Raw genomic sequence first — 57,671 nt, 5'->3', positions numbered from 1 at the left:
CGCGCACACGCACAACAGCGACTGCCTCTACTACGTGCTCCAGGGCAAGGCCATCCTCGGTAAGCGGGTGATCGAACCGGGCGGTGGCTTCTTCGTTCCTGCCGGCAAGGCGTACGGCTACACGGCCGGCGCCGAGGGCGCCGAGGTGCTGGAGTTCCGGCACGCCACCAGCACCGACTTCCACGAGACCGAGCGCAGCCCCGCCCGCTGGCAGAAGATCCTCGACAACGCCGAGCAGAACGACGGCTGGAAGGACGCCGACCTCCCCTACTGAGCGGCGACGCCGAGTAGCTCGCGGCACGCGTCGAGGCCGTCCACCTGCAGCGCCCAGTCCGGCCTCGCGAACAGGTCGGGGGTGACCAGCAGCCGTACGTCCTGGGTCGCCCTCCCTCGGCGCACCACGGTCTCGGTCCCGTCGTGCCGGTAGCCGAGACGCTCCGACACGCGAAGCGACGCCACGTTCCCGCTGAACGCGGAGGACCGGGCCCGGACCGCGCCGAGGTGGTCGAACGCGAACGCCAGCACCGCGGCGCGCATCTCGGTGCCGATCCCGCGGCGCTGGTGGCGCAGGCCGATCCAGGACCCCGTCCTCACCTCGCGGACGAGGCCGACGTTCGTGCCCATCAGCCCCTGGTTGCCGATCACGCGGCCGTCGAGACGGACCAGGAAGTTGATCGTCCAGTTCTCCGGGCCGAGCTGCGCCCGCTGCGACCAGTAGTGCTGCAGGCTGCGGTGGCCGACCTGGTCCGTCCACGGGGCGATGAAGGGCATCTCGTCGGGAGGGTGGACACCGCGGTGCGCCTCCTCCACGAGCTCGAACAGCCCGTCGTCGTCATCGGGGCGCAGCTCGAGGCGCGGGGTGCGCAGGGTCAGGCGGCGCAGCGGCCACGGGTCGAGGGGAGTCATGGCAGCACCCTGCCGGATCTGCACGGACGGACTCGACCGAATAGTTTCGAGGTCATGTATGCAATCACGGTTCGTGAACCGGGCGGTCCGGACGTTCTCCAGTGGACCGAGGTCCCCGACCCCGTAGCGGGCCCGGGAGAGGTCGTCGTCGACGTGGTGGCGAGCGCGGTCAACCGCGCCGACCTGCTCCAGCGCCAGGGCCACTACCCGCCACCCCCCGGCGCGTCGGACACCATCGGGCTGGAGTGCTCCGGACGGATCGCGCAGCTCGGCGACGGCGTCGAGGGGTGGCAGGTCGGCGACGAGGTGTGCGCGCTGCTCGCCGGAGGTGGGTACGCGGAGAAGGTGGTGGTGCCCGCGGTGCAGCTGCTGCCGGTGCCGTCCGGCATCGACGTCGTGACGGCCGCCGGGCTCCCGGAGGTGGCGTGCACGGTCTGGTCGAACATCGTGGCCGCGGGCCGGCTCAGCGCCGGCGAGACGTTCCTCGTGCAGGGTGGGAGCAGCGGCATCGGGACGCACGCGATCCAGGTGGCGAAGGCTCTCGGGGCCACGGTGGCCGCCACGGCAGGGGCGCCGGACCGGCTCGAGCGCTGCCGCGAGCTGGGCGCCGACATCGCCATCGACTACCACGACGACATCCCCGCCGAGCTCAAGAAGGCCACCGACGGCCACGGCGCCGACGTCATCCTCGACAACATGGGCGCCAAGGGGCTCGCCGCCAACATCGACGCGCTCGCCCCCGACGGCCGGCTGCTGATCATCGGCCTGCAGGGCGGCGTGAAGGGCGAGGTCAACCTCAGCAAGCTGCTCGCCAAGCGGGCCAGCATCACCGCGATGGGCCTGCGCGGGCGGCCGGTGGACGGACCCAACGGCAAGGGCGCGGTCGTGGCAGGCGTGCGGGAGCAGGTGTGGCCGATGATCGAGGCGGGGAAGGTGCGTCCGATCGTGCACGGCACCGTCCCGATGCCCGACGCCGGGAAGGCGCACGCGCAGCTGGAGGCCGGAGGCGTGGTGGGGAAGCTGCTGCTGGTGGTTCCGGGCCACGGCTGAGCGGCAACAGCCGAGGGGCGAGCACCAGCCGGCGGCCGGACGTCCGGATACGGTGTCGGAGGAACAGGACGTCGACAGTGATGCGGCGAGCGTGCCCTCTGCTCGCCGGGGAACATGGAGATCATGAGTCAGCCATCGGAGCAGCACGCGAACGGCAACGGCGAGCAGCAGGTCGTGGTCATCGGGCCGGACGGCCAGCCGGTGGGCATGGCGATGCTGCCCCAGTCGGGCGAGGACGGTGGCGAGCAGGGCGGTATGGGAGCCATGGTCGAGCAGCCCGGCAAGGTCATGCGGATCGGCACGATGATCAAGCAACTCCTCGAGGAGGTGCGGGCGGCGCCCCTCGACGAGGCGTCGCGCAACCGGCTCCGCGAGATCCACGAGAACTCGATCAAGGAGCTGGAGACCGGCCTGGCACCGGAGCTGCGCGACGAGCTCCACCGCCTCAGCCTGCCCTTCACCGAGGACAGCACCCCGTCGGACGCTGAGCTGCGGATCGCGCAGGCACAGCTGGTCGGCTGGCTGGAGGGGCTGTTCCACGGCATCCAGACGGCATTGTTCGCACAGCAGATGGCCGCTCGTGCGCAGCTGGAGCAGATGCGTCGAGGCCTACCTCCCGGAGCCGTGCCGCAGCAGCCCGGCCCCGAGGGTGGCCTCGGCAGGGGCACCGGTCAGTACCTGTAGCCGGGCGCACCGCCAGGTGACGGGACCGGCCGCTGACATGCCTCGGAATTGCAGGAACGTGGCGTTGCTGCAATCGGGGCAGGCCCGCACGAGCGCGTCGCCACCCGTCGGTACGCTCATCGGGTGGCTCAGACGATGACCACCGGTGACGACCGGGCCGAGGAAGCGACGTCCGTGCCGGCGGTCATGCCCGAGGCTGCTCCCTCGCGCAGCTGGCGGCGCGCTTTCGACGATCTCGGGCAGGGCTGGCGGCAGCGACCGCTGTGGGGATACCTGGGCTGGCAGGACATCAAGCAGCGATATCGCCGCTCGGTGCTCGGGCCGCTGTGGATCAGCATCACCATGGCCGTGGTCGCCACGGCCATGGGCATCCTCTACGGCGCCCTGTTCGGCGAGGACATCCGCACGTTCCTGCCCTACGTCGCCACCGGCCTGCTGATCTGGTACTTCATCAACGGCTGCATCCTCGAGGGCAGCGAGGTCTTCATCGCCAACGAGGGGCTGATCCGGTTCCTGCCGGCCCCGCTGAGCCTGCACGTCTACCGGCTCGTGTGGCGCCAGACGCTGTTCTTCCTGCACAACCTCGTCGTGTGGGGCATCCTCGCCGCGATCTTCCGGCCACCGCTGGGCTGGTCGTTGCTCCTGGCGATCCCCGCGTTCATGCTGCTCATCGTCAACGGCGCGTGGATCACCGTGCTCACGGGCATCATCGCCACCCGCTTCCGCGACATCCCGCCGATCATCGCCAGCCTCGCGAACCTGCTGTTCTTCGTGACGCCGATCGTGTGGCAGTACGACACTCTGCTGAAGAACCCGGCCGTCGCCGAACGGGCCCGGATCGCTGAGCTGAACCCCGTGCTGCACTTCGTCGAGATCCTCCGCGAGCCGCTGCTCGGCGAGCCGATCGTCTGGCACCACTGGATCGTGGTCGGTGTCATCACGGTGGCGGGCTGCATCGCGGCGCTCGTCTGCCTCCGCAACTACCGCTCCCGCGTCGCGTACTGGGTCTGAGGACGGCATGGTCAGCATCGATCTCGACGGCGCGGCCGTCGACTTCCCGATCTTCGACGCCAAGACGCGGTCGCTGAAGAAGGCCGTGTTGGGCCGCGCGGGCGGCCGGATCGGCACCGGTTCGAAGGTGCCCATCATCGAGGCGCTGCGCGACATCACGGTGTCCCTGCGCAAGGGCGACCGCGTCGCGCTCGTCGGGCACAACGGGGCGGGCAAGTCCACGCTGCTGCGGCTCATGTCGGGCATCTACGAGCCCACCCGTGGACGCTCCTCCGTGATCGGCAAGGTGGCGCCGGTCTTCGACCTGGCCGTCGGGATGGACCCGGAGATCTCCGGGCTGGAGAACATCCTCATCCGCGGCCTCTTCCTCGGGATGACGCGCAAGCAGATGGAGTCGCGGGTCGACGACATCGCGGCCTTCACCGAGCTCGGCGACTACCTCAAGATGCCGCTGCGCACCTACTCCACGGGTATGCGTGTGCGGCTCGCGCTCGGCGTCGTCACCAGCATCGACCCCGAGATCCTGCTGCTCGACGAGGGCATCGGCGCGGTCGACGCGGAGTTCCTCGCCAAGGCGCGCAACCGGCTCAACGAACTGGTGGAGCGTTCCGGGATCCTCGTGTTCGCCTCGCACTCCGACGAGTTCCTCGCCGACCTGTGCGACACGGCCATCTGGATGGACCGCGGCACCATCAAGGAGCACGGACCCCTGCGCGACGTGCTGCGCCACTACAAGGGCCGTGACGTGCTGGCCGAGATCGAAGCCACCCGGTGAGACAGGAGCCGCTCCCTGCCGGCTCGGTCGTCGCGGTGGTCGTCACGCGCCATCGCAACGACATGTTGGTCGACTCGCTGGCCGCGCTCGCGAAGCAGACCCACCCCATCGCGCACCTCGTCGTCGTCGACAACGGGCCGGACCAACCGGCCCGTGAGGTCGTCGAGGCCAGTGGCCTGCCGGCTACCTGGCTGCCGTCCTGGAGCAACCTCGGCGGCGCCGGTGGGTTCGCACTCGGCATGCTGCATGCGCTCGCCATGGGCGCGGAGTGGATCTGGCTGGGCGACGACGACGGCCACGCCGCCGACGAGACGGTGCTCGCCACCCTCGTCGATCTCGCGGAGCGTCGCGGGCTGGCCGCGGTGTCGCCCACCGTCGCCGACAAGGACCACCCCGACCGCCTCGCGTTTCCGGTACGTCGGGGGCTCACCTGGCACCGGTCACGTGCGGCACTCGCCGCCGACATCGGCCACGGCGCCGACGACGAACTGCTCCCCGGGGTTGCCGCGCTGTTCAACGGGGCGCTGTTCCGGGCCGCCACCCTCGACGTCATCGGGGTCCCGGACCTACGGCTGTTCGTCCGTGGGGACGAGGTGGAGATGCACCGCAGGCTGGTGCGGTCCGAACTGCCGTTCGGCACGTCGCTCCGGTCGGCCTACCTGCATCCGGCAGGCTCGGACGACGACAAGCCGATGCTCGGCGGCCGGCTCCACGCGCGCGACCCCGACGACCCGGTGAAGCGCTACTACACCTACCGCAACCGCGGGTACCTCGTCTCGCAGCCGGGGATGCGCAAGGTCGGGCTGCTGGAGGTGCCGCGGTTCGCCTGGTACTTCCTGGTCACCAAGCGCAGCCCGAAGCAGTTCGCACAGTGGGTGCGGCTCGTGCGCCAGGGACGTGCCGAGCGGTTCCACCGCGCCTGACGTAATCACGTCGTCACTGCACGCTATGAAACCCCACCCGATCGGGTGTGATTACGATCACATCACTTAAGCGTATCTTTTCCCGTTGTTAGTCGTGTGCTCGCTCGCGCGTTCTCAGAATGTGTTCCGCGTTGCTGACACAACCCCTCTGACGTGCAGAGAAGCGAATCTCGACCGATCAAGGTAAAAAGTGGGTTAACACCCCCAATCGCCACTCCAGGTGACCACTGTGCGCTCCGCACTGCTAATTTCCCCCCTCGATAGTGGTCGGATATCGGGGGACAAGATGTGGGATTGGCTCCGCTTTCTGGAGCATTGGCAGCTCTTCTTGCCGGTCGGGGTCATCGGCGGTATCTCCTGGTCGGTCTGGCTGATCCGCAAGGTCATGTCCGCCGGCTACCGCCCGCTCGTGAACGACTTCCGGACGACCACCTCGGTGGTCGTTCCCTCGTTCCGGGAGGACCCGGACGTCCTCCTGCGCTGCCTCGACACGTGGCTCGCCCAGGGGCCGACCGAAGTGATCATCGTGCTCGACGTCGAGGACCTTGAAGCCCGCGACCGTCTGATGGCACGCCAGGACCGGCGCATCCACGTCATGATGTTCGCCCACGAAGGCAAGCGCTCGGCCCTCGGCGTCGGCATCCGGGCGGCCCGTTACGAGGTCCTCGTCCTCACCGACTCCGACACCGCATGGGAGCCCGGCCTGCTCGACGCCGTGCAGATGCCCTTCGTCAACCCGAAGGTGGGCGCGGTCGGCACCCGGCAGAACGTCTTCGAGCCGCGCAGCAGCGTCTGGCGCCGCGTCGCCGACTGGATCATCGACCTGCGGTACATGGACTACGTGCCCGCCACGGCTCGTCGTGGTGGCGTCGTCTGCGTCTCCGGACGCACTGCCGCCTACCGCCGTTCCGCGGTGATGCCGGTACTGGCCAACCTCGAGCACGAGTTCTTCCTGGGCAGGCGCTGCGTCGCAGGCGACGACGGCAGGCTCACCTGGCTGGTGCTCGCGCAGGGCTACCGCACCGAGCACCAGGACTCGGCGCGAGCGCTGTCGATGTTCCCCTCGACGTTCAAGGCGTTCTGCAAGCAGCGCGTCCGCTGGAGCCGCAACTCCTACCGCTGCTACCTCACGTCCATCTTCAAGGGCTGGCTGTGGCGCGTCCCGCTCATCTCGCAGCTGACCGTGTTCCAGATCCTCTTCACGCCGGTCACCATGTTCGCGACGGTCTACTACCTGGTCGCCGCCTGGTTCAGCCCCCAGCGTGAGCTCGCCGTGGTCCTCGGAATCGCGTGGCTGTTCATCGGCCGGGCCATCCGCAGCTTCTCGCACCTGCGGCGCCGGCCGTCCGACCTCATCATCCTGCCGCTCGTCACATTCGTGATCATGTTCGTGGCGCTACCGATCAAGACCTGGGCATTCGTGACCATGAACAAGCAGGGGTGGCTCACCCGGCACGCCAACCTCGTCGGTGGCGAAGGCCAGGACGAAGCCAGCCTGACGGAGGACACCCGTGGCGCAGCCTGAACCAACCCCCCGCCGCAAGGGCCGCCGCTGGCTCGTGGCACTGACGGCGCTCGTCGTCGTCGTCGGCGGCATCGCGGTGGGCGCTGTCCAGACCGGCATGGTGGAACGGGTCCTCGGCCCGGATCCGACCGACACCGGCAGCAGGCTCGACGACGCCGAGGAGGCCGGGGTCGTCGAAGCCCAGACGGACGCCGAGGACGACGTCGCCCCCACCACGGAAGCGCAGCAGCACCAGGCGACCCTCGTCGAGGCCGAGGACGACCGGCTCTTCGCGATCGTCAGCGACCGGCCGCCGTCGGACACCCCCTACGAGGTGGCCGCCGCAGGTCAGGCCGTTCCCACCGTGGTCCTCACCCCCCGTTCCCAGCCCTACGACCTCCCCTCGCTCGAGCGGCTCAACGCCGCCGCGAGGCAACCCGACGGCTCCTGGCTGCTGAGCCGGTCCGTGGTGGTGGGGCGCGGCGCGGAGCTGCGGATCCAGGAGCCCAACGCGACGCTGCGGATGGCCAGCGGCCCGAGCGGCTTCGCGACCCTGGTCGCCTTCAAGGGGACGTTGACCCTCTCCGGCGGTCCCGACGCCCCCCTGACCATCACGAGCTGGGACCCCACCGCGAACGCGCCGGACACCGACCGTGGTGACGGCCGCGCCTACGTGCGCTCCGTCGGGGCCAGGATGGACCTCACCGAGGTCAACGCATCCGACCTCGGGTTCTGGAGCGGCCGCACCGGCGGTGTGGCCTGGACCGGCAGCGCAGGCGCCCCGGCCACCGGCTCCGCGAACCACATGACGGTCGAACGCGGCCACTACGGGATCTTCACCAGCCGCGCCACCGACATCGTCGTCAACGACGCGACCCTGCGCGACAACGAACTGGACGGGCTGCTGCTGCACCGGGAGACGAGCGGCGTCACCGCCACCGACGTCACGAGCACCGGGAACGGACGCGACGGGGTGACCGCAACGCGCGGCGCCAAGCGCATCACCCTCACGGAGGTGACGTCCTCGGACAACGCGGGCAACGGGATCCGGATCGACGGTTCCCCGCTGGCCGCCGAGGCCACCGCGGGTGGGGCGAGCACCGCCCAGGGCTCGGGCTACACGATCGAGCGCTCGACCGCCACGGGCAACACCGACACGGGGATCCTCGCCGTCGAGGCAGGCGGCCTCGCGCTGCGCGACAACACCGTGTCGGGCAACAAGGACGGGATCGTTCTCCGCGGCAACGCGGAGCGGCCCTCCGTCACGGGCAACACCGTCGACGCGGCCGAGTTCGGCATCGCGGTGCGCGGCGGCACTCGGGCCGCGCAGGTCACCGGCAACCGCGTCGGTTCGGCCGTGATCGCGATCCAGGTCACCGACGCGTCGGCCACCGTCCAGGAGAACGAGGTGCGCGCAGCGTCCCGCTACGGCGTCTCGCTGGTGGGGGAGGTGACCGGATCGTCGGTCGCCACCAACAAGCTGGCGGGTCGGGGCCTCGCGGCCCTCGACGTCAACCGGGTGGGCCCCACCGCCACCGTCGGCATCTCCGGCAACGACGAGACCCGCTGGACGGTCGACCGCGACGAGCTGCGCTACTGGAGCGACTACGCGAAGACCCATCCCCTGCTGCTGCTGTGGCTGCTCATCCTGCTCCTGCCGCTGGCCGCCCGGCTGTGGACCAAGCGCCGCAAGCGGCTGCGTGACGAGCACGAGCACGCCCACCCCTACGTCAACGTGCCGCCCGGCCCGCCGGTCCCCGGCAACAGCCACGTGATCACCTCGATCGGGAGGCCGGGCCCGGTCGCCCCGATGGCCCGGCCGATGCCGGCGCGTCCGATGCCCCAGCCGATGCGTCCGATGCCCCAGCCGGCTCCCACGCCCGATGCCGCGCAGCCGACGCCGGTGCGGCCCGAGGAGGTTGCCTCCCCGACCGTCGCCCTGCCGGTCACCCGCGTCACGGTGGTCTCCGGGCGAGGGGCCCGCCGGTGACGGCGACGCCCGGGTCGCCGCTCCGGCGCCGGGTCACCGGCCTCGTCGGCGGTCTGGTGGCGGTGGCTGCGCTGGCCGGAGTGGCCGCGTGTGGCGGAAGCGGTGGGGACGGTGGACAGCCACCGCCGGCACCGGCACCCGCGCCGCCCACGGCAGGCACGGCGTGCACGCAGAAGCCCACCACGGAGGTCCGCACCGCCGACGAGCTCACCGAGGCACTCGCCGGGGCCCGCCCCGGCTCGGTGATCTCCCTCGCGCCGGGCACCTACGCAGGCAACTTCGTCGCCACCGCGCAGGGCACCCAGGACAAGCCGATCGCCGTCTGCGGCACCCGGGACGCCGTCCTCGACGGCGGCGCCACCGACGGCGACTACACGTTCCACCTCGACGGCACCGCGTACTGGCAGCTGAGCGGCTTCACCGTCCGCGGCGGCCAGAAGGGTGTGATGGCCGACCGCGCGCAGGGCAACCTCATCGAGGGCCTGCTCGTGGAGGGCACCGGCGACGAAGCCATCCATCTGAGGCAGAACAGCACCGACAACGTGGTGCGCGGCAACACCGTGCAGAACACCGGGCTGCGCAACGGCAAGTACGGCGAGGGCATCTACATCGGCAGCGCCGAGAGCAACTGGTGCGACCAGACGAACTGCGAGCCCGACCGCAGCGACCGCAACCTCATCGAGGGCAACACCATCTCCGGGACGACCTCGGAGTCGGTGGACATCAAGGAAGGCACCACCGGCGGGATCCTCCGCGGCAACACGTTCTCGGGCGCCGGCATGACCGACGCCGACTCCTGGGTGGACGTCAAGGGGAACGGCTGGACGATCGTCGGCAACACCGGCACCGACAGCCCCGAGGACGGCTTCCAGGTGCACGAGATCCTCGACGGCTGGGGCCTGGACAACACCTTCGACTCCAACACGGCCACCGTCAACGCAGATGGCTACGCGATCAACGTCACCAAGAACGAGGAGCGGAACCGGGTCGGCTGCGACAACCGCAGCGTCGACGCCGGTCAGGGTCTGAGCCCCGAAGCCTGCGGCTGACCCACCACGACCTCTCCAGACCAACCGAATCGAATCGAGAGGAGCCGCTGTGTTCGCTCGGCGGATCGCCGTCATCGGCACCGGCTACGTAGGACTCACCACCGGCGCCTGCCTGGCCTCCCTCGGCCACCACGTCGTGTGTGCCGACATCGACCCCGACAAGATCGACCGCCTGAACGACGGCCAGATCGACATCCTGGAACCCGGGTTGCCCGAGCTGGTCTCCGAGAATGTCGCTGCCGGCCGCCTCGAGTTCGTCCTGGGCGCCCGGCAGGCGATCGTCCGGCCCGACGAACCCGCCGTCGAGGTCGTGTTCCTCTGCGTCCCGACGCCGATGGGCGAGGGCGGGGCCGCCGACCTGGCCGCCGTGCAGGCGGTGGCGAACGAGGTGCGCCACCTGCTGCCGAAGGGCTGCGTCGTGGTCAACAAGTCCACGGTGCCGGTCGGCACGGCGGAGGCGACCCGGAAGATGCTGGGCCGGCGCGACGTGTCCGTCGTCAGCAACCCGGAGTTCCTCCGGGAGGGCAGCGCGGTGCACGACTTCCTGCACCCGGACCGGATCGTGGTCGGCAGCGACGCCCAGGACGCCGCCGAGCGCGTGGCCGCGCTCTACTCCAAGCTCGGTGCTCCCACCCAGCTCACCGACGCGGCCAGCGCCGAGATGGTCAAGTACGCGGCGAACTGCTTCCTCGCCATGAAGCTGTCCTACGTCAACGCGCTCGCCGACCTGTGTGAGCGTCTCGGCGCGGACGTCATCGAGGTCACCGAGGGCATGGGCTACGACCGGCGGATCGGGCAGACCTTCCTGTCCCCCGGTCCCGGCTGGGGCGGCTCGTGCTTCCCGAAGGACACCCACGCGCTCCTGCAGATCGCCGCGGCGGCGGGCATGGACTTCGAGCTGGTCGGGGCGAGCCTGCGCACCAACGAGACCACCCGCGAGCGCGTGGTCGACAAGGTCCGCACCGCGGTCGGGGGCTCGCTCGCCGGGCAGCGGATCGGGATCCTCGGGCTCACCTTCAAGGCCGGCACGGACGACCTGCGCGACTCCCCCTCGCTCGCCGTCGCACAACTGCTGCGGGCCGAGGGCGCCGAGCTCGTCGGTTACGACCCGGCCTGCACGCACGACGTGCCCGGTGTGACCGACGGGATCACCGTCGTCGACGACGCGCTGGACGCCGCCAAGGACGCTGCGGCGCTGGTGGTGCTCACCGAGTGGCCGCAGTTCCGGACGCTGGACTGGACGGCGCTCGGCGGCGTGGTCGGCACCCCCGTGGTGATCGACACCCGCAACCTGCTCGACCCCGACGTGCTCCGCCGGGCCGGCTTCGCCTGGATCGGGCTGGGCCGCAGCTGAGGTACCCGGTCCGGCGGCACCCGCCGCCGGACCGGATCAGCGTCGGAAGACCACTGTGCGGAGCATCACGAAGTTGACCACGGTGGCCGTGCCCTGGGAGATCACCCAGGCCGCGCTGACCCGCAGCGGGATGGCGGGCAGCACGGCGAGCATCAACGCGTTCACACCGACGGTGAGTGCGAACGTGGTGGCGTAGAGCAGCACGAATCCCGCCAGCCGGGCCCGCGCGGCGCCCTCGACCTGGAACGTGAAGCGCCGGTTGAGGAGGTACGCGGTGGTGGTGCCGAGGATGAAGCTGACAGCCCTGGCGGCGTTCGGCCACGTGCCGAGCGCGAGCAGGCCCTGGTAGCTGCCGTAGTCGACCCCGGCCGACAGCACGCCGATGACGACGAACCGGCTCAGCTGCGCGACCAGGCCGAGCTGGGCCGGTGCGGGGCGGGTCGCGGTCACCACAGGAGGGTATCCGCCGCGCCCGGGCACCCGATGCCTCCCCCGGATGCACAGCTGCGCGATTCGGGTTCGGGAGGCACGATCATCCGGATGACCACCGTGACCGATGCCGGCACTCCCACCGGGGTGCGCGCCCTCGCCGACGACTACGTCCGGCGTCTCGCCGACCTGGACACCAGGACCGCGACCTCCCTGGGCACCCACCCCGGCGACGACCGGACCCCCGACCTCTCCCCCGACGGCCAGCAGGCGATCGACGACCTCGCACGCAGCGTGCTCGCCGCCCTCCCCACGGCGGTGGTGGCCGACGACGACGACCGGCGCTGTGCGCGCCTGTTGCGTGAACGCCTCGAAGCCCAGCTCGCCGTGAGCGACGCCGGGGAGCACCTGCGGACGCTGCGCAACATCTTCGGGCCCCACCAGCAGGTACGGCAGCTGTTCGAGCTGATGCCGACGGCCACGTCCGACGACTGGGAGGTGGTGGCGCGCCGGATGGCACGGGTGCCCCAGGCGTACGCCGGGTACGTCGCCTCGCTCACCGAGGGATCGCGCCGCGGCCTGTTCGCGGCACCCCGCCAGGTGGAGACGGTCGTCGGGCAGCTCGACGCCTGGCTGGCCGGTGCGGAGGGCACCTGGTTCCACACGTTCGTGGCGAAGGCACCCGGGGACACCGCGTTGCGCGCCGCGCTGGCCGACGCCGCCGACGCCGCCGCTGCCGCGGCCCTCGGGCTCCGCGACCACCTCGCCGACGAGTACCTGCCCGCGGCCCAGGGCACGCCCGACGGCGTCGGCGCCGAGCGCTACCGGCTCGGTGCCCGCCTGAGCACGGGGTCCGACCTCGATCTCGCCGAGGCCTACGCGTGGGGCTGGGACGAGTTCCGTCGCCTGGACGCGGAGATGCACCGCGAGGCCCGGACGGTGCTCCCCGGCGCCGACCCGATCACGGCGATGCGTCATCTCGACGAGAACGGCGACGCGGTCGACGGTGTCGAGGAGGTACGCATCTGGCTGCAGAAGATGATGGACACCGCGATCGACGAGCTGGACGGTGCGCACTTCGACATCTCCGGGCCGATCCGGACGGTCGAGGCCATGATCGCCCCATCGGGCAGCGCCGCCGCGCCCTACTACACGCGCCCGTCGCTCGACTTCTCCCGGCCCGGCCGCACCTGGCTGCCCACGCTCGGGGAGACCCGGTTCCCCCTGTGGGGCCTGGTCAGCACCTGGTACCACGAGGGCGTTCCCGGCCACCACCTGCAGCTCGCCCGGTGGACACACCTCGCCGACCGGCTCTCGACATACCAGACCACCATCGGCTCGGTGTCCGGCAACACCGAGGGCTGGGCGCTCTACGCCGAGCGGCTGATGGACGAGCTCGGCTACCTCACGCTGCCCGGCACCCGGCTCGGCTACCTCGACGCGCAGCAGATGCGCGCCATCCGTGTGGTGATCGACATCGGGATGCACCTCGGGCTGCAGGTCCCCGCCGACTCGTCCGTGCACGCCGGGGAGACCTGGACCCCGGAGGTGGCACGCGCATTCTTCGGCGCCCACTGCGGCCGTCCCGCCGCGTTCCTCGACAGCGAGATCGTGCGGTACCTGGGCTGGCCCGGTCAGGCGATCAGCTACAAGCTGGGTGAGCGGGCGTGGCTGGCAGGCCGCGATGCTGCCCAGGCCGCCCGGGGTGCGGACTTCGATCCGAAGGCCTGGCACGGCGCCGCTCTCTCACTGGGGAGCCTCGGCCTGGACGACCTCACCGACGAGCTCGCCCGTCTGTAGGAGGGTCCTGAGCAACTCCGCCCGTAGCGAGCGGCGTCCAGGTGGTGTCATCGCAAGGCGGCGGAACGTCCCGATACCGCTGTTGTATCGGGGCGGTTCGCCAACGCGGCGAGGGCGCTGCCTGGGCGTCGCGCAGTAGGGCCGAGTTGTTCAGGGCGCTCCTAGCCCGGGTCCATCCGCTCGACGAGGTCCGGCCGGGCCTCGTCGAGCGACCGGGGACGGGATCGGCCGGCGGGCCCGTTGTGCACGGTGGCGGCGGTGGACGGGCCCAGGGTGGGTCCGCGAGCCGCCGCGGGAGGACACCTGATGACTGCTCTCGACCTGACCACCGACGAACTGCTGAGCACCACCCGCGCCGTCCGCAGACGTCTCGATCTCACCCGTCCCGTCGACCGGTCGGTGCTGCGCGAGTGTGTGGAGCTGGCCGCGCAGGCACCCACCGGCCGCAACCGCCAGCGCTGGGAGTTCGTGTTCGTCACCGATCCGGGACGCCGGGCGGCGATCGCCGATCTGTACCGGCTGGGCCTGATCCGGCCGACCGTGCCCGTGCCCTACGACGGGGTGGACCGCTCGGAGGCCGACGGCAGACAGCGGATGGCCGGCAGCGCACAGCATCTGTTCGATCACCTGCACGAGGTGCCGGTGCTGGTGGTGCCCTGCGTGCACGTGGTCCGCGAACCGAGCCCATCGGTGGTGGCGCAGGCGAACCTCTGGGGGTCGGTCCTGCCCGCGGTCTGGAGCTTCATGCTCGCCGCTCGCTCGCGCGGCCTCGGCACCGCGTGGACCACCGCCCATCTGCACTACGAACGCGAGGCCGCCGACGTGCTCGGCGTCCCGTACGAGACGGTCCAGCAGACGGCACTGATCCCGGTGGCCCACACCATCGGCACCGACTTCCGCCGCGCGCCGCGCAGCGGCATCGACACCGTCACGCACTGGGACAGCTGGTGAGCGCCGGGCCGCCGCTCAGAAGTAGTGGCCCGCGAAGCGGTACCGCCGCCGCACCGTGACGGAACCCATCCCGGCCCGGCCGTGCACCACGAAGTGGGGCACGCCGGGCCTGCGGATGGACGGGACGCTGCTCTTGACGGTGCCCATGGTGGCCACGACGGCATCGACGTCGGCCGTGGACTCGTCCGGCACGAGCAGCCGAGCCGATCCCGCGCCGAGGTCGACCTCCACGTCGATCACGGGGTGGTTCAGCGCGGTGTCGCAGAAGTCCAGGACCACCGAGCCCATCGCGCTCTGCAGGCGAAGCCGCGGCGGGACGTCCCAGGCGCCGTGGCGCTTGATGGTGGACGCGCCGGTGCGCAGCACCAGCGGCGGTCCGTCCGGCGCGCGCGGCGGCGGGACGGCACCGGCGAGGGCGGCCTGGTGCGCTCCGGGCAGGTCGGCCAGCGGCGGCAGCAGATCGGCCTCGTACCGCGCGGCGTAGATCACCGACAGCCGTTCCTCCAGCTCGGAGACGGTGATCCGGCCGTCAGCGAGCGCCTGGTGGAGCTGGGCTGCGGCACGCTCCCTGTCGGCGTCGGAGATCCTGATGCCCGGTGGGTCCGGCGGCGTCGTGCTCACCGAAGCAGAATAGTGCCGAATCGCCGGCCGGTGACCGATTGATCCTGATCCGGATGCGACCCGGCAAACGGGCGCCGGGCACGGCCCGACCGGGGAGCCCCACCGGGTGGAGGCACAACCGCGATCTCTACGGGGAGTAGCCTGGCGCCGATGTCCGGAACGGCGAGTCTGCGCGGTTGGGGACGCACCGCGCCCACCACGGCGCAGGTGCTCACACCCAGGTCCTTCGACGACGTGTCCGCCGCGGTCGCGGCGGCAGGCCCGCGCGGGATCATCGCCCGCGGTCTCGGGCGCTCCTACGGTGATCCGGCCCAGAACGCCGGCGGCACGGTGCTGGACATGACCGGTCTCGCCACGATCCACTCCATCGACGCCGACACCGGCGTCGCCGAGGTGGACGGCGGGGTCAGCCTCGACGCACTGATGCGCAGCGCATTGCCGTACGGGCTGTGGGTGCCGGTCCTGCCGGGCACCCGCCAGGTGACGATCGGTGGGGCCATCGGCGCCGACGTCCACGGCAAGAACCACCACAGCAAGGGCAGCTTCGGCAACCACGTCCGCTCACTGGACCTGGTCACCGCCGACGGCACGCTCCGCACCCTCACCCCGGACGGGCCGGACGCCGACCTGTTCTGGGCCACGGTCGGCGGCATGGGCCTCACGGGCGTGATCGTGCGCGCCTCCGTGCAGCTGCACCGCACGGAGTCGGCCTACTTCGTGGTCGACACCGACCGCACCGCCGACCTCGACGAGCTGATGGGCCTGCTCACCGACGGCTCCGACGACACCTACGGCTACTCCGCGGCGTGGTTCGACACCACCACCACGGGCGCCCAGCTCGGCCGGGCCGTGCTCACCCGCGGCTCGCTCGCCACCGTCGACCAGCTGCCGCCGAAGCTGCGCAGCGACCCACTCAAGTTCGAGGCGCCGCAGCTGCTGGCGTTGCCCGACATGTTCCCGAACGGGCTGGCCAACCGGCTCACGCTGCGCGCGTTCAGCGAGCTCTGGTACCGCAAGGCCCCGAAGCGCCAGCGCGGGTCCGTGCAGAACATCACGACCTTCTACCAGGTGCTCGACCTGTTCGGCGACTGGAACCGGGTCTACGGATCGCGCGGGTTCCTGCAGTACCAGTTCCTCGTCCCGTTCGGCGAGGAACCGACGTTCCGCCGAGTCGTGGAGAAGATCGCGAAGTCGCCGCACGCGTCCGGGCTCAACGTGCTCAAGCGCTTCGGCGAGGGCAACGCCGCGCCGCTGTCGTTCCCGCAGCCCGGCTGGACGATCACCGTCGACTTCCCCATCGCGCGAGGGCTGCACCGGTTCTGCGACGAGCTCGACGAGCTCGTGCTCGGCGCGGGCGGGCGGCTGTACCTCGCCAAGGAGTCACGGGCGAGCGCCGCGACGATCCGGCGCGGCTACCCGCGGTTCGACGAATGGCGCAAGGTGCGCGACCACGTCGACCCCACCGGGGTCTTCACATCCGACATGGCCAGACGGCTGGAGCTGACGAACTGATGATCGACGCCGTGGGCAACCCGCAGAGCGTGCTGCTGATGGGCGGTACCTCGGAGATCGGCCTCGCGGTCGTCGAGGCGTTCGCCTCCGACCGGCCGTTGCGGGTGGTGCTGGCCGCCCGGCCGTCCGACCGGCTGGACGCTGCGCGGGCCCGCCTCGAGCGCCTCGGCTGCGCCGTCGAGACGCTGACGTTCGACGCGCTCGCTCTCGACACGCACGCCGACGTGGTCCGCAAGGCCTTCACCGGCGGCGACATCGACGTGGCTCTCGTCGCCTTCGGGCTGCTCGGCGACAACGAGAAGGGGTGGACCGACGTCTCCACCGCCGTCGAGATCGCGCAGGTCAACTACACCGCCGCCGTCTCGGTGGGCGTCGCGCTCGCGGAGCGGCTCCGCGCACAGGGCCACGGCTCACTCGTCGCGTTCTCCTCGGTCGCGGGTGAGCGGGCGCGCCGGTCCAACTTCGTCTACGGCTCCACCAAGGCCGGCCTGGACGCCTTCTACTCCGGGCTCACCATGGCGCTGCGCCCCGCCGGTGTCGCCGTCACCGTGGTGCGTCCCGGGTTCGTGCACACCAAGATGACCGAGGGCCTGAAGGCCGCCCCGCTGTCCACCACTCCCGAGGCCGTGGCCGCCGTGGTGGTCGACGCGGTTCGCAACCGGCGCGAGCTCGTCTGGGCCCCGGCCCCGCTGCGCCTGGTGATGAGCGTGCTGCGGCACCTGCCGCGCGCGGTGTTCCGCCGCCTGCCCATCTGACCGGGCCTCGCCACTACCGCCCGGTCGGGGCGAGCCGACCAGCCGGCCACGAGAGCGGGGTCGGTTCGACCGGGTAGCCCGCGCCCGGCGTCTGGCCAGGGACGACACCGTCCCAGAGATACTCGACGCGGGCGACGTCGCCCTCCAGCGCAGCGGGGTCGGTCGGCGGGTAATACAGGAGTGCCTCGGAGTAGGCGGGCAGGCGGGTCTTCGGGTCGAGGTAGTACACGGCCTCCACCTGGCTGCGGCGGGTCTGCCCGAACCCCGGAGTCAGCACGTGCGACTCCCACTTCGGCCCGATCGCTCGGAACGCCGACATGAGCACGGCCATCCCGTACGGCTCGCCGGTGCCGTCCAGGGCCCGGAAGATCACCGGCATCCGCACGTACTGCCTGCCGTCGTGCTCGACCAGCGACAGCTCGCCGACGTCGAGGTAGCCGGGGTAGTCCTCGCGCAGTGAGCCCATGAACGCCGTGGCCTCCTCCGGCGTCAGGCCCGCGGTCAGCACCCCCTCGGTGACCGTCCCGATGAGCTCGAGGGTGCTGCGGGAGGCACCGACACCAGCGCTGATCTCGCAGTTGAGTCCACCCGGTCCCCAGGCTGCATCGAACTTGTCGTACCGGTACGCCTTGCCGCCCGCACAAGCGACATTGAAGCCGTCGATCTGGTGGTACGCGTACTCGTTGGTGCGAAAGTCGAATCCGCCCTCGCTGATCGCACGCGTGTAGTCGCCACCGGCGACGTAGGTCGCGACGTCCCTGAGCGACTCCATCCGGGTGTGCAGCACGGGCTGCGTGAACTGGGCGACCAGGCTCTCGTCGAGCAACTGCTCGGCACTCACCTGTGCGAGGTCGCCCTGGGTCAGCGGCGCATCGCCGTCCAGTGGCCCCGCCGGGGGACGGGCCGGATCGACCGGTGCGGCCTGCCCCGGGATCTCCTCTGCCAGCACGGCACACCCAGCACTGCCGGCCACGAGGAGGGCCGCGGCCAGGACGGCGAACGGACGGCCAATCCAGGGCCTGCGGACCGATCGGTCCGCAGGGATCGGCAGCCCCGACGTGTCCGGCGCCGCGTGCCCCGCTCCGACCATGATCGTGCCGCCTTCTGCCGTCCCGCCCCGCTGCCTAACGGCAGTCGGGCGGGTGGATCTTCCTGCCCACCTCACGAGGACGGTCGGGCGGGTCCCGCTGATCCGCCGACCCGCCGATGTCGGGGGTGGTCCCGATACTCCAACCTGTTCACGACGGAGCCCGACCGGGCACCGGCCGCCGAGGGAGCAGACCGTGAAGTACATGCTGATCATGCAGATGAACCCGGCTGCGTTCGACGCGCTGACCGACGAGCAGCGCGAGGAGGTGATGGCCGGCCACGGTGCGTTCATGGAGACGATCAAGGCCTCCGGCGAGATGGTGGAGACCCACGCACTGGCCGAGCCGGCTCAGAGCACCGTGGTGCGAGGCCGGGAGGGCGTGCCGGTCGTGACCGACGGCCCGTTCCTGGAGTCGAAGGAGTTCATGGGGGGCTTCTACCTCGTGGAGTGCGAGACCCCCGAGCGGGCGATCGAGCTCGCCGCCATGATCCCCGACGCTGCGATCGACGGGATGGCCATCGAGGTACGACCGGTCGTGTTCTCGTCGGGGCGCGGGTAGCGGCGACCGGCACGTCCCGGTCGGCGATCAGCCCCGCGCGTTGAGGTACCCCTGCACGTGGAGGGAACGCTCGTAGTCACCCGGCCGCGGGGGTTGCCCGCGCTGGGCATTGATCAGCGCGGCAGCCAGAGCCGGTCGCCCGGGATCCGGCGCGGCGCGGCGACGCGGCACCACGGAGGCCTCGGCGGAACCGCCCGCTCCCCCTCCGGCACGCGTCTCACCGCTCCGGCCCGCGGCGGCGTTGCGGCGCGCGGCGACGATGCGGGAGGAGGACGTGGCCGATTGGTTGCCCACTCCCGGCCAGCCCGTCGCCGTCCCCCCGACGGCGCGGTGGCGGGGAGACCTCGACGCCCGCGCAGGCGCCGCATCGCCAGGCCGCGCCATCGCCCGCAGGCTCCGCCGGGCGGGCTCCTCCACGGCGTGGAAAGCCAGCGCCGCCACCGCGAACGTCGAGAACAGCACGACCACGCCCGTGACGTGCGCGAGCAGCGTGCCGGGCCCCAGCGAGTTGAACTTCTGCAGCGCCAGCCAGTAGATCTCGAACATCGGGATGTGTACGAGGTAGAGGCTGTAGGACACCCGGCCGCCGTACACCGCCCATGGCTTCGACAGCACCATCGCCGGCCCGCGGTCGGCCACGGCCAGCGCCCCCACCAGGAGCGGGAACAGCGCGATCACCGCGCCGCCGCGTCCGGGGCCGATGAGCTCACCGAGCAGCAGACCCGCCGCGATCAGCACCGGCACCACCACCGCGGCGGTCGAAGCGCTGCGCCGCAGCCCCTCCGTCCGGCGCATCCGGCGGACGGCCAGGTACATCACGGCGCCCCCGCTGAAGCCGCAGAGGATGCGGGCGGCCCAGCTCCACGGGTGATACGGAGTTCCGGTGCTCAGGTAGGCCCACACCATCGGAGCCATCAGCGCCACCGCGGTGATGCCCAACACCGCGGCGGGGAGGTTGCGCAGCCGGAAGAGCACGAGCACCCCCACCGGGAAGAGCAGGTAGGCCAGCCACTCCGCGCTGATCGACCAGGTGGACCCCACCCAGGACGCCCCGTCGAAGAACGGGTTGTCCCAGAGCTGGACCATGAACAGCTGCTGCAGGTACTCCGTGGGGCCGAGGTCCGGCTGCACGGCCTGGAACGCCACCTCCGAGTCGGAGCCGTACCACAGACGGGCCATCAACCAGATCCCGAACAGGTGGAACACCAGCGCGTACACGGGCCAGATGCGGCAGGCGCGAGCCCAGACGAAACGCATGGTGGCTCGGGCCCGCAGCGCGGGCCCGAGCGAGTCCAGGTACGTGTAGGTGATCACGAACCCGCTGAGGACGAAGAACAGGTCCACACCGAGGGCGCCCGCGGTGATCAACGGCCCCAGCACGGCGGCCACCTCCGCGACCGCCTCCAGGGGCGTGAAGTGGAAGTGGAAGAGGACGACCCACGCCGCCGCGACGATGCGCAGCCCGGTCAGGCCACGCAGCTCCGTGCTGGGCACCCCTCGACCGACGGACGGAGTGGTGGTCAGATGACCTGCTGTCGTCACGAGGTGAAAACGACGACACGCCGAGCGATGGTGCGCCTACCAGCCCGAACGTACCGGTATGGCCCGGGCCGTCACTGCCCGGTGGGCAGCGGTACGGCCGACCGGGTGGCAGCGAACCAGACCGATTCAGTACAGCGTGCAACGACCGAACACGTTCCGCTACCAGCGGTCGAGGTGCAGCACCGTGTCGAGCGGCTCCCGTGGCGCGGGCTTGAACGTCTCTCCCGTGTAGTAGGCGGTGGGCAGGAGGACGCCCTGGCGCACGTTCGGCGGGATTTCGAGCAGCTCGGAGATCTCCTTCTCGTAGCGCAGGTGCAGCGTCGTCCAGGCGCTGCCGAGCCCGCGGGCGCGGGCCGCGAGCTGGAAGCTCCACGCCGCCGGAAGCAGGGAACCCCACAGGCCTGCCTGGTTGGCCGCCGGCAGCTCCTCGCCTGCCGTGATGCAGGCGAGGACGAGCACCGGGACATCGCCCATCCGGTCGGCGAGGTACTCAGCTGACGTGCCGATGCGCGCCTGCACGGCCTGTCGCTCGTCGCTGTAGTTCGCGGCGCGGCCGGCGTAGCCCGACGAGTTGCGGTACCGGTCGTAGGACTGCTTGTAGTACTCCCCGATCCGGGCACGGAGCTCGCCGTCGGTGACGACCAGCCAGTGCCACCCCTGCTGGTTGCTGCCGGTGGGCGCCTGCACGGCGACCTCCAGGCACTCCCGCACGAGCTCGATGGGGACCGGTCGGTCGAGATCCAGGCGCTTTCGCACGGAACGGGTGGTGGTGAGCAGTTCGTCGGGGCTGAGAGGAAGCGTCATGCCCCGATCATGCTCCCGGCCTCCCGCCTCATTCGGCCGGGCGGCAGTCCGCGGCCACGCGGGGATCGCGGGGGTACCGGTAGGAGGTGCGCTCCCAGGACCCGGTGAGGTTGTCCCAGAACCGCTGTGCGGTGAGCGGCGCCCGCACGGAGTCGAGCAGTTCCTGGGTGCGGGGGCACGCGAGCGCGGTGCGAGCGGCGGCGACACCCGCCGGGTCGACGAAACCGGTGTCGGTGATCCCGGCGTCGGCCAGGAACCACTCCGGCGGCAGGTCCTTGTCGTGACCGATGCGCCCGTCGGGAACGCCCGTGGCGTGGGCGGCGAGGGGGTTGGTGAGCCCGACGCCGTCGAGCACCGTGGTGGAGAGCGGCGCCAGCTCGCCCGTGACACCGAGGTTGAGCCAGACGATCGTGTTGCGGGCGTTCTCGCCGGGCTTCGGGAACAGCCACCAGCGCAGCCCGTTCTCCCCCGGGCCGGCCACCGCCAGCGAGGGCGTCGGCGCGGCGGCGAGCGCAGCGACGCCCTCGGGTGCCACCGGGTGCCCGACGAAGTCCTCGCTGGTCACCGGGTTGGGCTTGCCGACGAGGATCACGTAGTAGAGCCGCTCGTTGGCGATCCAGTTCGGGCCGAGAGTGTCGTAGGCGGGCCGCATGCCGACGATGCACGCCACGGCCCACACCGCCATGCCGATGACGGGGAGCGCGGTCCACCGGGTGAACGGCACCGCCATCAGCGGCAGCACCAGGCAGAACAAGGCCGGGAGCAGCATCCGGCCGTGCATGAAGTCGCCGCCGACGCGCGTGACGTACAGCGCGAGCAGCCCCGCGCCCAGCACGGGCACCGCGACCACCACGACGGTGGCGAGGCGCAGGCGCCGCAACGCCGGCGACCGCGTGCCCCGGCGCAGCCCCACGAGCGCCGGCAAGCCGACGAGCAGGACCAGCAGCGGGATCCACAGCCGGTAGGGATCGATCAGGTCGAACAGGTAGAAGATGCCCTGCTGCCAGCGGGCGGAGCTCGCCTCCTTGGCCAGCGCCGTGGACGGCACCAGCAGGCCGTAGTAGCCGGCCCGGAACACCTCGTACGCCAGCGGAACCGCGGCGGCCACCACCGCGAGCCCGACCAGCCGGCGCCACCCGCGGCGGGCCTCCAGCACCACCAGCGCGACCGCCACGAGCAGCCCGAACAGGGCGAGGTCGGGGCGCACCAGCGGCGCGAGTCCGAGCACGAGGGCCAGCGGCCACGCGCGGCCACCCCCGCCTGCGCGGGCGGCTTCCAGGCGGCCGACGAGCAGCCACCACGTGAAGCCCAGCCACCCGACGATGAGACCGGTCTCCAGACCGGACGTGCCGAAGTCCCAGAACGGCGGCAGCGAGACGACGACGAGCGCGCCGAACGGCACCATCAGCCGCCGGACGGCGAACAGCCTGCGCGCGGCGTCGAGCCCGAACCCGAGGCCGGCGACCGACAGCACCAGGCCGAGGATCACCGCCGTCCAGTTCAGCGAGACTCCCGGCACCAGGCCGGGAATCGCCAGCAGGGCCGTCCACAGGGTCGAGGTGTTGGCCTCCACCCGCTCGCCCACGTTGAAGACCGGGCCCTCGCCCGCCACCAGCTGGCGCACCGTCCGCAGGACGATGAGCCCGTCGTCGCTCATCCAGCGGCGGTGCCAGATGAGCGCGCCGAAGGCGAGCATCGTCACGCCGAACAGCGCGAAGGTCCAGGGGGAACGCGACGGGCCGGCCGCCCGGTGGCCCGGCCATGCGGCCGGATCCGCCTCCACGACAGTGCTGATCGGATTCCCCCTCGTGTCGGGCGCCCGGCACCCGCCGTGCGCCTACATCGTGCCGGGCAGCACCCGGACGGAGGCGCCGGGGTCAGGACCCGGCGGGAACCTCCAGGACGAAGACGGACGACTCACCCGAGCCCGGGCGGAGGAACAGCCGCCCGGCCAGGAACTGCACGAAGGACGGCACCGCGTACCGGGCCGCGTCGAGGAGCTTCGGGAGCTTGCCGTACGGCACGTTCCAGAGCCCGTCGCTGCCCTCGCGCAGCACCCGGAAGCCCGCTGCGGTGAGGACGGCGCGCCACTCGTCGTGCGGTTTGAGGTTGATGTGGGTGGGGTCCTGGTAGCCGGTCCACCCCTCGCCCGCCAGACCACGCGCGCGGCCGGCAGGGTCCGGCATCACCACCAGCGCGCGTCCGCCCGGCACCAGCACCCGCCGCCAGCAGGCCAGCACCGCCGCGGCCGTCTCGTCGTCGAGGTGCTCCAGCACGTGGATGGCCGTGAGCCCGCGGAAGTTCGCGTCGGGGATCGCGTCGAGCGTGAGGTACACCGGGCAGCCGGGAGCGGTACGCCGGGCGACCGTCGCCGAGTACGGCGAGATCTCGAACCCGGAAGCCCGGTCGTGCGCCGACAGCCTGCGCAGCAGGTGGCCCGTGCCGCACCCGAAGTCGAGGTAGGGGCCGCGGCCGATGTAGCGGCGGACCATCCGGACGTACCAGCGCAGGGCGGGCCGGTCGCCTGCCTGGCCGTTGTTGTCGTAGTAGTCGGCGTCGTAATGGTCGGGCGAGCCGGCGACAGGCTCGAACTCCGTGCTCACTGCGTGCTCCTGACCTGGTGGGCCGCCTTGTCGATCAGAACTTCGTAGCCGTCGAGCACCGCCGGGACCGAGAACGCCTGGTGAGCGCGGGCGGCTCCGGCCGCGCGGTCGGGCGGGTCGGTCTGGAACGAGTGCAGCGCGCGGGTGATCGCCGCCGGGTCGGCCGGCTGGACGACGGTGCCGAAACCGGTCTGTGCGACGGGCTGGCGCACCCCGGGGATGTCGCTGGACAGCACCGGCACGCCGGCCAGCATCGCCACCGCCTGCACGATGCCGAAGGCCTCGAACGCGTTGACCGACGGCAGCGTGAACACGTCGAGGGAAGCGTAGAAGTCGCCGATCCGCTCCTCGGGCACGAAGCCCATCAGCCGGATCCGGCTGTCGTCGCCGATCGCCTGGCGCACACGGTCGACGACGCTGCCGCCTGCCACGTGGGTGAAGTCGCCGCCGATCAGCAGCCGCGCGTCGGGGTCGGGCAGCGCCCGGAACCCGCGGACCAGGTACTCGAGGCCCTTCTCGCGCACGATCCGGCCGAGGAAGCCGACGTGCATGCCGTCGGTCTCGCGGTAGCTCGGCTCGCCCGCCGGGGGCGGCGAACACGGGGGCGGGACGACCACCATCGAGGGTGCGATCGACGGCCACATGCGGCTGTGCCGGGCGTAGTCCTCGCTGGTGACGGTGACGACGGCGGACTGTTTCATGGCCAGCCGGTTCGACGCGTCGACGACCAGCCGCTGCACCGTGTTGACCAGTCCCGGCGGGAGCGTCACGTCGCAGTGGTAGGTGGACACGAGCGGGGTGCGCATCCCGGCGGCGATCGCGCCCGCCTCCAGCATCGGGAGCTGCACCGAGCCCACCGCGGCCTTGGCCATCGTGGCCCGGGCGAGGCGCACCAGCTGTGGGCTGATCACCCCGCGGCCGAGGCGGGCCAGCACCGGAGCCCGGAGCACCCGGACACCGTTGATCTCCTCCTCGAGCGGCAGCGACGAGTCGTAGCGGCTGGTGACGACCGTGACGCGCCGGCCCCGGGCCGCGAGACCCTCCGCGATGTCCCGTGCCATGTTGGTCAGGCCCGAGACGTACGGGGCGTAGTAGGTCAGCGCGATGACGAGGTCGTCACGGCGCCTGGCGTTGGAGCGTTCCTCAGGAGACACTCTGCAGCTCCCGTTCACGTCGTTCGCTGAGCACCAAGCCGGTGCCCACGAGCCATCCGGCGGCGGAGCCGAGGAGGAAGGCCAGCTCGGCGCGCAGCAGCAGGTCCGGCACCACCGCCAGCACCACCCCGGCGACGAGCAGTCCCGACAGCCAGCTCCAGGCCACCAGCCGGTGCCGCACCGAAGCGACGAGCACCTGGGTGACCAGGACGAGCCCGATGTAGGCGGCGACCCCCACGGCGAGCAGGGCCACGTGCGAACCGGGCAGTACGTACGCGGGCCCGAAGATCAGCCCGACGAGCCACGGCCCGACCAGGAACCCGAGCCCGAGCGCGGCCGCTGCCAGCGCGAGCAGCCCGAGCGAGAGCCACCGGACCACGCGGACGAGCGCGGCCCGGTCACCGGCGTGCAGGATCGAGGTGAAGATCGGCAGCAGCGCCGTCTGCAGCGGCACCACCAGGAACAGTGGGATCCGGGCGAGCGTGAACACCGCGAGGAACTGGCCGGCGCGGGTGACGTCCATCTGGTTCTGTGCGAGCACCGGCACGAGCACCGGCGGACCGTTGAGCAGCAGCTGCGCGCACAGCGACCCCATCAGGAGCGGTGCGACGGCGGTCCAGACGGCCCGGGGGACGAGACGGCCTGCTGCCGGGTCGGGTTCGGTGGCGGGGCGGGTGCGTCTGCGCAGCAGGGAGATCAGCTGCGGGGCGTGCGCCAGCCCGATGGCCACCACCAGCGTCCACGCGAACTCCGGGCTGCCCGGGGTGGTCATCAGTGTGGCGACGAGCGCGGCCAGGCCGACCCGCAGTGCGGAGTCGAGAAGCATGATCGCGGCGTGCCGGCCCATCCGGTCCATCCCGATGAGCGCGCCGCGCACGACGAACTGACCGGCCGACACCAGGCACAGCACGCCCACCGCCACGACGGTGACCGACTGGCCGCCGAACGCCCTCGACAACAACGGCCAGCCGAGCGCGACCACCGCGACGAGGGCCACCGCCATCGTGGCCGCCGTGAGCAGAACCGCTCTGAGCACGCCGAGCGGCCGGTTCGGGGTCTGCAGCAGCCGGGCCGTCTCCTGCTCGATGGACAGGAACATCCCGAACCCGGCCACCTGGGCGAGCGACCAGAAGGCGCCGAAGTAGGCGTACTCGGCGGCGGTGAGGCTGCGCGCGACGATGGCCAGGTAGGCGTTGATGAGCAGTCCGGACGCCACGATCCCGACCACGACGAGCCCGACCGACCGCATGCGGTTGCCGGGTGTGCTGGTCAGGGCCGGGACCTTCCGCTCGAATTCGTCAGGGGTGCCGATTATGCAGCTTTCGGCCGTCCGCCGTGGGTTGTGCGTCTGCTGGTCCGTCACGTTCGCGCCGTCACCCTGGGCAGGGTGAGTTCCGTGCGCCTGTGTCTGCGCATGCTCGCGCCTCCTTCGCCCGAACCGGTGAACACGGCGGTCACCGTCCGGGTGACGACCGCGGCGTCTGTGACGCACCGCATCCGGCTGGAGATCGACCACCGCGGAACTGTAGTGGCGACAATCATCCATCCGGGCACGACCCGGTCAGGTCGCACGGACACCGCAAGGGGGTGTGGCCGGGAGTTGCGGCGTCGTTCCTGGTGAAACCGGCGTGTCGTTCGTGCGCATCTCGTTGCCGGAACGTGGCTCTCTCGCAATCAGCCCCGTTCGTGCTCATGACGGCACTCCTGACAGCATGCGGCTGTGACTGACGTGTCCGACGCCGTGCGGGAGGACGCCGCGGTGCCGGCCGCAGAGGTGGGCGACGACCACGACACCGGCGGCCCATCCGACACCCCGCCCCCGGTCGCCCGCCGGGGGCGGCGCACCGCGCTGCTCGCGGGGCTCACCGCGCTCGTGGCCGTCGTCTGCGCCGCGTTGCTGCCCTTCGCCCCCGTCTCCGTCTCCGAACCGACGGTGAGCTGGCCCGTCGACCCGGCGCGTCCGGAGTCCACGCTGCTCTCGCTCACGGCCTACCGGCCGCTGACGCTCGACGTGCGCTTCAGCTGCGACGTCGCCCGCACGGCACAGGCGAGCGGTGGCGTCGTGGTGTCCACCGCGGCACCGGAGTCCCCGGTGGCCGGGACGACCGGGATGATCGTCACCGCCCGCGACGGCCGCCTGCGGGTCGGCGCGCTGGACCGGCTGTTGCTGGACGAACCGCTGCCCGCGGGCCCGTGCGAGTACCGGATCACCGGGGACAGCCGGGGGGTCCCCACCTTCGTCCGGCCCGCGCCCGACCCGGCCGACCCGGACTCACCGGACCTGTCGTCGTTCGCCCGACCGGACAACGCCGAGCTGACCATCAGCCGGGACGGCACCCAGCTCGCCCACACCGATGCGGTGCAACTGCCCGACGTGGACGTCCTCGCCACCGACGCCACCGAGCTTCCGTCCGGCGGCCTGACCGTCCGGATGCGGGTCGACGACGAGTTCACCAGCAGTCCCACGCCGCTGAAGAGCGTGCTGATCTGGACGCTCGTGGTGGCCGCGCTCGCCACCCTGGTGCTGCTGCTGCGCCTGGACCGGACCATCGCGAGGGTGCCGTACGTGTGGCGCCCGGGCTGGCCGCGGATCGTGGACGTCCTGGTGCCCGCGGTGATCGTCTTCTGGATGTTCGTTGCCCCGGCCACCGACGACGACGGCTACTACGCCGCGATGGCCCGCAACTCGGTGCTCTCCGGCGACGTCGGCAACTACTTCCAGCTCTACGACCAGAACTTCACCCCGTTCACCTGGTTCTACCAGTCGCTGGGCTGGTGGCAGCAGTTCGTGGGCAACGCGCCGGTACTGCAGCGGATCCCGGCCACGGTGTTCGGGATCGTCACGTGGCTGGTGCTGCGGCGGTTCGTCGTCGCGGCGATGGAGGACTGGGCGCCGCATCGCCGTGGCGTGCGGATGGCCGCCCACGCCGTGCTCGCGGTGACCTTCCTGTCCTGGTGGGTGCCGCAGGACATGGGAGTGCGCCCGGAGACGGTCGTTGCGGTCTGCGGCTCGGCCACGATGCTCGCCGTCCTCGCCGCGGGCAGGCGACGACGGCTGGGGCTCGCCTGGCTCGCCTTCGCGCTGGCCGGGCTCGGTTTCACGGCACACCCCACGGGCTTCACGCTGTTCGCGCCGCTGCTCGCCGGTCTCCCGCTGCTCTGGCCGGTCGTGCGGGTGGCGGGCGACCGCATCGGCACGGCGCTGCGTGCACTCGCCGTGGCGTCGGGCGGGATGGTCGCCCCGCTGCTGGCGTTCAGCGACGGCGGCCTGCGCGACTTCCTGCGCGGCCAGACGATCTTCCTGTCGCTGCAGGGCCAGGAGAGCTGGACCACCGAGATCCAGCGCTACACCTTCCTGTTCTCCCAGATCCCGATGGGCAACTACGCCAAGCGGGCCGCGGTGCTGGTGTGCCTGGTCGCCCTCGTGTGGTTCGCGGTGCTCGCCGTGGCGGCCAGGGCCCGCAAGGTGACCGTTCCCGTCCCCTTGTGGCTGGCCGCCTCCACCACCGCACTCGCGTTCGCCGCGCTCTGGCTCACCCCGTCGAAGTGGACCCACCACTTCGGGGCGCTCGCCGGGGTGGGCTCGGCGTTCCTGGCGCTGCTGCTCGTGATGGCCGTGCCGCTCGTCCGGCAGACGCTGCAGGGCTCGACCCTGCCGGTCGGGCTGCTCGTCGCGGCCGCCGGCTCGTTCGTCGTCGCTATCGCGCTCGGCTGGCACGGCCCGAACGAGTGGGCCTACGCGTGGTTGGAGGGCGTGCGCCGCCCCGGGCTGCCGCCTGCGGTGAAGAACATCGCTCTGGACCGTCCCCTGCTGTGGGTGCTCGTCGTGGTCGTCCTCGGGCTGATCGGCGGCGTGGCGGCCCGCCTGCTCGGGCGCGGCGACGTGCGGCTCGGCGCCCTGCGCGCGGTGCCCGCCGTGGTGCTGATCTCCCTGCTGGGCACCACCGTCTACACCGTCGGCACGTTCGGCGCCGCCGCAGTTGCCGGCGCTCCCCGCGAGTCCATCTGGGCGCAGGGGCTCGCCGACCCGTCGGGGTCGCACTGCGGCGCGGCAGGCGTCGTGCACGTGCTCGACCCCTCCACCGCGTCGACGCTGCCGCTCGCGTCGGGCCTCCCGGTACCCGCGCCGTCCCGCGACTTCGAAGCGGGCGGCGGCTTCTACGCGGGCGACCCGCCGCAGGGACCGGCCGGGGCGGAGGTCTGGGGCAGCCTCATATTCCGCGACGGTCACGGCGCCGAGCGCAACACCGGCGAGACGGCCACCGGCTGGTACTCGCTCCCGTCCGCGCTGACGGGCGGCGAGGCCACCACCGTGCTGGCCGCGGGAACGCTCACCCGCACGGACGGCAACAGCCTCACCGCCGTGTACGGCCGCAGGTCCGGGACGGAGGTCGTCCCGGCAGGCGACCAGCCGCTCACGGACGAGGCCACCGAGTCGGCATGGCGCACGTTCGTCCTGCAGCCGCCGGCAGGCGCCGACGTGGTGCGGCTCGAGGCCGTGGACGCGACGGGCATGGTCAACGGCTTCGTGGCCTTCACCGCGCCCGCCGTCCAACGCCCCGTCGTGCTCTCCGACTACCTGCCGGCCACCGCCCCCGTTGCGCTGGCGTGGCCGCTCGCGTTCGCCTACCCCTGCCAGCGGCAACCGGCGATCGTCGAGGGGATCACCGAGGCCCCCGAGTACGCCGTGCTGTGGGGGAACGACGACCTGTCGGGCTTCACCGACGGCACCTGGGTGCCGTCCCGTGGTGGTGCGTTCGCCCAGCTGCCACGTACCCAGGGCGTACAGCAGTTGGCCGTCGTCGGCGGGGTGGACCCGAACATCCAGGTGTACTCGTTCAGCACCCCACTGGCTCGCGCCGCCTACACCGTCTCGGAGACGACACGGGCGGTCCCCGGCGCGAGCATCGCCACCGGGACGGGTCCCGCCACGAACGGCTGACGCTTCCCTCACCCCCACCACTGGGGGTGATCGCCCCGACATAGGGTGACGCCGTGCTCTCGCCCGCACGGTCGGTGCCTCCGCCCGAGCCGGACAGCCCTCGGGAACCGCACCCCGGCGGTCGTGACGGACATGACGGGCCTCCGCCCCTCCGCGTCGCACGCGGCCCCCGCCGTGCTGTGTTCGCGCTCGGGCTGATCTCCGCGCTCGCCGCGGTGGCGTTCCCCTTCGCCCCGGTCCACCAGCCGGATGTCCGCTACAGCTGGACAGCCTCCGATGGGCCTGCCGCGATCCCGCTGATGCCCTACCAGCCCGTCGACCTGACCGCGACCACGAGCTGTGCAGTGGCCCGCGGTGAGGGCGCGCCCCGCGGCGCCGCGCAGCCGAGCGCGGACCGCGTGCTGGTCTCCACCGTGCCGCTGCGGCCCGACCCGGCTGCCGAACCGCTGCACGGTCTGCGCCTGACGGCCACGGGCGACCAACTGCGTGTCGCGAGCGCAGGCGTGGACCTCGGCACGGTGCGGCTCCCCCCGGGGGCGTGCACCCTCGAGGTGGTCTCCAGCCCCGAGCGCACGGACGTCCTGCTGAACGGCACGCCGGCCCTCACCCACGAAGGTGACGTGCGGCCCGACGTCGCGGGGGCGTTCAGCGACGTGCCGTCCGGCGTCTCCGTCGGACTCACCGCCGACACCCGCTTCCAGACCACCATCACCGCGCTCAAGACCGCGATCGGCGTGGTGTGCGCGCTCGCCCTCCTCGGGATGCTCGTCGCGCTGCGCCGCGCCGACCGTGTCGTCACCCGGCCCGTGCGGCTGCTCCCGCGCCGCTGGTGGGTCCCCCGTCCCGTCGACGCCGCGGTCGTGGCTCTGCTCGGCGTGTGGTGGATCGTCGGCGCGATCACCGTGGACGACGGCTACATCACCGGCATCGTCCGCAGCATCGGCAGCAACGGGTTCATCGGCAACGTCTACCGCTGGCTCAACGCGCCGGAAGCGCCGTTCAGCTGGTTCTACGACATCTACTACGCCTGGTCGCTGGTGTCGCCGTCCACGCTGTGGATGCGGCTGCCGTCCACCCTGCTCGGGCTGCTGTGCTGGTGGCTGCTCTCCCGGCTCGTGCTACCCCGCCTGGGCCGGTTCTCCACCCGGCCCTCGGTGCCGTGGCTCGCCGCGCTGGGCCTGGCCACGTGGTGGGTGCCGCTGAACCTCGGGCTGCGGCCCGAGCCGTGGGTGGCTGTCGGTGGTCTCGCGGTGTTCCTGGCCGTCGAGCGCGCCGTCGCCGTCCGCACGGTGCTGCCCCTCGCCGTCGGGCTCCTGATCGCCGGGGTCACCACCGCGTTGACCCCGGCCGGGCTCATGGCGTTCACCCCGTTCCTCGCCGCCGCGCTGCCCGTGGTGCGGCTGCTGCGCGCCCGCCGCGACCTGCACGTACTGCCGCTGATCGCGGCGCTCGTGGCCGCCCCGGCGGCCGCTGTGCTGCTGATGGTGCCCGACCAGAGCTTCGCCGGGATGCTCGAGGCCACCAGGGTGCGCACCCTGATCGGCGGCGGGATGGAGTGGTACGAGGAGTACACGCGGTACTCCACCCTGCTCGAGCCCTCGTCGTTCCAGGGCTCGCTCGGACGGCGCGCCGCGGTGCTCGTCACCCTGCTCGCGGCCGTCGGCGTGCTGTGGACGCTGCGGACGGCCCGGGCCGGTATCGCCGCCGGGCCGGCCCGGCGGCTGGTGCTCGGCTTCCTGCTCTCGCTGGCCACCCTCACCGCCAGCCCCACCAAGTGGACCCAGCACTTCGGCGACGTCGCAGGCTACGGAGCCGCCGTGCTGGTGCTGGGAATCGTGGCCTGGTCGGCGGCGCCCCGCACGTCCACCCTGCGCGAGCGACCGCGGCACCTGGTGGCCGGGCTCGGCGCGGTCACGGTCGTCGGAGCGCTGGTGCTGGCCGGCTACAACACCTGGCCGTACGCGAGCAACTGGTTCCTCCTGAGCTTCAGCACCAAGCCGCCTTCGGTGGGGAACTCTCCGCTGGCCACCATCGGCCTCGTCGTCGGCGGTCTCCTCGTGCTCGGGTTGCTCACCCGGACGGCGTGGCTTCGCGCCGGGGGCGCCACCGACGTCGCCGTGCCCCGCCGCGTGCCCGGCCCCGCGCCGCTGGTTGCCGTCCTCCTGGTGGCCGTGCTGGCGCTGCAGGTGCTGAGCTTCGTGCGCGTCGCCGTCGAGCATCGCGACAGCTACACCCTCGCCTCCGACAGCATCGCCACACTGCAGGGCCGGCCGTGCGGCCTGGAGCAGCAGCTGTCCGTCGAGACCGATCCGGCCGCCGGCTTGCTGCCGGTCGCATCCGGGCCGCCGACGCCCCGCACCCTGCCCGTCGACATCGGGGGCACCACCCTGCCCGGTGTCGTCGTCGCGGGACGGATGACCACCGCCTGGTTCCGGCTCGACCCCGAGCAGCGCTCCGGCGCGCTCCCCGTGGTCGTCACGACCGCGGGCGCCGCCCAGCCGGGCGACGCGCTGTACCTGGAGTTCGGGTCGGGACAGCGGGTGCTCGAGCGCCGGCCCGTCACCGCGGACACCGTCGAACCGACCGACGACCGCCAGATGGCCCCCCGCGATGCCGACACCGTGCGGCTCGCCGTCGCCGCGCCGAACGCGGGCCCCCGGCCCCCCGCCGTCGTGTCGCTCCCCCGGGTGCCGCGGCTCACGCCGATGCTCGGGATTCTCCCGCCGGGCACCACCGCGATCCTCGACTGGCCGGTCGCGTTCCTCTTCCCCTGCATCACCCCGGAACCGCTGCCGCTGGGCACCGCGGCGCTCGCGAAATGGCGCGTCGGACCGCCGGCGAGCGACCCGTCCGGGTTAATTACGTACGCACCGGGCTTCGGCGGACCCTTCGCCGCACCCCGCCAACTGGTCACCGAACAGCGGATGGCCACGTACCTCCACGGCGACCCGACACGCGACGCCGCGCAGCTCTACCGCTGGTTACCGCTGGTCCCGCTCGTGCAACCGGCTCCGGTCGTCACAGATCAGACCGTGTCCGGGTGGCATCAGGACGGTCACGCGCGCGTCCCCGGGCTCGATCCCGTCGGCTGACCCCGCCGGGGTTCAGCGCGTTGCTTGCCCCACAATGAGGTATCCAGCTCCGCACCCGACCGAGGACGGCTGTCTACATGCTTCGCATACCGGAAAGCACGAGCCCGGCGACGGAGACACCCGCCGCCTCGGACCGAGCTGTCCCGGATCCGTCCGAGGACAACGGCCGACCCACTCTCACCGCTCAGCGCGGTCTCTTCTTCGGGCCCTCGGCACTCGTGCCGGAGGACCTCTACTCGATCGTCGAGAAGGGCGCAGCGCACCGCGAGCGCACCAGCGTCACGTTGGACCCCAGCACCCGTGTCCACACCAACACCTACTTCGGCCGGTTCCACGCCACCTACTGGCAGCGCTGGACCGACGTCGCCACCATCGAGGTCCGGGCGGTCGTCACCGGAACGGGCCGGCTGCGTCTGATGGCGTCCGACACCAACAAGGTGTGGCGCATCGTCGAGGCCCACGACGTCCGTGACGCCGACGGCAGCGCGGTCCGGCTCACCGGAGCCGTCGACCGGTTCGTCGACGGCGGCGGCATGTGGCTGGAGTTCACCACCGAGACCGGTCACCTCACCGTTTCCGACATCACGTGGACCGTCCCCGTCACCCGGCCCGTGCCGCGCACCGACGTGGTGATCTGCACGTACAACCGGGCCGAGGACTGCCTCAACACGCTGCAGGCGATGGCCTCCGACCCGGACGCCCTCACCAGCGTCGGCACCGTGCAGGTCGTCGACCAGGGCAGCGACCCGATCGAGTCGCGGCCCCGCTTCGCGGAGATCGCCGCCGCACTCGGCGAGCGGCTGCGCTACGTCCGGCAGCCCAACCTCGGCGGGGCGGGCGGCTTCACCCGCGGGCTGTTCGACGCCACGGCGGGCGACCCTGCCGACCACGCCGACGTCCTCCTCATGGACGACGACGTACTGCTCGACCCCGAGATCCTCATCCGGCTCACCGCGTTCGCCGCGAGCACCCGGCACCCCACGATCGTCGGTGGGCAGATGCTCAACCTGCTGCACCCCGCCCACCTGCACATCTCCGCCGAGTACGCCGACCCCGAGCTGCTCCAGGTCGGTATGCCGGTGCCCGGCGCGCTCAAAGAGGCCTACCTGCTCGGCAGCGACGAGCGGCAGTTGCCGATCAACCAGGAGCGCCGCGTCGACACCGAGTACAACGGCTGGTGGTCCTGCCTGATCCCGGCCGCGATCGTGCGGGCCATCGGCTACCCGCTGCCGCTGTTCTTCCAGTGGGACGACATCGAGTACGGGTACCGGGCGCGCTCCCACGGCTTCCCCACCGTCGCTCTGCCCGGCGCCGGCGTGTGGCACGCCGACTTCGGGTGGAAGGACTGGGACGAGTGGCACCGGTACTTCAACATGCGCAACGGCCTGATCACCGCAGCGCTGCACACCGACTTCTCGGTCCGGCGGCTCACCCGGCGACTCGGGCAGCTGCTGTCGCAGTACGTGATCAGCATGCAGTACGGCCTGTCGGCCACCCTGCTGCAGGCCATGGAGGACTTCCTGGACGGCCCCGAGATCCTGCGTGACGGCTCGGCGGCCGCCGCCGCCGAGATCCGGCGCATCCGGTCCCGGTACGCCGAGACCGCCATGCACCCCGTCTCCGAGGTACATGACGACTTCCGCGAGCTCCAGGTGGTGCGGGCGGCCAACCCGCCCGGCCACGAGCGGCTCACGTGGCTCAAGCGCGCCGCGTACCTGCTCACCGACCGGTCGGTGCACCGATCGGGCTTCGTCCCGGCAGGCGACGCGCACTGGTGGCACGTCTCCACCTTCGAGCGCGCCGTGGTCACCGACATGTCCGAACAGGGCATCCGCGTCCGCACCCGCGACAAGGACGTGGCGCTGCAGCTCACCAAGCGCGCCGCCGGGACGTTCCGCCGGTTCGTGAAGGAGGGCCCCACGGTGGCGCAGCGCTACCGCGCCGAGATGGGCAACCTCACCAGCAGGGACAACTGGGCCCGGCTCTACGGCCTGGACGACTAGGTCGTGTTGAGAAAGCCCCTGATCGCGGTCTTCGATCAGCACTTCCTCACCACGGCCTAACCCGCTCCACGACGAAGGGGCCCGGACGGCCATCGGCCGTCCGGGCCCCTTCGTTTCGGTCAGCGGTCGAAGACCTCGCGCTTCCAGGACTCCCGGCTCGTGAGCGCCGGCAGCGCGTCCCGATAGCGGCGGCGCAGCTCCGGCCACGACTTCGCGATCTCGCGGTGCTGTGCAACCGCGTGCTTGATCATCGATCGGAACAGCTCGGGGTCGCGGCGACGGAACGTCACCCCGCGCCCGTCGGGTGTGGACACGGTGGCCGAGTCCAGCTGCGACAGCACGAACCACTGCGCCTGCCGGGACGGCACGTTGCGCTGCGGCACCACCTGGTGCTCCGGGTTGGGGGCCCGGAGATTGTGCAGGACGCTGCGGGCGAGGCCCTTCGCGATCGGGATCTTGCGGGTGGGCGGCGGCGGGAACACCTGAGCGGCGAGCGCGTCGAGCTCCGACAGCGGCACCTGCGTGGCCGAGTCGAGCGGCCTGCCGTCGTCGTACTTCGCGCGCTCGGCCCGCACCTCACCCAGCACCGTGGGCAGCTTCGGGAACAGTGCCTCCGGGCCGGCGAGGAAGTCGCGCAGCGCCATCGCCTGCAGCGCGACGGCCGAGTACTCCATCAGCAGCAGGTGGCGCAGGGTGCGCTTGAGGGTGTCGCGCAACAGCGCCTTGGGGTTGTCCGGGCCGTGCAGCGCGGCCGCGACCAACCGGTTGCGGTAGTGGAAGTACGCCTGCCAGTCGCTCGTGTCGTCCTTCTCCAGGAACGACATGTGCCAGATCGCGATCCCCGGCACCGTGGCCGTGCGGTAGCCGCGCGAGCGGGCCCGCAGGCCGTACTCGGCGTCGTCCCACTTGATGAACAGCGGCAGCGGCAGCCCGAGGTCCTCGGCGACCGCACGCGGGATCAGGCACATCCACCACGCGTTGTAGTCGACGTCCGTGCGCCGGTGCAGCCACGGGGTCTGGCGCAACGTGTGGTCGGCCAGGTCGTGGTGCGGCTCGGTGCCCGGCGCGTTGCGCCACAGGAACGTGTTGCGGTCGACGACCTCGCCCATGGTGGACAGCTGCGAGCGGGACTGCAGCGACAGCATCTGGCCGCCGACGAGCATCGGCTCGCGGGAGAACCGGGAGAACGCGACAGCGCGCAGCACCGAGTCGGGTTCGAGCAGGATGTCGTCGTCCATGAAGAGGATCTGCTCGCAGTCGGTGCTGCCGAGAGCCTCGTACATGACGCGGGCGTAGCCGCCGGACCCACCGAGGTTGGGCTGGTCGATGATGCGCAGCTTCTCGCCGAGCACCTCTGCCGCAGCCTCGAAGCCGGGCTCGTCGCGCACCTTCTTCGTGCCCTGGTCGGGCAGGATCACCGCGGTGACCGCCTCGAGCACGGTGGGGTCCTCACCGATCGCGGAGAGGGTGGCCACGCAGTCGGCAGGCCGGTTGAACGTCGGCATGCCGATGGTGACGGCCGCCCGCCCGGTGGCCGCCTCCGCCGCGTACCACCCGCCCGCGTGCAGCGTGAGCTCGGTGCAGTCGGTGGTGAGGTCGAACCAGTACCACCCGCCGTCCTCGAACGGGCGCAGGTCGAGGTCCAGATCCAGCTCCTGGCGCCCCGGCCCGTTGATCACGACGCCGCGCACGAAGATCTGCGAGCCGTCGGCCTTCGTCCGGTAGACGTCGACGCGGCCCGTGCCCTCCACCTCCAGGCGGAGGTGGACCTCGGTGAGCCGGCTCCACCGCCGCCAGTACCCGGCGGCGAAGGCGTTGAAGTACGCCGCGAACGAAACCTCGCTCTGCTCGGGCACCACCGCGGAGGTCCGCGAGGTGACCTGTAGCCGCCGCGCACTCATCGCCGAGCCGATGAGCTCGACCTTCGGGCCGGGCGGCGCACCGATCGGTTCCGGCACGGTGGTCATCCGGAGACCGGTGCGCTCGTCCAGGTAGAGGGAACGGACGCTCATCGGATCGCCGGAACGCGGCAGGATCACCCGCTGCAGCAGGCTGCTGGCGACCGCCTCTCCGGTGGGCGCGACGGTCTCCTCGGCGGTGACGATGGTCTGGGTCATCGAGTCAGGCCTGCATCCTCTGAGTTCAGTCCTCAGTGCTCTCGGTGCCGGCCAGCGCACGGCCGTCGGCGAAGTAGGGGGCGATGCGGTTGTCGAACATGGTCAGCGCCGACCCGATTGCCATGTGCATGTCGAGATACTTGTACGTGCCCAGTCTGCCGCCGAAGAGAACATTGGCGTTGGCGGTCTCCTTGCGCGCCAGCTCGCGGTAGCGCTGGAGCTTCTGCCGGTCCTCCGGCGTGTTGATCGGGTAGTACGGCTCGTCGCCGGACTCCGCGAACCGGGAGTACTCCCGGACGATCACGGTCTTGTCCGTGGGGTAGTCCCGCTCCGGGTGGAAATGACGGAACTCGTGGATCCGGGTGAACGGGACGTCCTCGTCGTTGTAGTTCATGACCGAGGTGCCCTGGAAGTCGCCGGTGTCGTGGCGGACCTCCTGCTCGAAGTCCAGCGTCCGCCAGCCCAGCTCGCCCTCCGCGTAGTCGAAGTAGCGGTCGACGGCCCCGGTGTAGACGGTGGGGGTGCCTGCCGGGATCTCGTCACGCACGTCGAAGTAGTCGACGTCGAGCCGCACCTCGATGTTCGGGTGGTCGGCCATCTTCTCGAGCCACGCCGTGTACCCGTCGACCGGCAGACCCTCGTAGGTGTCGTTGAAGTACCGGTTGTTGAACGTGTACCGCACCGGCAGCCGGTTGATGATCGACACGTCGAGCTGAGTGGGATCGGTCTGCCACTGCTTCGCCGTGTAGCCCTTGACGAATGCCTCGTAGAGCGGCCGCCCCACCAGGGAGATGGCCTTCTCCTCGAGGTTCTTCGCGGCCTTCGTGTCGAACTCGGCCGCCTGCTCGGCGATCAGTGCGCGTGCCTCGTCGGGCGTGTGCGACTTCCCGAAGAACTGGTTGATCAGTGCCAGGTTCATCGGGAACGCGTAGACCTGGTCGCCGACCCGGGCGAACACGCGGTGCTGGTAGTCGGTGAAGTCGGTGAAGCGGTTGACGTACTCCCACACCCGCTCGTTGGAGGTGTGGAATAAATGCGCACCGTAGCGGTGGATCTCGATGCCGGTTTCCGGTTCGGGTTCGGAGTAGGCATTGCCGCCGATGTGCGAACGCCGCTCGAGCACCAGGACGCGCTTACCCAGCTCGGTGGCGGCCTGTTCGGCGACGGTCAGGCCGAAGAAACCCGATCCGACGATGACGAGGTCGTATCCCGCGTAACTCACGACTGCCGAGGGTAGCGGCGTCGGATATGACGACGCTGGCCGCCCCGCGTCCGGTGTGTCCGGTGCGAAACCGCTGATCCGCGGGCTGCCCGACGTGTCCTCGATCATTCTTCTCTACAGGTCAGGCGTAGACGGCAAGCACGAGCGTGCCGATCCAGAGCAGCGCCAGCACCTGTAGCACGCGGTCGGCGAGCGCGAGCTCCTCCGGCTCGCCGCCGTTGCCGGAGTCGACGTCCACCGAGTAGCGCAGCACCGCGATCACGAACGGCACGATGGAGATCACCGACCAGACGGTGTTGTGCTGCTCCTCGCGGATCTCGAACGCCCACAACGAGTACGTGGTGATCAGCACGGTGGCCGAGAGTGCCCAGACGAACCGCAGGTACGACGCCGAGTAGCTCTCCAACGACTTGCGGATCTTCGCGCCGGTGCGCTCCGCCAGCATCATTTCCGCGTAGCGCTTGCCCGCCACCATGAACAGCGACCCGAAGCCGGCCACCAGCAGGAACCACTGCGACAGGGCGATTCCGGTGGCGGCACCACCCGCGATGGCCCGGAGCAGGAAGCCGGACGCGACGATGCAGATGTCGAGCACCGGCTGGTGCTTGAGCCAGAAGCAGTACGCCAGCTGCACCGCGATGTACACGGCGAGCACGATCACCAGCTGCACGCTGGCCAGCAGGCTCAGCGCCAGCGCGCCCAGCAGCAGGACGACGGCCACGCCCAGCGCCAGCCGGGGTGCCACGATCCCCGCCGCGATCGGCCGGTTGCGCTTGGTCGGGTGCGCCCGGTCGGCCGCGACGTCGTTGGCGTCGTTCACGAGGTAGATGCCCGAGGCGGCCAGCGAGAACGCCACGAACGCCACCGCGAGATGGATCGCGATGCCCTGGGTGAACAGATCGCCGCCGACGAACGGCGCCGCGAGCACCAGTACGTTCTTCACCCACTGCCGCGGGCGCATCGTCTTGAGCACGCCGCGGGTGACGCCGACCGGCGTACGCGGCGGACCGGCCGCCTGCTCGGTCGGCACGTCGGTGCTGGTCATCGGTTCCCCTTCTGGGCACGCAGAGCAGTACGGCGATTCGCCACCCGCCGGGTCACCACCGCCACCGCGGCGCCGAGCACGGAGCCCGCGACCACGTCGGTGGGGTAGTGCACGCCCAGCACCATCCGGGACAGGGCCATCGGGGGCACCAGCGCCGCCACCAGCGGCTTGCGCAGCAGTGCCCCGAAGACCACGGCCGCCGCGGTGGTGGAGGTGGCGTGGGCGGACGGGAAGCTCAACTTGCTGGGAGTGCCGACGAGCACCTGCACCCGTGGGTCCTGCGGCCGCGGCCTGCGCACCACGCGCTTCACACCGACGGACGCGCCGTGCGCCAGCGCGACGGCGGCGGTGGCCGTGACCCACTCGCGGCGGCGCCTGCGGTCGACCACAGCACCCGCGGCGCCGAACAGGAGCCATCCCGCGGCGTGCTCGCCGAACAGGGACATCCCGCGGGCGACCCGCACGACCGGTGGGCGACCGAGCCTGCCCTGCACGGCCTCGAGAACGCGCACCTCGAAGGCGGCGGGAGGGATGTCGACAGTGCCCTGTGAGGTGACAGTGCCCTGCGGAATGACGGCCGGGGGGCGCGTCGGGCCGGGGCGGTCGAGGAGCTCGGCCACGGTGCGGGGGCCTCCAGTGCGGCGTGGCGGGCCTGGCCCGCGCCGGTCGGTGCGGCGTGGCGGCGCGGGGCCGGGCCCGTCGCCGCACGCCTCGTTGCGCTGTCGGGCCTTGATGCTACGCCCGGTCACCACCAGTAGCCGGTTGCGGTGCCCTCTACGACACCTCGCGTTGCCCTCGCGTTCAGAACCAGCGTTCGAGGACCAGCGCCAGCCCGTCGTCGCTGTTGCTCGCAGTGACCTCGTCCGCCACCTCGAGAAGCGCGGGATGCGCGTTTCCCATGGCCACACCGTGTCCGGCCCAGCGCAGCATCTCCAGGTCGTTCGGCATGTCGCCGAAAGCGATCACGTCGGCGGGGGCGACCTCGTACCGCAGCGCCACATCGGCGAGACCGGACGCCTTGGTCACGTTCGGTGGTGAGATCTCGACGAGCCCTCGGGGGTGGGAGAACGTCAGGTCCGCGGTATCGCCGACCACCGGGACGAGCGCGGCCACCATCGCGTCGCTCGACAGCTGCGGGCAGCGGACGAGCATCTTCACCGCGGGCCGCGACAGCAGCTCCGACCGATGGACCACGGCGTTGTCGGAGTCGGGCCAGGCGTGCAGGTAGTCCGGCTCGGCGATGAACGGCGCCGGGTCGTCGAACGCCCCGTTACCGACCCGCTCGACGGCCAGCCCGGAGCCGGGCAGAGCCACCGCCACGGCGTCCGCGATGCTCTCGAGGACGTCAGGGTCGAGCGTGCGCGACCAGAGCACCCGGTCGGCCGCCGCGTCGTAGAGGACGCCGCCGTTGGCGCAGACCGCGAGCCGCGCCACCCCCAGCTGTTCCACGACCTGCGGGATCCACCGCGGTGGGCGGCCCGTGACCAGCACGAACCCCACCCCGGCCGAGACCGCTCTGCCGATCACCGCCGCCGCACGCCCGCTGACCCGGTCGTCCGGGTCGAGCAGGGTGCCGTCGACGTCCGTGGCGACCAGTCGGGGGGCTTGCACACCGTCCACCCTACGGACGTGGCGGGCCAGTACCGATCATTCCGCCACATCACACATTCGGCTGTTACGGAACGGGGCGGACCGGGCGGTCAGAGGCGCACCGGCATCAGCAGGGAGACCGAGCGTGCCGACCGCACGACCAGCGGTCCGATCGGCCCGTCCAGCGAGAGCAGGAGCTGGCCGGGGCCGCCGGCGTCCAACGCCTGGAGCAGGAACTCCCGGTTCACCCCGACGCCGTCGCCGTCGGGGTCGATCGTGATGCCGCCGTCCGGTGCTGCCCTGAGCACCGCGACCTCGAACTCCGTGCCGTCCGGCTCGCGGCGCATCGTGCGCGCGGGTGCCGCCAGAAGCTCCGCACGCAGCGCGGGCCGCACCGGCACCGGTCGCCCGGCCTCGGGGAGCAGCCTGCGGTAGTCCGGGAAGTCGTCCGGGATGAGCTCCGTGCTCAGCACGTCGGTCCCGGCGTGAACCGTGACCGTGGAGCCGTCGACGGCGATCGTCACCACGTCCCCCTGGGGGATCCGGTCGGCGAACTCGGAGGGCACGACGACCGCGACCGCGGCTCCGTCGAGCGAGAGCACGGGCGCCGACGAGACCGCGAGCCGGTAGCGGTCGGTGGCGACGACGGTGAGCGTCTCGGCGGTGACGTCCAGCAGGACGCCGCTCAGCACGGGTATCCCGGGGTCCGCCCCGACGGCGAACCGGACGGCGCGCAGCGCGTCGCCCAGTTCGTTTCCTCGGACGGTGACGGTGGTGGCGGGCACAGGGTTCTCCTCCGGAGTCGGCCCGCACCGCGTCGGGGCGGTGTGGGCGGCGAGCAGGGATCTGACGGAGGAGAGCTCGCGGCGGGCGTCGGCCAGCCCCTGTTCCAGGCGGTGCAGGTGCTCGGCCAGCAACACGTCGACCACGGCCGGGTCGCGCCGGTTGGCCAGGACCTGGCGGATCCCGGCCAGCGGCATTCCGACCCGGCGCAGCATCGCGACGAGCCGGGCGACGGCGACCTGCTCCGGCGAGTAGGAGCGGTACCCCGTGGACGGGTCCACCCTCGCCGGGACGAGCACGCCCGCGCCGTCGTAGAAGCGCAGCGCACTGACGGTCAGACCGCTCTCGCGAGACATCTGCCCGATCCCGCGCAAGCTCCCCAGGTCCCCGCGCGAGCTCTCCATGTCACAGAACCTCGTGCCTCGACATGGTCGAGAGTCAACCGGTCGGCCCCGACATCCGCGCCACGGATCCGGCGCGACGGTCGCAGCGGCACTGGAGGAACATGTAGGCCAGCAGCAGCGGGTATCTCGTCATCGTGACCGCTGCCCGAGACACCGTCCGCGCGCTGCTCGACCGAGCCGGCACCACCTACGCGGAGCAGGCCGGGATCCGGCTGCGCGACACCCCGGCCCCGCTCTACCGGCTGCTGGTGCTCTCGGTGCTGCTCTCCACGCGGATCCGGGCCGACATCGCGGTGGCGGCCGCCCGTGAACTCGGCGACGCCGGCATGGGAACGCCGGACAGGATGCTCGCGGCGTCCTGGCAGGAGCGGGTGGACGCGCTCGGGCGCGCCGGCTACAAGCGCTACGACGAGAGCACCGCCACCGCGCTGGGGGAGGGCGCCGAACTGCTGCGATCGGAGCACGGCGGCGACCTGCGGCGGCTGCGCGACGCCGTGGGCGGCGATCCCGCCGCCGTCCGGAAGGCGCTCAGGGCGTTTCCCCGGCTCGGGCCGGTCGGCGCCGACATCTTCTGCCGCGAGGCGCAGGACGTCTGGCCGTCGCTGCGGCCCGCCCTCGACGGCAAGGTGCTCGACGGCGCCGGCAGGCTCGGCCTGCCCGCCGACCCGGACGAGCTGGCCGCTCTCGCCCCGGGCAGGGAGCTCGCCCCGCTGGCCGCCGCGCTGGTGCGGGTGGCACTGGACCGCTCACTCGCCGAGCAGGTCACCGCGAGCTGACCACCGTGCAGGTCCCGGTTCGCGCCGATCCCGGGCGACTCGCGCACGGATTCCGGGCGACTCGCGGGTGTGTTCCGGGCGACTCGCGGGGTCAGAGGATGGCGACCGCGACCACCAGGCCCAGGGCCAGGTGGGCCGCACCCACCACGTACGCCTGGGGCTGCACGCGGTCTGCCGCCAGCACCGCACCGATGTCGATGTTCGTGATCCACTCCAGCAGCCGCACCCCGCCGACCTGCGCGATGATGCCGACCAGCCCGAAGATCAACGAGGCGAGCAGGCCCTCCAGCAGCGCGCCCGAGGACGCGTAGATCGCCACCACCACGATGAACGCCATGCTCACCATGCCGGCCGCGGTGACGATCACCGCGTTCGGCCGCCCCTCGCGCACCATGTGGTTGAGCTTGCCCGGCGTGGTGATGTCCACGCCCCAGAAGCCGACGAGCATGAGCAGCACGCCGATCACGGCGTAGAGCAGGATCGCGCCGATTCCGCGTCCGATCACCGAGAAGAACCCCGGGTCGATCTGGGCCAGCGTCACAGTCGGGGTCACGAGAACCTCCAGAGGGGGAGCGTCAGGATTCGGGGATGCGGTGCGGCACGAACGCGGCCCCGTCGTCGGTCACCAGCCCGACGGTCTCGCGGATGCCCAGGCCGGCCGCCGTGTCGCCGACGATCCAGGCGCCCAGCGCGGGACGGTAGCCGTCGAACTCGGGAAGCGGGTCGAAGAGCTGGTAGACGTATCCCTCTTCGCCGTACACACCACCCGTCTGGTGCTCCATCCCCGGCGCCACGATCGAGATGTTCGCGCCCTCGCGCCCGAGGCGGGGCTTGCGGACGTACTCGGTGAGCAGGCCGGGTTGGTCGAGGTAGGCGGGGAGCAGGTTGGGGTGCCCGGGGTACATCTCCCAGAGCACGGCGAGCAGTGCCTTGTTCGACAGCAGCGTCTTCCACAGCGGCTCGACCCAGAGCGTCTCGGGGAGGCTGCGCAGCACGTGCTTGCCGAACTGGTCGGTGAGCATCCACTCCCAGGGGTAGAGCTTGAACACCGCAGCCAGTGGCGCTTCCTCGAGGTCGACGAAGCGGTCGAGCGCGGCGTCCCAGCCGATGTCCTCGATCGAGAGGCCGACGGTGTCGAGCCCGGCCTCGGCCGCTGTCTCCTGCAGGTAGCCGACGGTCACGTGGTCCTCGCCGGTGGAGTCGCCGGTCGACCAGGTGAAGTGGATCTCGTCCCCCGGCAGGCGCGCCTTGACCAGCGCCCAGCGCTCCACGAGCTTCTCGTGCAGGGAGTTCCACTGGTCGTCACCCTCGTGGGTGTCCTTCAGCCAGTTCCATTGCAGGATCGACGCCTCGAGCAGCGTGGTGGGGGTGTCGGCGTTGTACTCCAGCAGCTTCGCGGGGCCACTGCCGTCGTAGCGCAGGTCGAACCGCCCGTAGACGTGCGGGTCGCTGCGCTTCCACGACGCTGCGACGCCCTCCCACGACCACTCGGGCAGCGCGAAGTCGCGGAACCGCTCCGTGGTGACGACGTGGTCGACGGCCTCGAGACACATCGAGTGCACCACTTCGACGTCGGCCTCGAGGGAGAGGATCTCGTCCATCGAGAAGACGTAGTGCACCGACTCGTCCCAGTACGGCCGCGGGGAACCGCCCTCGCCGCGGCCGGGCGTGCCGTACACCATCCCCTGCTCACGGACCGTGGTCTCCCAGTCCGGCCGAGGCTTCCCCCTGTGCCGTTCCATCTGCCGGTGTCGTTCCCGTCTACGAGCCGCTGGAGCCGTTGTTCGAGACGCCGAAACCGCCGCGCGACACCGATCCGCTGCCCGACGATCCCGCGACGCTCTTCCCCGACGGGGTGGTGACGCGGGTGCCACCCTTCGGCACCGTCGCGGTGCCGCCTGCCACCGGTTGGCCGATGTTGCCGCTGCCGCCGTAGTTGTAGCGGTACTGGCGGCCGCCGCCCCCGATGAAGATCGGGTACGGGATGATCCCGCCACCGCCGTAGTAGCCGCCGCTGTTGTTCACGGGCGTCGCGCAGTTGGCGTCGTCGACGACGACGTTCGTCTCCTCGTCGACGCAGCGGGCCTGCACCTCGTCGTCGGGCTGGGCGACGGAGTAGCCCACGGCGATCAGCGCGACGATGCCGACGGTGGCCCCGGCTCCGACGAGGATGCGCTTGCGCTTCTTGCGCGACCGCTCGGCGTCCGCGGCCTGCTGGCGCTCCGCCTCCTCCTCGCGACGCGCCGCCTGCTCCCGCGCGCGACGCTCGGCAAGGGTGGGCTCACGCGGCGTGGTCGACTCGTCCTGGAAGCGCATCCGTCCGGTGGACGGCTCGCGACGATCGCCGGGTTGCTCCTCGGCGGGTCCGTCGCCGCCGGGTCGGTTGTCGTCCGTTGACACGCGATCCCCCTCGGCTGCGCTCGTCTGCCGTTCGCAGGCACCCCTGCGGGCGAAACCGTACCGGGAGTACGCCAACCGGCAAACGCTGACGCTCGCAGCACGCCGACGACCGATGGTCGCGTAGTCCGGTCCGACCGCTTGGTCCCACCAGAGGTAACGGCATGATGACGGCCGACATGGACCGACTCCTCGCCGCTCCCCACCGGCCCGCCACCCATGGCGCTGGTGCCGTGCGTCCCGCTGCTCCCCGCAACTCCGGCGGTACGCGCGTCGCACCCTCGTGGAACCCCGGACGCCCGGCGGTCCCCCCGCAGCCGCAGATGCAGCCGCAGATGCCGCCGCAGCCGCAGGTGCCGCCCCGGCCGCCGGCACCGCCCACTGCCGACGCCGCTCCCCGTCGCAGCGGCCGCCACGGCGCTCCCCAGCCGCCGCCCCCACGCACTCCGGCCGACCGGCCGCCGGTGCCGCCCGCCGCAGGCGCTCCCCGCTCCTCGAAGCAGGTGCCTGCGCGGCGGATCGTCACGGGCGTCCTCGTGGGCGCGCTGACGATGTTCGGGGTGGCCACGCTGGACACGTTCGCCGGCGCCACGGTGCCCGTGCTCGGGTCGCTCGCGGCCCTGCCCGGCGCGGCCGACGAGCCGGACGTCGTCGAGGTGCCGGCCCCGCCGTCCACCCCCGGCACCTGCCTCACCTGGGCGCGCCCCGACGCCGCCGACACCCGGGTGGTCGACTGCGCGCAGCCGCACCTGTTCGAGCAGGCCGGCTCGGTGACCCTCGCCGACCAGGTCGCGCTGCCCGACGACCGGCAGTGGCGCCAGCTCGTCAACGAGCGGTGCAGCCAGCTCGTGCTCGACTACATGGGCGGCAAGTTCGACCCAGACGGCCGCTACCGGGTGGGCGCACTGAAGCCCTCGCCGACGAAGTGGAACCAGGGCGACCGGGAGCTGCGCTGCGGGCTGCAGAGCGCGTCGCGCTCCGGGGCCCTGTACCCGCTGGCCGGGCGCGCCGCCACCTCCGACCAGTCGGCGGTGCACGAACCCGGCACCTGCCTCGCGATCGACGGCCGCACCATCGGCGACCCGGTGGACTGCGCGGGGCCGCACGCCGTGGAGACTGTCGGGATCGTGGACCTGTCCCAGAAGTTCACCGGCGACTTCCCCGCCGTCGGCGACCAGGACGCGTACCTGCAGCCGGAGTGCGGGAAGATCGCCAACGACTACGCGGGCGGCAGCGATGTGATCGCGGCCAAGAAGCTCACCGTGTACTGGGACAACCTCACCGAGGAGTCCTGGAAGGCGGGCACCCGGAAGGTCAACTGCAACCTGGCGGCGCTGCTGCCCGACCGGAGCGGCTTCGCTCCCGTCACCGGGCCCGTCCGCGGCGACGTGGTCGTGGGCGACGAACCCGCGCCCCCGGCTACGCAGACCCCGGGACCGGGCGTTCCCGCCGCCGAGCCCACCTCCGGGGCCGAGCCGACCGACGGGCCGCCCGCCGAGCAGCCGCCCGCGTCCAACGGGGACGCGCCGCCGGTCAGCGATCCCGCACAGCCGACAGCAGGGCCGCCGACCAGCGGGGCGGCGTCCCCGCCCACGCCGCCGGTGCCTCCCACTCCGCCGACTCCGCCGTCCCCGCCCGATGCCAACCCGGAGAACCCGTCCGGCAACGGGGCGTGACACCCTCCCGCCGGTGGAGATGACGCGGCGGCGGTTCGAGGAGGCGGTGGCCGACGCGCTCGACGCCATCCCGCCTCAGCTGACCGCCGCGATGGACAACGTCGTGGTGCTGGTGGAGGAGCGCAACCCCGAGGAGCCCGAGCTACTGGGGCTCTACGAGGGGGTTGCGCTCACCGAGCGCACCTCGGACTACGGCGGTGTGCTGCCGGACCGGATCACGATCTACCAGGACGCAATCCTCGACGTGTGCGAGGACGTCGACGAGGTGGTGCACGAGGTGGCGGTCACCGTGGTGCACGAGGTGGCCCACCACTTCGGGATCGACGAGGAGACGCTCCACGAGCTGGGCTGGGGCTGACGCGCAGCCCCGGCCCTCCGGGAGCCGGTCAGCGGGGGGCGCCGCCCGCGGTGACGTCGCCCGACACGGGCACGGCACTGTCCCAGTGGTCGAGCGCCCAGCCGGTGGGCGTCGCGGGGTCGGCGACCAGCACCACGAGGCCGGTGTTCGGCACGTAGAGCGTCTCGGCGGTGTCGCCGAGCAGCGCTGCGGCCGCCAGGCGGATCGCCGCCCCGTGGCTGACGAGCACCACGTCACCGTGGACGTCGTCCGTGATCCGCTCCACCACCGGCAGGTAGCGGGCCCGCAGGTCGTGGGCCGACTCCCCACCGGGGAGGCGCGCGTCGAGGTCGCCGGTCCACCACGCCGCGTAGACGGTGTCGAACTGCTCGCGGGCGTCCCGGTCCGACCGGCCCTCCAGATCGCCGACGAAGACCTCGTGCACGCCGTCGTGCACGGTGACGTCGAGGCCGTGCGCTGCGGCGATCGGGGCCGCTGTCTGCTGGGCACGCGTGGCGTGCGAGGCATGCACCGCCGTGACCGGATGGGTGGCGAGCCGTTCCCCCACCGCGTCGGCCTGGGCGAGCCCCAGCTCGTTCAGGGGAGCGCCCGGAGGTACCGAGTCGAGTTCGCGGCGCACGTTGGCGTCGGTCTGCCCGTGCCGGACGAGCACCAACCGCAGGGGACCCGGGCTCATGCGAGCTTTCCGGCGCGTAGACCGGCCAGCCAGTCCTCGGCCGCGGCGTAGTCGGCCACGTCCGTACTGCCGATCGGCACCGCGGGAGCGCCGTGGCCCACGGGCCGTGGAGCGCCGTTGCCCGCGCGTGGGTACGACCCGAGGAACCGGACCTGGTCGCACCTGCGGTGCAGTGCGGCCAGCGCCTCCCCCATGGCCGGCTCCGCGACGTGGCCCGAGCAGTCGAGGTGGAACCAGTACTCGGCGTGGCGGTCCTTGATGGGCCGGGACTCGATCCTGGTCAGGTCGATGCCCCGCACCGCCAGCTCGGTGAGCAGGCCCAGCAGCGCCCCGGGCCGGTTCTCGGTGGTGGCGGCGAGCGTGGTGCGGTCGTGGCCGGTGGGAGCCGGTGGTGGTCCGGGGGGCGCGACGAGCGCGAAGCGGGTGACGGCACCGGGGTTGTCGGCGATGTCGTGGGCGAACACCTCGAGCCCGTGCTGCTCTGCCGCCAGCGGGGCGGCCACGGCCGCGTCGAACTCCCCGCGCGCCACCTGGGCGGCGGCCTCCGCCGTGGAGGTGGACAGCAGCACGTCGGCGTCGGGCAGGTTGGCGGCGATCCAGCCGCGTGTCTGCGCGATGGCGTGGGTGTGGGAGGCGACGGTGCGGATGTCCGCGGCCCGGGTGCCCGGCCGGACCATCACCGCGAAGCTGACGTTCACCACCGCCTCGCGGATGATCACCAGCGGCGGATCGGCGACCAGGCCGTCCAGCACCGCCGGCACAGCCCCCTCCACGGTGTTCTCGATCGGGACACAGCCGGCATCGACGGAACCGTCGCGGACGGCGGCCAGCACAGCCGGACTGCCGGCGCACGGCACCAGCTCGGCGTCGGCGGACTCGGGGAGCGTCCGCAGCGCCTGTTCGGTGAACGTGGCACGCGGTCCGAGGAACGCGAGTCTGGGCACGGAAGACCATGCTACGGGGAGGACTGCGGTCGCCCGACCCTGGTTCTGGTGACCGGTACCGACTCGCTGCCTGCGGGCAGGAGCGACGCAGCTCAGGTCAGGTCAGGAGACCCAGGCCGGCGAGCTGCGTGGCGGGCACGGGCTCCGGGTCGGCGCCACAACGCGACAGCAGGCCCCTCACCGCGGTGACGGCCGGCTCCGAGAGTGCGCCGATCTCCACCGCGAGCGCGGCGGAGTCGGTGCTCTCCAGCGCCGTGCGGACGTCACCGCCGGACAGGGCCCTCGACACGGCGACGAGCAGGTTGAGCAGCCCGTGCTGGGCCGGAGCCGACGGGCCCTCGGTGCGGACGACGTGCCGCAGCCCGAGCGTGGTGAACCCGCGCCCCGCCTCGACCACGACGCGCACGAAGCTCTCGATGTCGGTGACCGACGGGACGTCGGATGCGCGTGGGCCGCCACAGCGCAGCTTCGGCGCGCAGCCGTGCGCGGCGACCCGGCGCACGGCCTCCAGCCAGGCACCGGTGCCCACCGGCTCCGCGACCGACGGCCTGCGGGGCTCGACGACCGCGACGACGTCCTCGGGCACGAACTCGGCCACGCGCTCCAGCCACACCGCGTCGACGTCGGGCGGCGCGGCCGTCTCGACGGTGCGCGGGGTGACCAGGTTCGACCGGGAGAAGACGGTGGAGAGCGCCTTCGGTACCGCGCCGAGGCCGGTGTCCACGACCAGTGACAGCTCGATGGGCCGGGCCGGAACCGATCTCGCCAGCTCGGCGACGAGCGCCGGCAACCGCGAGACCGGGCAGACGAGCTGCCCGACCAGGCCGCCGTAACGGCCGTCCCTGGCGCTGACATACCGCGAGACCACCTGGTCGACGCCGGGTGCAACCGACCGCGGTTGCAACAGGCTGGTGTCGTCGACCAGCTGGGCGAAGAGCGGTGGGATGGCCCAGGGGTTAACACCTGCCGCCGTCGTCACGGTTCCAGACGCTAACGGGTCGCCTCGCGGCGCTTCACAACGGCTGCCGGTTCACGCGTGCTGGACATCGTCGAAGGCCTGGCGATAGCTTAGGCTCACCTAATCTCGGAGGTGACTTCGTTGGCATCCATCCGGCTGCGGCGTCCACCGGCCCCCACCGATGCCGAGCGCGCCCGCAGCGTGGTCGCCCGGGGTGGCTCGGCCTTCCTGGTCGGCACCGGGGCACCACGGACGGCCCCGCTGGTGCACCACGTGCGCGCCGACGGGTCCGCGGTGCTGCTACTCGACGACGACGACCCGGTCGTCGATCGCATCCGGAAGGCCCCCGGCGCCGAGTTCGCCGCGATGCTCGAGCTCACCGACCACGCGCCGGTCGAGCTCCGGGAGCCGGTGCGCGCGCTGCTCTGGGTCACCGGCAGGCTCTGGCTGCCCGATCCCGAGGCCGCCCGGCGGGTCGCGCTACAGGTCGCCGACGTTCGCCCGCATCCCGAGCTGTTGCAGCTCGGGCACGGCGCCACGCTGGTGCGGCTCGATCCCAGCTCCGCCGTGCTGTCCGACGCCGAGGGCAGCGCCGCGCTCGCGCCCGTCGAGCTGGCCGGCGCTCGACCCGATCCCTTCTGCCGCTACGAGCAGCACTGGCTCGCCCACCTCGAGGAGTCACACCCCGAGGTGCTCATCGCGCTGGCCCGGCACCTGCCGCCACGGCTGCGCGAGCTGCGCGGCGCGCGGATCCGCCCCCTCGGCGTGGACCGCTGTGGCCTGCGCCTTCGGGTGGAGGGCCCGGCAGGCGCCGCGACCCCCGGCACCGACCACGACGTCCGGCTGGCCTGGCAGGAGCCCGCTACGACGGTCGACGAGCTGCGCGTGCAGATGGGGCTCCTGGTCGGCTGCCCCTTCCAGGGCACCGGCGCGAGCGCGGCGGACGCTAGCTGACGGGTGAACGCCCCAGCCGCACCCGCTGGGTCACCCGGCGCTCGGCCACGAACGACGCGAACGGGACGGTGCCTGCGACCAGGATGAGCAGCGCGTCCAGCGGCTTCCACCGGCAGCGCTCGGCCAGCAGCAGCGTGAGGACGATGTAGGCCATGTACAGGAAGCCGTGCATCATGCCGACGATGGCGACGAGCTGCGGCTGACCGAAGAAGTACTTGAGCGGCATCGCCACCAGCACGAGCACGAGCAGTCCCACACCAGTGATCCAGGCGGCCACCCGGTAGTTCCGTAAAGCGGTCTCGATCGACACGGACGTCCTTCGGGGTTTCGTATTTCGTCAGTCGGCGGCGTCGCGGGCGGCCAGCTGGGCCAGCATCCGGTTGTACTCCGCCATCTCCTGGTCGTCCTCGTCGAACAGAGACGACCGGACCGATACGGGCCGGGGTCCGAACGGCGAGGGCCCGGCCGACGGGACCGGCCTCGGTTCGGCGATGCGGGCGCGCTCGGCGCCGTGCTCGACGAGATCTCCCTCGGCGGGCGGGGCGGCGGCGGGTGCCGCTTCCTCCTCCACCAGCCGCACTGACTCCATCTTGAGCATCCGCCACCACATCGCGGCGAAGAAAACGGCGAACAACGGCCACTGCAGGCCGTAGCCGATGTTCAGCATGGACCCCATCGCGGACCCGGCGCGGTGCCACTGCCATGCCGACAGGAAGCCACACGTGACCATGGCACCCAGGGTGAGCACGTGCCACAGCATCCAGCGGGGGGAGAAGGCCAGCTGACGCACGGGACCAGCGTACCTGCCGGGTACCGTCCGCGATCGTGTCCAGCCTCCGCTCGACGACAGCGCGGCAGTGGCTCTCGCCGCCGTCGCCCGTGGCCGCTCCGATCACCGACCCGCGCACCCGGCGCCTCGTCGGCACCGAGGTGCTCGTCGTCCTCACGGTGACGCTCGGGCTGTCGGCGTTGCGCAGCCTGCTGAGCCTGCTCGACGCCCTGCTGCAGCCGGTGCCGCTGAACCAGCAACAGGTGGCGCTCAACGCCCCAGAGGCCCAGGCGAACCTGCTCGACCTGGCGCTTCAGCTCACCCGGGTGCTGCAGCTCGTCGGCTGGGGAGCCCTGGGCGCCTACCTGCTGATCCGCGCCGGCATCGCGCTCCGCGACGTCGGGCTGGACCGGCGCCGTCCCGGGCGGGACGCGCTCGGTGCGGCCGGGCTGGCCGCGCTCATCGGCGTGCCCGGACTCGGCCTCTACCTGATGGCGCAGGCGCTCGGGGTGAGCCTCACGGTGCAGCCGTCCACGCTCGGCGACACGTGGTGGCGGGTGCCGGTCCTCGTCCTCTCGGCCGGGGCCAACGCCTGGGCCGAGGAGGTGGTGATGATCGGCTACCTGATCACCCGCCTGCGCCAGCTCGGCTGGTCGGAGAACCGCTCACTGGTGGTCCAGGCGCTCCTGCGCGGGAGCTACCACCTCTACCAGGGCTTCGGCGGGTTCATCGGCAACCTGGTGATGGGGCTGGTGTTCGGCCGGATCTGGCAGCGCACCAACCGGCTGTGGGCGCTCGTGGGCGCACACACCCTCATCGACGTGGTCGCCTTCACCGGCTACGCCCTACTGGCCGGCAAGGTGAGCTGGCTGCCGTAGGCCTCCGGCCCGTTGCAGCAAAGCCACTTTCATGCCGGCAGGTTGCGTGAAAGTGGCTTTGCTGCAATCCCGGGAGCGCTAGTGCTCGGCCAGGATCTGGTAGCGCATCCGCTGCATCATGTTCTCGGCGCCGGGCTGCATGCCCGCCACGTCGAAGAGTTCGTCGATCCGCCCCGGCAGGTCCTCCGGGTCCCAGCGCTTCCCGTGGTTCTTGATCTCGGCGACGCTGGTGAACGGCTGGAAGACCTCGACGCTGTCGCCCTGCACACCGAACACCTTGCCGCTGATGTGGCTCGAGGCGTCCGAGCAGAGGAACGCCACCAGCGGGGCGATGTTCTCCGGAGCGAAGAAGTCGAACTCGCCGCGTTCGATGGAGGCGTCGCGCCGGGTGCGGAACTCCTCGGGCATCAGGTCGAGCGTCATCCGGGTGAGGGCGGTCGGGGCGATGGCGTTGCTCGTGATCCCGCTGCGCGCCCCCTCCATGGCGACGATCGTGGAGAACGCGGCGATGCCGGCCTTCGCCGCGCCGTAGTTGCCCTGCCCGAAGTTGCCGAGCAACCCCGAGGTCGACGACGTGTGCACGACGTGCCCGGGCCGCTTCGCCTCCCGCCAGTAGCGGACGGCGGCCCGGGTGGGCAGGAAGTGGCCGCGCAGGTGCACGCGGACGACGGCGTCCCAGTCGTCGTCGGAGAGCTTGGCGACGGTGCGGTCGCGCAGGATCCCGGCGTTGTTGACCAGTGCGTCGAGCGCGCCGAACCGCTCGACCGCGGTGGCGACGAGCGAGTCGGCCACCGCGGCGTCGGCGACGTCCCCGCTCGCGGCCACGGCCCGGCCGCCCGCCTCGGTGATCTCCCGGGCCACCGCCTCGCCGGCGTCCGTGTCGAACTCGGCCACCACCACAGCGGCTCCCTGAGCCGCGCACTCCAGCGCCTCACCGCGCCCGATGCCGCGACCGGCGCCGGTGACGATGACGACCTTTCCGTCGAGAAGTCCCATGCGCCGCAGCATATGACTGGCCGGTAACCACCGGCCGCGCCCTCGTCCCGGGCTATCTCAGCGTGATCTGCTTCCCGGCGAGGGCGTCACGGGCGCGCCGCTCGGCGTCGGACAGCGGGGCGTCCTCGGCGAGTGCGGAGTCGAGCCGGGCGGCGAACGCGGCCACGGGGTCGGCCCATTCCTTCGGGTGCAGCTCCCGGTCGAGGTCCCAGACCGGCACCAGTAGCCCGTGGGCGCGGAAGACACCGGCGAAGCGAGCCTCCTCGGTGAGGCCCAGCTCGCCGAGGGCGTGCAGGCGGGCCAGTGCCGCGAGCAGCTTCTCCTCGGGCTCCGGACGCACCCATCGCAGGTGTGCCTTGGTGCCGGTGTCCACCCAGTAGGCGGACCGCACGCCGTCGGCGAGCACCGCTTCCGTCGGCAGGATGACGGCGTTGGCGCGCTCGATCGCCGCGGTGACGTCGGCGGCGGGCTCGGCGCCGGCCTCCGACGGCACGACCCACCAGCCGAAGTCGGGGTGCAGCGTGAGGTCGAGGGTGGCGCCGGCTTCGAGCACGTCCTGGAGCCGGACGGGGTCGCCGTCGCCGATGCCCGGTCCGACGACGGGCAGTGCGCTGCCCGGTTCGGCGCTATGCGCCCAGCGCAGCGCCTTGCCGAGGTCGGCCGACAGGTCCCCGGAGCGGGTCTGCACCTGCATCCCCAGCATGATCGACCCGTCAGGACGGACCAGCGCGGCCGACGCCCCGGGCAGCACGGTCACGAGGGTGACCGGCACGTCGAGGGGTTCCCGCAGCGGCAGCGGCGCGGTGGCCGACGGCAGGAACTCCCGCATCGCCACCAGGTCCGACTCCGCCGCCAGACCGTCGAACGGTCGCAGGACGATGACGTCGTCACCGGCCCCGTGGCAGGCCTTGTAGCGCTTGCCGGAGCCGCAGGGGCAGGGCCGGCGAGGGTTCTCGCCGCTCGCGCTGTGCTGGGAGGCGCCCTCGCGAGTACGGGCACGTGTCTTCTTGGCCATGGTTCCCCAGACGCTATCGGGTACGACTCGACATTGTCGGTACGCCGTGCCGACCCTCACCGCTGCCGCGGAGGGGTCGCTGCCCGCCGGGGCGATACGGTACTGCCCGCCGGCGGGTCCTCGACCGCCGGTGGCCACGGGAGGTTCTGCTGCATCCGTTCGACCCGGTCGATCCCCACTTCCTCGCCGATCCCTACCCCGCGTTCGCCGCGCTGCGTGCGCTCGGCCCGGTGCACGCCCATGCCCTGCTCGGCACACCGGTGGCGGTGTCGCACGGCGCCTGCTCGGAGCTGCTCCGCGGCCGTGACCTCGGCCGGATCTGGGCGGACGCCGAGCCGGCAGCCGACTTCCCGGCGTTCAACCTGCTGCACCGCAACTCGCTGCTCGAGCGGGAGGGGCCCCCGCACGACCGGCTGCGCGCCCTGGTGGCGGGCGCGTTCAACCGCGGCCACACGGCCCGGCTGGAGCCGTGGGTGCGCGGGCTGGCCCACCGGCTGGTCGACGAGCTCGCCGAGCGGATCGACGCCGACGGGAGCGCCGACCTGATGTCCACCGTGGCGGCCCGGCTCCCGGTGGAGGTGATCGCGGAGCTGCTCGGGGTTCCGGAGCCGGAACGCTCCGCGTTGCGCGGCTGGTCCAATGCCATCGTCACCATGTACGAGCCGGATCCGGGCGAGCACCGCAGGCGAGCTGCGGAGCAGGCCGCCGCCGACTTCGTGGACGCGCTGCGCGGGCTCGTCGCGCACCGTAGGGCCCACCCGGGGGACGACCTGGTGACCGACCTGGCCGAGGCCGATATCGAGGTGGACGAGCTGGTCGGCACCGCGGCGTTGCTCCTGATGGCCGGCCACGAGGCCACCGTGAACGTGATCGGCAACGGGGTGCTGGCGCTGTTGCGGCACCCCGTGCAGTGGCAGCGGCTGGTGGGTGATCCGGGCCTCGACGCCACGGCCGTGGAGGAGCTGATCCGCTACGACCCGCCGCTCCAGCTCTTCGAGCGCACCGCCGTGGTGGACACGACGGTCGCCGGCCACCTGGTGGCTGCCGGCACGAAGATCGCCGCGCTGCTCGGCGCGGCGGCGCGGGATCCGCAGGCGTTCGACCGGCCGGACGAACTGGACGTGGGCAGGCGCCGCAACCCGCACCTCGGTTTCGGCGCCGGGGTGCACTACTGCCTCGGTGCCCCGCTGGCCCGGCTGGAGGTGGCCGCGGCGCTCGATGCGCTGCGGACCAGGCTGCCCGGGATGCAGCTGGCCGCCGAACCCAGCCGCCGCCCGGACTTCGTCATGCGCGGGCTGCGCGAGCTGCGGCTGGCGGCCTGACGCTCAGCAGCAGCTCCCGGCGGTGCGGCCGGACCGGAGCCAGCAGCCTGGTGAGCCGCGTGACGAGCCGGGCCGTGACGCCGGCGGTGGCGGCAGCGAGCAGGTCGAGGACGGCATGGAGCACGACCCCGTCGGCGCGGGCCTGCACACCGGTCCGCAGCGACCACAGGAGCACCACGGCGGAGAGCACCACACTGGCGGCCCAGAGGGCCCACCAGACCTGCAGCAGCCGTGACGGGCGGGGCCGCCGGTCCACGGGCAGGCCCAGCGCACAGTGTTCGATCTCGCTGAGTACCGAGCCCGGCACGGTGAGGTTGAGCCCGGGCACCACCCAGCCGAGCACGACCATGCGGGTGGAGCGGGACGGGCGGACGCCTGCCTGATCGGCCGCGGCGCGCGACGCGCGCACGCTCCAGAGGATCAGCAGCACACCGGTCGCCACGGTGAGGATGGGCGAGACCGTGCCTGCGGATCCGACGAGGGCGTCCGATGCGGCCACCGAGCCCGCGGACAGCGCGTTGTCCCGGCTGGCCAGCAGCAGGACGTAGCGCCACACCTCGGCTCCTGCCGCGAGCAGCGCCACCGCGACGGTGGCCCACAGCAGCGGCACGAGGGTGCCGAACGTGGAGCGGGCGCCCTGCAGTGGACCGGGCCCCACGGGGGTGGCCGGCTCCGGTGGCTCCCAGCGCCGCGGCGGAAACCCCCAGCGGGGCAGCGAGCGGTAGCGGGGCGGCCCGGTGTAGCGGGTACGGACCCGCGCGGGATTAGCCGGAGTGGCGGACGGCGGGGGCTCGGCCACCCACCGCAGCGCGGCGAGGTAGCGGCCGCAGTACGGGCAGAACGGGCCGCCCTCCGCCGGTGCCCGCCGGCCGCACCGCGGGCAGGGCGGCCCGAGCCGGGCCACCCCGGGTGAGGGCGCGGACGGGGGCACGGCGGCTAGATGATCTCTGGCGGGGTGCCGTGGTCGGCCACGACATCACGGCCCTGCGCGGCCCACGCCTGCATGCCCCCGTCGACGTTCACCACCGGGTAGCCCTGCCCGGCCAGGTAGGCGACCACTCGGGAGGAACGGCCGCCGGAGCGGCACACGACGTAGAGCGGGTCGTCGTCGGGAAGCTCGTCGATACGCGCCGTGAGCTCGGACATCGGCAGGTGGCGGGCGCCGGGGGCGTGGCCGGCTTCCCATTCGTCGTTCTCCCGGACGTCGAGCAGCGCAACATCGGGGGGCAGATCCGCCACGGGAACCGCCGGGACGGCTGGACCAGTCATGCGTGTCATCCTGCCACGCGCCCACGTGACGATCCGGTCAGCGAACGCGACAACGATGACCCGATCGGGTGCCGACACCACTACGGTCGGATCTCGTGGACTACGCCGGTGTGACCGGGCAGTGGGCGGTGTCCGTGGCACGACGCGTCCACCGCTGCGGTGTCGAGACGTCTTCGCCGATCATCGACGAGACCTGGGTCAGCATCGACCTGGCGCTCTACCTCAGGTACCGGGTGGGCGCCCACAAGCTCGCCGCCCGGTACCGCCTGGACGTCGATCCGAGCTCGGGAGCGTGGCCGACGAACGCGGACCGTTTCGCGTCCGCGCTGTTCAAGGCGCTACCCACCGAGCCGCAGCACGACGCGTTCGTGGACGAGCAGGGGTATCGCTGGTGGAGCGCTGTCGTTCCGCAGAGCGGA

The 57,671-nt window shown here is 72.0% G+C and carries 53 protein-coding genes (2 of these 53 only partly in view); 25 read left to right on the top strand and 28 right to left on the bottom strand.

The features are described 5' to 3' along the window. Positions 1 to 274 carry the 3' portion of a cupin domain-containing protein gene (locus AC5L35_RS09530; protein ID WP_169397799.1) on the top strand. 263 nt of this gene lie to the left of the window's left edge, so the window shows 274 of its 537 coding nt (coding positions 264-537); its start codon lies off the left edge, out of view; its stop codon occupies positions 272 to 274. Here the strand turns inward: AC5L35_RS09530 and AC5L35_RS09525 are convergent. Further along, entirely contained in the window at positions 268 to 906 is a 639-nt protein-coding gene (locus AC5L35_RS09525) for a GNAT family N-acetyltransferase (protein ID WP_495059180.1), read from the bottom strand. The genes AC5L35_RS09530 and AC5L35_RS09525 overlap by 7 nt on opposite strands. Positions 907 to 960: 54 nt before the next feature. Between AC5L35_RS09525 and AC5L35_RS09520 the strand changes: the two genes are divergently transcribed. The 9 genes from AC5L35_RS09520 (at position 961) to AC5L35_RS09480 (ending at position 11,246) form a co-directional block, all read left to right on the top strand. Next, positions 961 to 1,956, top strand: a complete 996-nt coding sequence (locus AC5L35_RS09520) for an NAD(P)H-quinone oxidoreductase (RefSeq protein ID WP_495059179.1) — start codon at positions 961 to 963, stop codon at positions 1,954 to 1,956. Between the two features lie 123 nt (positions 1,957 to 2,079). Next, complete coding sequence (locus AC5L35_RS09515) at positions 2,080 to 2,640, top strand: bacterial proteasome activator family protein (protein ID WP_495059178.1); 561 nt, start codon at positions 2,080 to 2,082, stop codon at positions 2,638 to 2,640. 186 nt (positions 2,641 to 2,826) lie between these two features. Then, complete coding sequence (gene wzm / locus AC5L35_RS09510) at positions 2,827 to 3,651, top strand: galactan export ABC transporter permease subunit Wzm/RfbD (RefSeq protein WP_169397822.1); 825 nt, start codon at positions 2,827 to 2,829, stop codon at positions 3,649 to 3,651. Between the two features lie 7 nt (positions 3,652 to 3,658). Next, positions 3,659 to 4,426 (top strand): galactan export ABC transporter ATP-binding subunit Wzt/RfbE, encoded by a 768-nt coding sequence (gene wzt, locus AC5L35_RS09505; RefSeq protein ID WP_495059177.1) that lies wholly within the window; start codon positions 3,659 to 3,661, stop codon positions 4,424 to 4,426. Next, a complete protein-coding gene (gene glfT1, locus AC5L35_RS09500) occupies positions 4,423 to 5,349 on the top strand; it encodes a galactofuranosyltransferase GlfT1 (RefSeq protein ID WP_495059176.1) in 927 nt (308 codons plus the stop codon). The genes wzt and glfT1 overlap by 4 nt, the downstream gene beginning before the upstream one ends. A 328-nt stretch (positions 5,350 to 5,677) precedes the next feature. After that, positions 5,678 to 6,874 (top strand): glycosyltransferase, encoded by a 1,197-nt coding sequence (locus AC5L35_RS09495; RefSeq protein ID WP_495059175.1) that lies wholly within the window; start codon positions 5,678 to 5,680, stop codon positions 6,872 to 6,874. Next, on the top strand, positions 6,861 to 8,843 hold the full coding sequence (locus AC5L35_RS09490; RefSeq protein WP_495059174.1) for a right-handed parallel beta-helix repeat-containing protein: 1,983 nt from the start codon (positions 6,861 to 6,863) through the stop codon (positions 8,841 to 8,843). Before AC5L35_RS09495 ends, AC5L35_RS09490 begins: the two co-directional genes overlap by 14 nt. Next, positions 8,840 to 9,892: a right-handed parallel beta-helix repeat-containing protein gene (locus AC5L35_RS09485; RefSeq protein WP_495059173.1), complete on the top strand. Its 1,053-nt coding sequence runs from the start codon at positions 8,840 to 8,842 to the stop codon at positions 9,890 to 9,892. Before AC5L35_RS09490 ends, AC5L35_RS09485 begins: the two co-directional genes overlap by 4 nt. Before the next feature lie 49 nt (positions 9,893 to 9,941). After that, on the top strand, positions 9,942 to 11,246 hold the full coding sequence (locus AC5L35_RS09480; protein WP_495059172.1) for a UDP-glucose dehydrogenase family protein: 1,305 nt from the start codon (positions 9,942 to 9,944) through the stop codon (positions 11,244 to 11,246). A 36-nt stretch (positions 11,247 to 11,282) separates the two neighbouring features. Here AC5L35_RS09480 and AC5L35_RS09475 read toward each other — a convergent pair whose 3' ends face one another. Beyond that, a complete protein-coding gene (locus tag AC5L35_RS09475) occupies positions 11,283 to 11,696 on the bottom strand; it encodes a GtrA family protein (RefSeq protein ID WP_495059171.1) in 414 nt (137 codons plus the stop codon). A 90-nt stretch (positions 11,697 to 11,786) separates the two neighbouring features. Here AC5L35_RS09475 and AC5L35_RS09470 point away from each other — a divergent pair, with 90 nt between their 5' ends. After that, a complete protein-coding gene (locus AC5L35_RS09470) occupies positions 11,787 to 13,475 on the top strand; it encodes a DUF885 domain-containing protein (RefSeq protein WP_495059170.1) in 1,689 nt (562 codons plus the stop codon). 306 nt (positions 13,476 to 13,781) lie between these two features. Continuing rightward, the gene (locus tag AC5L35_RS09465) at positions 13,782 to 14,426 is read left to right on the top strand and encodes a nitroreductase family protein (RefSeq protein ID WP_495059169.1); all 645 of its coding nucleotides are present in this window, start codon (positions 13,782 to 13,784) and stop codon (positions 14,424 to 14,426) included. 15 nt (positions 14,427 to 14,441) lie between these two features. Here AC5L35_RS09465 and AC5L35_RS09460 read toward each other — a convergent pair whose 3' ends face one another. Further along, on the bottom strand, positions 14,442 to 15,047 hold the full coding sequence (locus AC5L35_RS09460) for a DUF1707 SHOCT-like domain-containing protein (protein ID WP_495059168.1): 606 nt from the start codon (positions 15,045 to 15,047) through the stop codon (positions 14,442 to 14,444). 150 nt (positions 15,048 to 15,197) lie between these two features. Here AC5L35_RS09460 and dprE1 point away from each other — a divergent pair, with 150 nt between their 5' ends. Further along, the gene (gene dprE1, locus AC5L35_RS09455) at positions 15,198 to 16,559 is read left to right on the top strand and encodes a decaprenylphosphoryl-beta-D-ribose oxidase (protein WP_495059167.1); all 1,362 of its coding nucleotides are present in this window, start codon (positions 15,198 to 15,200) and stop codon (positions 16,557 to 16,559) included. Beyond that, the gene (gene dprE2, locus AC5L35_RS09450) at positions 16,559 to 17,314 is read left to right on the top strand and encodes a decaprenylphospho-beta-D-erythro-pentofuranosid-2-ulose 2-reductase (RefSeq protein ID WP_495059166.1); all 756 of its coding nucleotides are present in this window, start codon (positions 16,559 to 16,561) and stop codon (positions 17,312 to 17,314) included. Before dprE1 ends, dprE2 begins: the two co-directional genes overlap by 1 nt. Before the next feature lie 13 nt (positions 17,315 to 17,327). Here the strand turns inward: dprE2 and AC5L35_RS09445 are convergent, their stop codons facing one another. Continuing rightward, the gene (locus AC5L35_RS09445; protein ID WP_495059165.1) at positions 17,328 to 18,263 is read right to left on the bottom strand and encodes a hypothetical protein; all 936 of its coding nucleotides are present in this window, start codon (positions 18,261 to 18,263) and stop codon (positions 17,328 to 17,330) included. Between the two features lie 334 nt (positions 18,264 to 18,597). On the opposite strand from AC5L35_RS09445, the gene AC5L35_RS09440 reads away from it, so the two are divergent. Then, positions 18,598 to 18,963, top strand: coding sequence for a YciI family protein (locus tag AC5L35_RS09440; protein WP_495059164.1), 366 nt, complete (start codon positions 18,598 to 18,600; stop codon positions 18,961 to 18,963). A gap of 27 nt (positions 18,964 to 18,990) precedes the next feature. Here the strand turns inward: AC5L35_RS09440 and AC5L35_RS09435 are convergent, their stop codons facing one another. The 6 genes from AC5L35_RS09435 to AC5L35_RS09410 form a co-directional block, all read right to left on the bottom strand. Then, on the bottom strand, positions 18,991 to 20,457 hold the full coding sequence (locus AC5L35_RS09435; RefSeq protein WP_495059163.1) for an acyltransferase family protein: 1,467 nt from the start codon (positions 20,455 to 20,457) through the stop codon (positions 18,991 to 18,993). A gap of 207 nt (positions 20,458 to 20,664) precedes the next feature. Then, positions 20,665 to 21,309, bottom strand: a complete 645-nt coding sequence (locus AC5L35_RS09430) for a nitroreductase family protein (protein ID WP_495059162.1) — start codon at positions 21,307 to 21,309, stop codon at positions 20,665 to 20,667. A 28-nt stretch (positions 21,310 to 21,337) separates the two neighbouring features. Continuing rightward, on the bottom strand, positions 21,338 to 23,092 hold the full coding sequence (locus tag AC5L35_RS09425; RefSeq protein WP_495059161.1) for an arabinofuranosyltransferase AftB family protein: 1,755 nt from the start codon (positions 23,090 to 23,092) through the stop codon (positions 21,338 to 21,340). 94 nt (positions 23,093 to 23,186) lie between these two features. Beyond that, positions 23,187 to 23,912, bottom strand: coding sequence for a class I SAM-dependent methyltransferase (locus AC5L35_RS09420; RefSeq protein ID WP_495059160.1), 726 nt, complete (start codon positions 23,910 to 23,912; stop codon positions 23,187 to 23,189). Beyond that, entirely contained in the window at positions 23,909 to 25,066 is a 1,158-nt protein-coding gene (locus tag AC5L35_RS09415) for a glycosyltransferase family 4 protein (protein WP_495059159.1), read from the bottom strand. The genes AC5L35_RS09420 and AC5L35_RS09415 overlap by 4 nt, the downstream gene beginning before the upstream one ends. Then, a complete protein-coding gene (locus tag AC5L35_RS09410; protein WP_495059158.1) occupies positions 25,056 to 26,315 on the bottom strand; it encodes a lipopolysaccharide biosynthesis protein in 1,260 nt (419 codons plus the stop codon). The genes AC5L35_RS09415 and AC5L35_RS09410 overlap by 11 nt, the downstream gene beginning before the upstream one ends. A 471-nt stretch (positions 26,316 to 26,786) precedes the next feature. Here AC5L35_RS09410 and AC5L35_RS09405 point away from each other — a divergent pair, with 471 nt between their 5' ends. The 3 genes from AC5L35_RS09405 (at position 26,787) to AC5L35_RS09395 (ending at position 35,103) form a co-directional block, all read left to right on the top strand. Beyond that, on the top strand, positions 26,787 to 30,008 hold the full coding sequence (locus AC5L35_RS09405; protein WP_495059157.1) for an arabinosyltransferase domain-containing protein: 3,222 nt from the start codon (positions 26,787 to 26,789) through the stop codon (positions 30,006 to 30,008). A gap of 179 nt (positions 30,009 to 30,187) precedes the next feature. Then, a complete protein-coding gene (locus AC5L35_RS09400) occupies positions 30,188 to 33,100 on the top strand; it encodes an arabinosyltransferase domain-containing protein (protein WP_495059156.1) in 2,913 nt (970 codons plus the stop codon). Positions 33,101 to 33,177: 77 nt separating this feature from the next. Further along, positions 33,178 to 35,103 carry a glycosyltransferase gene (locus AC5L35_RS09395; RefSeq protein WP_495059155.1) on the top strand — a complete coding sequence of 642 codons (1,926 nt, stop codon included), beginning with the start codon at positions 33,178 to 33,180 and terminating at the stop codon, positions 35,101 to 35,103. Between the two features lie 119 nt (positions 35,104 to 35,222). Here the strand turns inward: AC5L35_RS09395 and AC5L35_RS09390 are convergent, their stop codons facing one another. From AC5L35_RS09390 to AC5L35_RS09365, 6 genes are all read right to left on the bottom strand, one after another. Then, a complete protein-coding gene (locus AC5L35_RS09390; protein ID WP_495059154.1) occupies positions 35,223 to 37,220 on the bottom strand; it encodes a glycosyltransferase in 1,998 nt (665 codons plus the stop codon). Positions 37,221 to 37,245: 25 nt separating this feature from the next. Continuing rightward, positions 37,246 to 38,442, bottom strand: a complete 1,197-nt coding sequence (glf, locus tag AC5L35_RS09385; RefSeq protein WP_495059153.1) for a UDP-galactopyranose mutase — start codon at positions 38,440 to 38,442, stop codon at positions 37,246 to 37,248. Between the two features lie 121 nt (positions 38,443 to 38,563). Continuing rightward, positions 38,564 to 39,487 (bottom strand): decaprenyl-phosphate phosphoribosyltransferase, encoded by a 924-nt coding sequence (locus tag AC5L35_RS09380; protein ID WP_495059152.1) that lies wholly within the window; start codon positions 39,485 to 39,487, stop codon positions 38,564 to 38,566. Continuing rightward, the gene (locus AC5L35_RS09375) at positions 39,484 to 40,107 is read right to left on the bottom strand and encodes a phosphatase PAP2 family protein (protein WP_495059151.1); all 624 of its coding nucleotides are present in this window, start codon (positions 40,105 to 40,107) and stop codon (positions 39,484 to 39,486) included. The genes AC5L35_RS09380 and AC5L35_RS09375 overlap by 4 nt, the downstream gene beginning before the upstream one ends. 181 nt (positions 40,108 to 40,288) lie before the next feature. After that, positions 40,289 to 41,098 (bottom strand): HAD family hydrolase, encoded by an 810-nt coding sequence (locus AC5L35_RS09370; protein WP_495059150.1) that lies wholly within the window; start codon positions 41,096 to 41,098, stop codon positions 40,289 to 40,291. 89 nt (positions 41,099 to 41,187) lie between these two features. Then, the gene (locus AC5L35_RS09365; RefSeq protein WP_495059149.1) at positions 41,188 to 42,264 is read right to left on the bottom strand and encodes a DNA polymerase III subunit beta family protein; all 1,077 of its coding nucleotides are present in this window, start codon (positions 42,262 to 42,264) and stop codon (positions 41,188 to 41,190) included. Positions 42,265 to 42,398: 134 nt separating this feature from the next. Between AC5L35_RS09365 and AC5L35_RS09360 the strand changes: the two genes are divergently transcribed. Further along, entirely contained in the window at positions 42,399 to 43,040 is a 642-nt protein-coding gene (locus tag AC5L35_RS09360; RefSeq protein WP_495059148.1) for an HhH-GDP family DNA glycosylase, read from the top strand. A 91-nt stretch (positions 43,041 to 43,131) separates the two neighbouring features. On the opposite strand, the gene AC5L35_RS09355 is transcribed toward AC5L35_RS09360, so the two are convergent. Genes AC5L35_RS09355 through AC5L35_RS09345 form a run of 3 tightly spaced genes read right to left on the bottom strand, consistent with a single transcriptional unit; the run spans position 43,132 to position 45,440 of the window. Further along, positions 43,132 to 43,593 (bottom strand): DUF350 domain-containing protein, encoded by a 462-nt coding sequence (locus AC5L35_RS09355; protein WP_495059147.1) that lies wholly within the window; start codon positions 43,591 to 43,593, stop codon positions 43,132 to 43,134. Between the two features lie 22 nt (positions 43,594 to 43,615). Continuing rightward, entirely contained in the window at positions 43,616 to 44,782 is a 1,167-nt protein-coding gene (locus tag AC5L35_RS09350; protein ID WP_495059146.1) for a glutathionylspermidine synthase family protein, read from the bottom strand. A 19-nt stretch (positions 44,783 to 44,801) separates the two neighbouring features. Then, on the bottom strand, positions 44,802 to 45,440 hold the full coding sequence (locus tag AC5L35_RS09345; protein ID WP_495059145.1) for a hypothetical protein: 639 nt from the start codon (positions 45,438 to 45,440) through the stop codon (positions 44,802 to 44,804). 161 nt (positions 45,441 to 45,601) lie between these two features. On the opposite strand from AC5L35_RS09345, the gene AC5L35_RS09340 reads away from it, so the two are divergent. After that, positions 45,602 to 47,113 (top strand): septum formation family protein, encoded by a 1,512-nt coding sequence (locus tag AC5L35_RS09340; protein ID WP_495059144.1) that lies wholly within the window; start codon positions 45,602 to 45,604, stop codon positions 47,111 to 47,113. 19 nt (positions 47,114 to 47,132) lie between these two features. Further along, the gene (locus tag AC5L35_RS09335) at positions 47,133 to 47,471 is read left to right on the top strand and encodes a metallopeptidase family protein (RefSeq protein ID WP_495059272.1); all 339 of its coding nucleotides are present in this window, start codon (positions 47,133 to 47,135) and stop codon (positions 47,469 to 47,471) included. A gap of 28 nt (positions 47,472 to 47,499) precedes the next feature. On the opposite strand, the gene AC5L35_RS09330 is transcribed toward AC5L35_RS09335, so the two are convergent. The 3 genes from AC5L35_RS09330 to AC5L35_RS09320 all read right to left on the bottom strand — a co-directional run bounded on the left by AC5L35_RS09330 (position 47,500) and on the right by AC5L35_RS09320 (position 50,070). Further along, on the bottom strand, positions 47,500 to 48,132 hold the full coding sequence (locus AC5L35_RS09330; RefSeq protein WP_495059271.1) for a histidine phosphatase family protein: 633 nt from the start codon (positions 48,130 to 48,132) through the stop codon (positions 47,500 to 47,502). Positions 48,133 to 48,143: 11 nt separating this feature from the next. Then, positions 48,144 to 49,091, bottom strand: coding sequence for a prephenate dehydratase (gene pheA, locus AC5L35_RS09325; protein WP_495059143.1), 948 nt, complete (start codon positions 49,089 to 49,091; stop codon positions 48,144 to 48,146). 97 nt (positions 49,092 to 49,188) lie between these two features. Continuing rightward, positions 49,189 to 50,070 carry a hypothetical protein gene (locus AC5L35_RS09320; protein ID WP_495059142.1) on the bottom strand — a complete coding sequence of 294 codons (882 nt, stop codon included), beginning with the start codon at positions 50,068 to 50,070 and terminating at the stop codon, positions 49,189 to 49,191. A gap of 111 nt (positions 50,071 to 50,181) precedes the next feature. Between AC5L35_RS09320 and AC5L35_RS09315 the strand changes: the two genes are divergently transcribed. Continuing rightward, on the top strand, positions 50,182 to 51,003 hold the full coding sequence (locus AC5L35_RS09315) for a DUF2470 domain-containing protein (RefSeq protein ID WP_495059141.1): 822 nt from the start codon (positions 50,182 to 50,184) through the stop codon (positions 51,001 to 51,003). Here the strand turns inward: AC5L35_RS09315 and AC5L35_RS09310 are convergent. Beyond that, entirely contained in the window at positions 50,996 to 51,313 is a 318-nt protein-coding gene (locus tag AC5L35_RS09310; RefSeq protein WP_495059140.1) for a DUF3817 domain-containing protein, read from the bottom strand. The genes AC5L35_RS09315 and AC5L35_RS09310 overlap by 8 nt on opposite strands. 27 nt (positions 51,314 to 51,340) lie before the next feature. Continuing rightward, positions 51,341 to 51,793, bottom strand: a complete 453-nt coding sequence (locus AC5L35_RS09305) for a hypothetical protein (protein WP_495059139.1) — start codon at positions 51,791 to 51,793, stop codon at positions 51,341 to 51,343. Between the two features lie 35 nt (positions 51,794 to 51,828). Here AC5L35_RS09305 and AC5L35_RS09300 point away from each other — a divergent pair, with 35 nt between their 5' ends. Next, positions 51,829 to 52,650, top strand: a complete 822-nt coding sequence (locus AC5L35_RS09300; RefSeq protein ID WP_495059138.1) for a CPBP family intramembrane glutamic endopeptidase — start codon at positions 51,829 to 51,831, stop codon at positions 52,648 to 52,650. Positions 52,651 to 52,728: 78 nt separating this feature from the next. Here the strand turns inward: AC5L35_RS09300 and AC5L35_RS09295 are convergent, their stop codons facing one another. Together AC5L35_RS09295 and AC5L35_RS09290 are read right to left on the bottom strand one after the other, a co-directional pair. Then, positions 52,729 to 53,646 carry an SDR family NAD(P)-dependent oxidoreductase gene (locus AC5L35_RS09295; protein ID WP_495059137.1) on the bottom strand — a complete coding sequence of 306 codons (918 nt, stop codon included), beginning with the start codon at positions 53,644 to 53,646 and terminating at the stop codon, positions 52,729 to 52,731. A gap of 52 nt (positions 53,647 to 53,698) precedes the next feature. After that, on the bottom strand, positions 53,699 to 54,661 hold the full coding sequence (locus AC5L35_RS09290) for a DUF5926 family protein (protein ID WP_495059136.1): 963 nt from the start codon (positions 54,659 to 54,661) through the stop codon (positions 53,699 to 53,701). A gap of 149 nt (positions 54,662 to 54,810) precedes the next feature. On the opposite strand from AC5L35_RS09290, the gene AC5L35_RS09285 reads away from it, so the two are divergent. After that, positions 54,811 to 55,983 (top strand): cytochrome P450, encoded by a 1,173-nt coding sequence (locus AC5L35_RS09285; protein WP_495059270.1) that lies wholly within the window; start codon positions 54,811 to 54,813, stop codon positions 55,981 to 55,983. Here AC5L35_RS09285 and AC5L35_RS09280 read toward each other — a convergent pair. Both AC5L35_RS09280 and AC5L35_RS09275 read right to left on the bottom strand, forming a co-directional pair. Beyond that, positions 55,946 to 56,641: a DUF4328 domain-containing protein gene (locus tag AC5L35_RS09280; RefSeq protein ID WP_495059135.1), complete on the bottom strand. Its 696-nt coding sequence runs from the start codon at positions 56,639 to 56,641 to the stop codon at positions 55,946 to 55,948. The genes AC5L35_RS09285 and AC5L35_RS09280 overlap by 38 nt on opposite strands. Before the next feature lie 278 nt (positions 56,642 to 56,919). Next, positions 56,920 to 57,252, bottom strand: coding sequence for a rhodanese-like domain-containing protein (locus tag AC5L35_RS09275; protein ID WP_495059134.1), 333 nt, complete (start codon positions 57,250 to 57,252; stop codon positions 56,920 to 56,922). Positions 57,253 to 57,347: 95 nt separating this feature from the next. Here AC5L35_RS09275 and AC5L35_RS09270 point away from each other — a divergent pair, with 95 nt between their 5' ends. Further along, positions 57,348 to 57,671: the 5' portion of a hypothetical protein gene (locus tag AC5L35_RS09270; RefSeq protein WP_495059133.1), read on the top strand. The gene runs 45 nt beyond the window's last position; the window shows 324 of its 369 coding nt (coding positions 1-324); its start codon is at positions 57,348 to 57,350; the stop codon falls past the right edge of the window.

It is taken from the genome of Pseudonocardia sp. OZ21 (assembly GCF_059359135.1).
The sequence above is the reverse complement of the archived record's forward strand: the minus strand, read 5'-3'. Positions and strand labels throughout refer to the sequence as shown.

Excerpts from the sequence above, each read along its gene's own strand:
- AC5L35_RS09340 (WP_495059144.1), top strand. The coding sequence starts at position 45,602 with ATGATGACGGCCGACATGGACCGACTCCTCGCCGCTCCCCACCGGCCC.
- AC5L35_RS09465 (WP_495059169.1), top strand. The coding sequence starts at position 13,782 with ATGACTGCTCTCGACCTGACCACCGACGAACTGCTGAGCACCACCCGC.
- AC5L35_RS09290 (WP_495059136.1), bottom strand. The coding sequence starts at position 54,661 with ATGGCCAAGAAGACACGTGCCCGTACTCGCGAGGGCGCCTCCCAGCAC.
- AC5L35_RS09525 (WP_495059180.1), bottom strand. The coding sequence starts at position 906 with ATGACTCCCCTCGACCCGTGGCCGCTGCGCCGCCTGACCCTGCGCACC.
- AC5L35_RS09275 (WP_495059134.1), bottom strand. The coding sequence starts at position 57,252 with ATGACTGGTCCAGCCGTCCCGGCGGTTCCCGTGGCGGATCTGCCCCCC.
- AC5L35_RS09365 (WP_495059149.1), bottom strand. The coding sequence starts at position 42,264 with ATGGAGAGCTCGCGCGGGGACCTGGGGAGCTTGCGCGGGATCGGGCAG.
- AC5L35_RS09470 (WP_495059170.1), top strand. The coding sequence starts at position 11,787 with ATGACCACCGTGACCGATGCCGGCACTCCCACCGGGGTGCGCGCCCTC.
- AC5L35_RS09390 (WP_495059154.1), bottom strand. The coding sequence starts at position 37,220 with ATGACCCAGACCATCGTCACCGCCGAGGAGACCGTCGCGCCCACCGGA.
- AC5L35_RS09515 (WP_495059178.1), top strand. The coding sequence starts at position 2,080 with ATGAGTCAGCCATCGGAGCAGCACGCGAACGGCAACGGCGAGCAGCAG.
- AC5L35_RS09380 (WP_495059152.1), bottom strand. The coding sequence starts at position 39,487 with ATGACCAGCACCGACGTGCCGACCGAGCAGGCGGCCGGTCCGCCGCGT.
- wzm (WP_169397822.1), top strand. The coding sequence starts at position 2,827 with ATGCCCGAGGCTGCTCCCTCGCGCAGCTGGCGGCGCGCTTTCGACGAT.
- wzt (WP_495059177.1), top strand. The coding sequence starts at position 3,659 with ATGGTCAGCATCGATCTCGACGGCGCGGCCGTCGACTTCCCGATCTTC.
- dprE2 (WP_495059166.1), top strand. The coding sequence starts at position 16,559 with ATGATCGACGCCGTGGGCAACCCGCAGAGCGTGCTGCTGATGGGCGGT.
- AC5L35_RS09335 (WP_495059272.1), top strand. The coding sequence starts at position 47,133 with ATGACGCGGCGGCGGTTCGAGGAGGCGGTGGCCGACGCGCTCGACGCC.
- AC5L35_RS09430 (WP_495059162.1), bottom strand. The coding sequence starts at position 21,309 with ATGACGCTTCCTCTCAGCCCCGACGAACTGCTCACCACCACCCGTTCC.
- AC5L35_RS09395 (WP_495059155.1), top strand. The coding sequence starts at position 33,178 with ATGCTTCGCATACCGGAAAGCACGAGCCCGGCGACGGAGACACCCGCC.
- AC5L35_RS09350 (WP_495059146.1), bottom strand. The coding sequence starts at position 44,782 with ATGGAACGGCACAGGGGGAAGCCTCGGCCGGACTGGGAGACCACGGTC.
- dprE1 (WP_495059167.1), top strand. The coding sequence starts at position 15,198 with ATGTCCGGAACGGCGAGTCTGCGCGGTTGGGGACGCACCGCGCCCACC.
- AC5L35_RS09295 (WP_495059137.1), bottom strand. The coding sequence starts at position 53,646 with ATGGGACTTCTCGACGGAAAGGTCGTCATCGTCACCGGCGCCGGTCGC.
- AC5L35_RS09410 (WP_495059158.1), bottom strand. The coding sequence starts at position 26,315 with ATGCGGTCGGTCGGGCTCGTCGTGGTCGGGATCGTGGCGTCCGGACTG.
- AC5L35_RS09520 (WP_495059179.1), top strand. The coding sequence starts at position 961 with ATGTATGCAATCACGGTTCGTGAACCGGGCGGTCCGGACGTTCTCCAG.